51 protein-coding genes and 5 pseudogenes (1 of these 56 running past the window's edge) are annotated in these 54950 nt (G+C 67.4%); 24 read left to right on the plus strand and 32 right to left on the minus strand.

Annotation, left to right across the window (positions count from 1 at the left end; translation table 11 throughout):
- Window positions 1-531: 531 nt before the first annotated feature.
- Entirely contained in the window at window positions 532-2628 is a 2097-nt protein-coding gene (locus WS69_RS17815; RefSeq protein WP_059472050.1) for a prolyl oligopeptidase family serine peptidase, read from the minus strand.
- Window positions 2629-3002: 374 nt separating this feature from the next.
- Here WS69_RS17815 and WS69_RS17820 point away from each other — a divergent pair.
- Window positions 3003-3440, plus strand: a pseudogene (locus WS69_RS17820) (rhodanese-like domain-containing protein); the annotation flags it as partial.
- 50 nt (window positions 3441-3490) lie between these two features.
- Window positions 3491-4341: pseudogene (locus WS69_RS17825) on the plus strand (aminotransferase class V-fold PLP-dependent enzyme); the annotation flags it as partial.
- A 288-nt stretch (window positions 4342-4629) separates the two neighbouring features.
- Here the strand turns inward: WS69_RS17825 and WS69_RS17830 are convergent.
- On the minus strand, window positions 4630-5163 hold the full coding sequence (locus tag WS69_RS17830; protein WP_059472051.1) for a cytochrome b: 534 nt from the start codon (window positions 5161-5163) through the stop codon (window positions 4630-4632).
- A gap of 476 nt (window positions 5164-5639) precedes the next feature.
- On the opposite strand from WS69_RS17830, the gene WS69_RS17835 reads away from it, so the two are divergent.
- The 4 genes from WS69_RS17835 (at window position 5640) to WS69_RS17850 (ending at window position 7445) form a co-directional block, all read left to right on the plus strand.
- A complete protein-coding gene (locus WS69_RS17835) occupies window positions 5640-5987 on the plus strand; it encodes an ArsR/SmtB family transcription factor (RefSeq protein WP_059472052.1) in 348 nt (115 codons plus the stop codon).
- Window positions 5977-6411 carry a YeeE/YedE family protein gene (locus tag WS69_RS17840; RefSeq protein WP_059472053.1) on the plus strand — a complete coding sequence of 145 codons (435 nt, stop codon included), beginning with the start codon at window positions 5977-5979 and terminating at the stop codon, window positions 6409-6411. The genes WS69_RS17835 and WS69_RS17840 overlap by 11 nt, the downstream gene beginning before the upstream one ends.
- A 1-nt stretch (window position 6412) precedes the next feature.
- Complete coding sequence (locus tag WS69_RS17845; RefSeq protein WP_059472054.1) at window positions 6413-6835, plus strand: DUF6691 family protein; 423 nt, start codon at window positions 6413-6415, stop codon at window positions 6833-6835.
- 100 nt (window positions 6836-6935) lie between these two features.
- Entirely contained in the window at window positions 6936-7445 is a 510-nt protein-coding gene (locus tag WS69_RS17850) for a GNAT family N-acetyltransferase (protein ID WP_059472055.1), read from the plus strand.
- Window positions 7446-7731: 286 nt separating this feature from the next.
- Here the strand turns inward: WS69_RS17850 and WS69_RS17855 are convergent, their stop codons facing one another.
- From WS69_RS17855 to WS69_RS17870, 4 genes are all read right to left on the minus strand, one after another.
- Window positions 7732-7944, minus strand: coding sequence for a DUF3079 domain-containing protein (locus WS69_RS17855; protein WP_059472056.1), 213 nt, complete (start codon window positions 7942-7944; stop codon window positions 7732-7734).
- 308 nt (window positions 7945-8252) lie between these two features.
- Window positions 8253-8525 (minus strand): hypothetical protein, encoded by a 273-nt coding sequence (locus WS69_RS17860; protein WP_059472057.1) that lies wholly within the window; start codon window positions 8523-8525, stop codon window positions 8253-8255.
- 391 nt (window positions 8526-8916) lie between these two features.
- Entirely contained in the window at window positions 8917-9693 is a 777-nt protein-coding gene (locus WS69_RS17865; RefSeq protein WP_059472058.1) for a copper chaperone, read from the minus strand.
- 13 nt (window positions 9694-9706) lie between these two features.
- Window positions 9707-11251 (minus strand): tyrosinase family protein, encoded by a 1545-nt coding sequence (locus WS69_RS17870; RefSeq protein WP_059472059.1) that lies wholly within the window; start codon window positions 11249-11251, stop codon window positions 9707-9709.
- A gap of 311 nt (window positions 11252-11562) precedes the next feature.
- Between WS69_RS17870 and WS69_RS34200 the strand changes: the two genes are divergently transcribed.
- Complete coding sequence (locus tag WS69_RS34200; RefSeq protein ID WP_197419278.1) at window positions 11563-12315, plus strand: hypothetical protein; 753 nt, start codon at window positions 11563-11565, stop codon at window positions 12313-12315.
- Here the strand turns inward: WS69_RS34200 and WS69_RS17875 are convergent.
- From WS69_RS17875 to WS69_RS17900, 6 genes are all read right to left on the minus strand, one after another.
- The gene (locus WS69_RS17875; protein ID WP_059472060.1) at window positions 12236-13093 is read right to left on the minus strand and encodes a class I SAM-dependent methyltransferase; all 858 of its coding nucleotides are present in this window, start codon (window positions 13091-13093) and stop codon (window positions 12236-12238) included. The two genes, WS69_RS34200 and WS69_RS17875, sit on opposite strands and share 80 nt — an antisense overlap.
- Window positions 13094-13208: 115 nt before the next feature.
- Entirely contained in the window at window positions 13209-14549 is a 1341-nt protein-coding gene (locus WS69_RS17880) for a cytochrome c peroxidase (RefSeq protein WP_082716291.1), read from the minus strand.
- A gap of 449 nt (window positions 14550-14998) precedes the next feature.
- Entirely contained in the window at window positions 14999-16477 is a 1479-nt protein-coding gene (locus WS69_RS17885; RefSeq protein ID WP_059472061.1) for a metallophosphoesterase family protein, read from the minus strand.
- Window positions 16478-16768: 291 nt separating this feature from the next.
- Complete coding sequence (locus WS69_RS17890) at window positions 16769-17659, minus strand: amidohydrolase family protein (protein ID WP_059472062.1); 891 nt, start codon at window positions 17657-17659, stop codon at window positions 16769-16771.
- A gap of 60 nt (window positions 17660-17719) precedes the next feature.
- A complete protein-coding gene (locus WS69_RS17895; protein ID WP_059472063.1) occupies window positions 17720-19012 on the minus strand; it encodes an MFS transporter in 1293 nt (430 codons plus the stop codon).
- 90 nt (window positions 19013-19102) lie between these two features.
- Complete coding sequence (locus tag WS69_RS17900) at window positions 19103-19828, minus strand: GntR family transcriptional regulator (RefSeq protein ID WP_059472064.1); 726 nt, start codon at window positions 19826-19828, stop codon at window positions 19103-19105.
- 200 nt (window positions 19829-20028) lie between these two features.
- Here WS69_RS17900 and WS69_RS17905 point away from each other — a divergent pair, with 200 nt between their 5' ends.
- Entirely contained in the window at window positions 20029-21291 is a 1263-nt protein-coding gene (locus tag WS69_RS17905; protein WP_082716282.1) for an MFS transporter, read from the plus strand.
- 68 nt (window positions 21292-21359) lie between these two features.
- Here the strand turns inward: WS69_RS17905 and WS69_RS31400 are convergent, their stop codons facing one another.
- From WS69_RS31400 to WS69_RS17920, 3 genes are all read right to left on the minus strand, one after another.
- The gene (locus WS69_RS31400) at window positions 21360-21638 is read right to left on the minus strand and encodes a hypothetical protein (RefSeq protein ID WP_082716283.1); all 279 of its coding nucleotides are present in this window, start codon (window positions 21636-21638) and stop codon (window positions 21360-21362) included.
- 105 nt (window positions 21639-21743) lie between these two features.
- Window positions 21744-23153, minus strand: a complete 1410-nt coding sequence (locus WS69_RS17910) for an NYN domain-containing protein (protein ID WP_082716292.1) — start codon at window positions 23151-23153, stop codon at window positions 21744-21746.
- 528 nt (window positions 23154-23681) lie between these two features.
- Window positions 23682-24191, minus strand: a complete 510-nt coding sequence (locus tag WS69_RS17920; RefSeq protein WP_059472068.1) for an Lrp/AsnC family transcriptional regulator — start codon at window positions 24189-24191, stop codon at window positions 23682-23684.
- Between the two features lie 193 nt (window positions 24192-24384).
- Here WS69_RS17920 and WS69_RS17925 point away from each other — a divergent pair, with 193 nt between their 5' ends.
- On the plus strand, window positions 24385-25401 hold the full coding sequence (locus WS69_RS17925; protein ID WP_059472069.1) for a 1-aminocyclopropane-1-carboxylate deaminase: 1017 nt from the start codon (window positions 24385-24387) through the stop codon (window positions 25399-25401).
- A gap of 241 nt (window positions 25402-25642) precedes the next feature.
- Here WS69_RS17925 and WS69_RS17930 read toward each other — a convergent pair.
- Window positions 25643-25846, minus strand: a pseudogene (locus WS69_RS17930) (helix-turn-helix domain-containing protein); the annotation flags it as partial.
- On the opposite strand from WS69_RS17930, the pseudogene WS69_RS17935 reads away from it, so the two are divergent.
- Both WS69_RS17935 and WS69_RS17940 read left to right on the plus strand, forming a co-directional pair.
- Window positions 25846-26163, plus strand: a pseudogene (locus WS69_RS17935) (isoleucine--tRNA ligase); the annotation flags it as partial. The pseudogenes WS69_RS17930 and WS69_RS17935 overlap by 1 nt on opposite strands.
- Window positions 26164-26465: 302 nt before the next feature.
- Window positions 26466-26819: a hypothetical protein gene (locus WS69_RS17940; protein WP_059472072.1), complete on the plus strand. Its 354-nt coding sequence runs from the start codon at window positions 26466-26468 to the stop codon at window positions 26817-26819.
- A gap of 40 nt (window positions 26820-26859) precedes the next feature.
- Here WS69_RS17940 and WS69_RS17945 read toward each other — a convergent pair whose 3' ends face one another.
- The 3 genes and pseudogenes from WS69_RS17945 to WS69_RS17955 all read right to left on the minus strand — a co-directional run bounded on the left by WS69_RS17945 (window position 26860) and on the right by WS69_RS17955 (window position 29705).
- A complete protein-coding gene (locus WS69_RS17945) occupies window positions 26860-27501 on the minus strand; it encodes a VC0807 family protein (RefSeq protein ID WP_059472073.1) in 642 nt (213 codons plus the stop codon).
- A gap of 157 nt (window positions 27502-27658) precedes the next feature.
- Window positions 27659-29049: pseudogene (locus tag WS69_RS17950) on the minus strand (alkaline phosphatase family protein).
- 320 nt (window positions 29050-29369) lie between these two features.
- Window positions 29370-29705 carry a hypothetical protein gene (locus WS69_RS17955; protein WP_059472074.1) on the minus strand — a complete coding sequence of 112 codons (336 nt, stop codon included), beginning with the start codon at window positions 29703-29705 and terminating at the stop codon, window positions 29370-29372.
- A gap of 172 nt (window positions 29706-29877) precedes the next feature.
- On the opposite strand from WS69_RS17955, the gene WS69_RS17960 reads away from it, so the two are divergent.
- Window positions 29878-31068, plus strand: a complete 1191-nt coding sequence (locus tag WS69_RS17960; RefSeq protein WP_059472075.1) for a serine hydrolase domain-containing protein — start codon at window positions 29878-29880, stop codon at window positions 31066-31068.
- On the opposite strand, the gene WS69_RS17965 is transcribed toward WS69_RS17960, so the two are convergent.
- Together WS69_RS17965 and WS69_RS17970 are read right to left on the minus strand one after the other, a co-directional pair.
- Window positions 31056-31421, minus strand: a complete 366-nt coding sequence (locus tag WS69_RS17965) for a hypothetical protein (protein ID WP_082716284.1) — start codon at window positions 31419-31421, stop codon at window positions 31056-31058. The genes WS69_RS17960 and WS69_RS17965 overlap by 13 nt on opposite strands.
- Window positions 31422-31436: 15 nt before the next feature.
- The gene (locus WS69_RS17970) at window positions 31437-33464 is read right to left on the minus strand and encodes a BCCT family transporter (protein WP_059472077.1); all 2028 of its coding nucleotides are present in this window, start codon (window positions 33462-33464) and stop codon (window positions 31437-31439) included.
- Window positions 33465-33797: 333 nt separating this feature from the next.
- On the opposite strand from WS69_RS17970, the gene WS69_RS17975 reads away from it, so the two are divergent.
- The 4 genes from WS69_RS17975 (at window position 33798) to gsiB (ending at window position 39602) form a co-directional block, all read left to right on the plus strand.
- Window positions 33798-34745 carry a MurR/RpiR family transcriptional regulator gene (locus WS69_RS17975; RefSeq protein ID WP_059472078.1) on the plus strand — a complete coding sequence of 316 codons (948 nt, stop codon included), beginning with the start codon at window positions 33798-33800 and terminating at the stop codon, window positions 34743-34745.
- The gene (locus WS69_RS17980) at window positions 34745-35749 is read left to right on the plus strand and encodes an isoaspartyl peptidase/L-asparaginase family protein (protein ID WP_059472079.1); all 1005 of its coding nucleotides are present in this window, start codon (window positions 34745-34747) and stop codon (window positions 35747-35749) included. Before WS69_RS17975 ends, WS69_RS17980 begins: the two co-directional genes overlap by 1 nt.
- 37 nt (window positions 35750-35786) lie before the next feature.
- Window positions 35787-37787 (plus strand): dipeptide ABC transporter ATP-binding protein, encoded by a 2001-nt coding sequence (locus tag WS69_RS17985; RefSeq protein WP_059472080.1) that lies wholly within the window; start codon window positions 35787-35789, stop codon window positions 37785-37787.
- 252 nt (window positions 37788-38039) lie between these two features.
- The gene (gsiB, locus tag WS69_RS17990; protein ID WP_059472081.1) at window positions 38040-39602 is read left to right on the plus strand and encodes a glutathione ABC transporter substrate-binding protein GsiB; all 1563 of its coding nucleotides are present in this window, start codon (window positions 38040-38042) and stop codon (window positions 39600-39602) included.
- Here the strand turns inward: gsiB and WS69_RS34860 are convergent.
- Window positions 39595-39882 carry a hypothetical protein gene (locus WS69_RS34860; RefSeq protein WP_059472082.1) on the minus strand — a complete coding sequence of 96 codons (288 nt, stop codon included), beginning with the start codon at window positions 39880-39882 and terminating at the stop codon, window positions 39595-39597. The genes gsiB and WS69_RS34860 overlap by 8 nt on opposite strands.
- Before the next feature lie 45 nt (window positions 39883-39927).
- Here WS69_RS34860 and gsiC point away from each other — a divergent pair, with 45 nt between their 5' ends.
- Genes gsiC through WS69_RS18015 form a run of 4 tightly spaced genes read left to right on the plus strand, consistent with a single transcriptional unit; the run spans window position 39928 to window position 43766 of the window.
- Window positions 39928-40848, plus strand: a complete 921-nt coding sequence (gsiC, locus tag WS69_RS18000; protein ID WP_059472083.1) for a glutathione ABC transporter permease GsiC — start codon at window positions 39928-39930, stop codon at window positions 40846-40848.
- Between the two features lie 7 nt (window positions 40849-40855).
- Entirely contained in the window at window positions 40856-41761 is a 906-nt protein-coding gene (gene gsiD / locus WS69_RS18005) for a glutathione ABC transporter permease GsiD (protein ID WP_059472084.1), read from the plus strand.
- Window positions 41761-42939 (plus strand): DmpA family aminopeptidase, encoded by a 1179-nt coding sequence (locus WS69_RS18010; protein ID WP_059472085.1) that lies wholly within the window; start codon window positions 41761-41763, stop codon window positions 42937-42939. Before gsiD ends, WS69_RS18010 begins: the two co-directional genes overlap by 1 nt.
- Entirely contained in the window at window positions 42939-43766 is an 828-nt protein-coding gene (locus WS69_RS18015; RefSeq protein ID WP_059472086.1) for a M55 family metallopeptidase, read from the plus strand. The genes WS69_RS18010 and WS69_RS18015 overlap by 1 nt, the downstream gene beginning before the upstream one ends.
- 79 nt (window positions 43767-43845) lie before the next feature.
- Here the strand turns inward: WS69_RS18015 and WS69_RS18020 are convergent, their stop codons facing one another.
- The 4 genes from WS69_RS18020 to WS69_RS18035 all read right to left on the minus strand — a co-directional run bounded on the left by WS69_RS18020 (window position 43846) and on the right by WS69_RS18035 (window position 47690).
- Entirely contained in the window at window positions 43846-45000 is a 1155-nt protein-coding gene (locus WS69_RS18020; protein WP_059472087.1) for a homocitrate synthase/isopropylmalate synthase family protein, read from the minus strand.
- Window positions 45001-45081: 81 nt separating this feature from the next.
- Complete coding sequence (locus WS69_RS18025) at window positions 45082-45942, minus strand: DMT family transporter (protein ID WP_059472088.1); 861 nt, start codon at window positions 45940-45942, stop codon at window positions 45082-45084.
- 61 nt (window positions 45943-46003) lie between these two features.
- Window positions 46004-46894 carry a 3-keto-5-aminohexanoate cleavage protein gene (locus WS69_RS18030; protein WP_059472089.1) on the minus strand — a complete coding sequence of 297 codons (891 nt, stop codon included), beginning with the start codon at window positions 46892-46894 and terminating at the stop codon, window positions 46004-46006.
- 40 nt (window positions 46895-46934) lie between these two features.
- On the minus strand, window positions 46935-47690 hold the full coding sequence (locus tag WS69_RS18035) for a PHP-associated domain-containing protein (RefSeq protein WP_059472090.1): 756 nt from the start codon (window positions 47688-47690) through the stop codon (window positions 46935-46937).
- Between the two features lie 66 nt (window positions 47691-47756).
- Here WS69_RS18035 and WS69_RS18040 point away from each other — a divergent pair, with 66 nt between their 5' ends.
- Window positions 47757-48197, plus strand: coding sequence for a 6,7-dimethyl-8-ribityllumazine synthase (locus WS69_RS18040; RefSeq protein ID WP_197419279.1), 441 nt, complete (start codon window positions 47757-47759; stop codon window positions 48195-48197).
- Between the two features lies 1 nt (window position 48198).
- Here WS69_RS18040 and aepX read toward each other — a convergent pair whose 3' ends face one another.
- From aepX to pcaH, 3 genes are all read right to left on the minus strand, one after another.
- On the minus strand, window positions 48199-49110 hold the full coding sequence (gene aepX / locus WS69_RS18045) for a phosphoenolpyruvate mutase (RefSeq protein WP_059472091.1): 912 nt from the start codon (window positions 49108-49110) through the stop codon (window positions 48199-48201).
- Between the two features lie 547 nt (window positions 49111-49657).
- Window positions 49658-50251 carry a protocatechuate 3,4-dioxygenase subunit alpha gene (pcaG, locus tag WS69_RS18055; RefSeq protein ID WP_059472093.1) on the minus strand — a complete coding sequence of 198 codons (594 nt, stop codon included), beginning with the start codon at window positions 50249-50251 and terminating at the stop codon, window positions 49658-49660.
- Window positions 50252-50253: 2 nt separating this feature from the next.
- Window positions 50254-50958, minus strand: a complete 705-nt coding sequence (gene pcaH, locus WS69_RS18060) for a protocatechuate 3,4-dioxygenase subunit beta (RefSeq protein WP_059472094.1) — start codon at window positions 50956-50958, stop codon at window positions 50254-50256.
- 107 nt (window positions 50959-51065) lie between these two features.
- Between pcaH and pcaQ the strand changes: the two genes are divergently transcribed.
- Both pcaQ and WS69_RS18070 read left to right on the plus strand, forming a co-directional pair.
- Window positions 51066-52067 carry a pca operon transcription factor PcaQ gene (gene pcaQ, locus WS69_RS18065; protein ID WP_059472095.1) on the plus strand — a complete coding sequence of 334 codons (1002 nt, stop codon included), beginning with the start codon at window positions 51066-51068 and terminating at the stop codon, window positions 52065-52067.
- Window positions 52068-52077: 10 nt separating this feature from the next.
- Window positions 52078-52503, plus strand: a complete 426-nt coding sequence (locus WS69_RS18070) for a hypothetical protein (RefSeq protein ID WP_156438216.1) — start codon at window positions 52078-52080, stop codon at window positions 52501-52503.
- A gap of 90 nt (window positions 52504-52593) precedes the next feature.
- Here WS69_RS18070 and WS69_RS18075 read toward each other — a convergent pair whose 3' ends face one another.
- The 3 genes from WS69_RS18075 to WS69_RS35515 form a co-directional block, all read right to left on the minus strand.
- Window positions 52594-53265 (minus strand): hypothetical protein, encoded by a 672-nt coding sequence (locus WS69_RS18075; RefSeq protein ID WP_059472097.1) that lies wholly within the window; start codon window positions 53263-53265, stop codon window positions 52594-52596.
- Between the two features lie 126 nt (window positions 53266-53391).
- The gene (locus WS69_RS33475) at window positions 53392-53598 is read right to left on the minus strand and encodes a hypothetical protein (RefSeq protein ID WP_156438218.1); all 207 of its coding nucleotides are present in this window, start codon (window positions 53596-53598) and stop codon (window positions 53392-53394) included.
- A complete protein-coding gene (locus WS69_RS35515; RefSeq protein WP_082716286.1) occupies window positions 53528-53899 on the minus strand; it encodes a hydrolase in 372 nt (123 codons plus the stop codon). Before WS69_RS35515 ends, WS69_RS33475 begins: the two co-directional genes overlap by 71 nt.
- Before the next feature lie 3 nt (window positions 53900-53902).
- On the opposite strand from WS69_RS35515, the gene WS69_RS18085 reads away from it, so the two are divergent.
- Window positions 53903-54950: the 5' portion of a GGDEF domain-containing protein gene (locus tag WS69_RS18085; RefSeq protein ID WP_059472099.1), read on the plus strand. 419 nt of this gene lie beyond the right edge of the window; only the first 1048 of its 1467 coding nucleotides appear in the window; its start codon is at window positions 53903-53905; its stop codon lies beyond the right edge, outside the window.

The following is a 54950-nucleotide window of genomic DNA, read 5'->3' on the forward strand; positions in this document are numbered from 1 at the left end:
AATGACGGGGGGAGGTGAACCGGCGTTGCGGGCGTCGATCGATCGGGCGAGCGATGGATGCGCGTCGGGCCCATCGCCGTGATACGCATGATTCCGCCGAATCGGCGCGCTTCCAGGATGGGCGGACGACGCGACGCGATCGAATGAGCGGCGTCATGTCACACGATCTCGATGCGGAAGACGAGCGAAGCGTGCCTGTATCGCTCGTCTTCCGCACTGCGGCATCTCCCTCTCCGCCGACAGAGCGAGTAGTTCATCACGACGAGATTCTCGTCGAGTGCGATCGCGTGACTTGCCGATGCAGGTCCGCAACGATAATGTCCCTAGCCGCGATCGACGAGTGCGTTTCGCGAACAACGCAGAGAAGTGCGCGATAAAGCGGCGATTCCCGCAAACAGGGACGAGCGACGAGCGGCGGAATTTCGTTCGTATCGGCAAGACTTCTGCGTGCGGGCGACAACCTTGAGCTACCCTTCACGATGAGCGCGAGACGGGCGGATATCACGCATCCGCCCGTCTTATCACGGCGACTTACTCGCGTGCGTCGCCCGCGCCGCGCGACAAATGACTCCACAGGAACACATACCCGATCGCCTCGTGTTTGGCCGTGTCGATTGCGTCGGCGCTGCCGTGACCGCCATCGGTTTTCTCGAGCAGCCATGCGTTCCGATGCCCCTGTGCCTGCATGCGCGCCACCATCTTTCGGGCATGCGCGGGATGCACGCGATCGTCGCTCGTCGACGTCGTGAAGAGTGCCGGCGGATAGGCAACGTCGCGCGTCACCTGGTGATACGGCGAATAAGACGCGAGTGTCTTCGCATGTGCCGGATCGTCAGGATCGCCAAATTCGTCGAGCCACGACGCGCCCGCGTGCAGCAGCGGGTAGCGTTGCATGTCGAGCAGCGGTACTTCGCTGACCACTGCGCCGAACAGGTCCGGGCGCTGGATCATGCATGCCGCGACCAGCAGTCCGCCGTTGCTGCCGCCGCGGATGCCGAGTTGCGCGGCAGTCGTCACGCCGTCGGCAACGAGCTTTTCGGCGACGGCGATGAAATCGTCGAACGAACGTTGACGGTCCGCTTGCCGCGCGGCTTCGTGCCATTGCGTGCCGAACTCGCCGCCGCCGCGAATATGGGCGAAGACCGCGATGCCGCCTTTTTCAAGCCAGCCGATGCCGAGCAGCGGATCGTAGTTCGGCGTGAGCGGAATCGCGAAGCCGCCATAGCCGTTCAACAAGCACGGACGGGGTGATCGCTCTGCATCGTCCAACGCGTTGCGCGGGCCGACCAGCGTATAGGGCACCAGCGTGCCGTCGCGCGAGTGCGCATGTTCGCGCCGCACCGTCAGCGCGGCGGCGTCGAATTGCGTCGGCCAGCGATCGAGGAGCGTCCACGCCGACAGGTCGTCGGCCGCGAGGTCGGCAAGCGAATACTCGGGCGGCGTCAGATAATCGTCGACGCTCACGTACACTTCGTCGTCGAACGTCGGTTCGACCGGCGACACGTCGACTTGCGCGAGCCCGCGCGCCGGGAACGGTCGCGCACGCCAGTTCCATGTGCCATTGACTTGCCGCTCGGGCTGCCAGAGCATCGTGCGTGTGAGCACGTCGTCGAGCCACGACACCAGCAGAAAATGGCGGGTATGCGTCCAGCCGCAGGCAGACGTGCGATCGTTCGGCTCGAACAGCGTCGCGAACGCGCGGTCGCCGGCGACGAATGCATCTTCGCGGATCGCGAGCAGGCTGCCACCCGCGTAGCGAGCGCCATCGCAATTCCAGTCGAGCCTCGGCTGAAGCAGCAGCCATCCGCTCCAGTAGCCGACCTCGACGTGCGCCGGCATGTCGTAGCGAATCCAGGCGCCGTTTTCGTCGAGGCGATACGTGTTCGCGTCATAGAAGTTGATCGCCTGCTCGATTGCATGATGCCGATCGATCGGATCATATTGCGCGTCGGCGGCGATGTCGCCGCGCGCGCCGCGAAACACGACGGGAGCATCGGATAGCGGCGTGCCGCGCGTCCAGCGCCTGACTTCGCGCGGATAGCCGGAACGCGTGACGGTCGCGCCGCCGTTGTCCCAGCCGACATAGAGGGTGTCGCGATCGATCCATTCGATCGAATGCTTGCCGGCCGCTTCGATCGCGAAGCCGTCGTCGACGAACTGGCATTGTTCGATGTCGAACTCGCGCACGACGACCGCATCGGCGCCGCCGTCGGACAGCACGATCAGCGCGCGGTCGCCGTCCGGATCGAGGATGAGCTGATCGTCGAACACCCATTGAACGCCTTCCGCTTCGCCGAGCGCGTCGAGATCGATCAGCGTCTGCCACTCGGGGCGGCCGCTGCGCCAGTTCGCCCACGACGTGCGACGCCACAGGCCTTTCGGATGGCGCTCGTCCTGCCATACGTCGTAGGCCCAGTGCTGCCAGCGCTGCGGGATCACCGGCCGTTCGCGCGGCAGCAGCGCTTTCGTGAAGCGGTCGACCAGCTCGCGATAGCGCGCGTCGTTCAGCCATCGAGCGTCGCGCGTGCGGGCATTCTGTGCGTCGACCCAGTCGGCGCTCGCGGGATTGTCCAGTTCTTCGAGGAAGAGATACGGATCGGCTTGTTCGGGCCAGAAAGCATGTGGCATGGAGAATTCACGAGAGATATTGTGCGTAATGGTAGCGTAAGCCGAGGTTTGCTCGCGCGTCGATTCTGGAGCGATCGATGCTCGGCTGTCCTTTATCGAGGTTCGCCGTGAGGCGATGCTTGCGCCTTACACACGATTTCGTCATACATGAACGCTTTGAATGGCGGCGGCGTGCGCGCTTCGCGTCCCGCCCGGACCCATTCGCCTTCCTGACTATCGCCCTCATGCGCGGTCTCATTTCGAAATGAAAAAATAATGGGTTCGGCTTTTGCGGCGCCTCTTCCATAATGGATCTCTAGTGGCTATAGACGGCGCTCGCCGTCGAGCCGGGCCCATGTCTCGCGCACGATGCGCGATATCCATCACGAGATGCCATGACAGTTGAACTCGAAGCACGCTCCACTCATGCAGTGCTCGAAGCCGCGCGCTCGGCGGGCTCACCGTACGCGGGCGGCGTGACGCCGCAGGATGCCTGGGCGCTCGTCGAGGCCGGCGACGCGCTGCTCGTCGACGTGCGCACGGCCGAGGAGCGTACATTCGTCGGCCACGTGCCCGAGAATTTGCACGTGGCGTGGGCGGCGGGCACGAGCCTGACGCGCAATCCGCGCTTCGTGCGCGAGCTCGAAGCGAAGAGGGGCAAGGATGCGGTCGTGCTGCTGTTGTGCCGCAGCGGCAACCGCTCGGCGCTTGCCGCCGAAGCTGCGGACAAGGCGGGCTTTACGCAGGTTTTCAACGTCCTCGAAGGCTTCGAAGGCGATCTCGACGACGCCGGCCATCGCGGCGCGACCAACGGCCGGCGTCTGCACGCGCTCCTCGCGCAGGCACGGCTCGAGTTGAGCTACAAGGTCCGGCGCGACGTTTCCGCGCAGGCCGAGGCCACGTGCACGAGAACTCGAACATCCACCGCGCCGCGCATACGCTCGCGGGTCGCGCGACGAATGCATACGAGCACGCGCGCGCGACCGTGCAGCGCTTCATCGGCGCGGCGTCGCCGGACGAGATCGTGTTCATGCGCGGCACGAAGGAAGCGATCAATCTGATCGCAAAAACTTGGGGAGTCCAGAACGTCGGAGAAGGCGATGAGATCGTCGTGTCGCATCTCGAGCATCACGCGAACATCGTGCCGTGGCAGGCGCTCGCCGCCGATTTCTTCGTGTTTTCCGGGCACAAGATCTACGGGCCGACGGGCATCGGCGTCGTGTACGGCAAGCGTGCGCTGCTCGACGCCATGCCGCCGTGGCAGGGCGGCGGCAACATGATCGCCGACGTGACGTTCGAGCGCACCGTGTTCCGCCGCCGCCGAACCGTTTCGAGGCGGGGACGGGCAACATCGCCGACGCGGTCGGACTCGGCGCGGCGCTCGACTACGTGACGCGGATCGGCATCGAGAACATCGCGCGTTACGAGTACGATCTGCTCGCGTACGCAACGAGCGTGTACGCGCCGGTGCCGGGCGTGCGGCTCGTCGGAACCGCGCGCGACAAGGCGAGCGTGCTGTCGTTCGTGCTGAAGGGCTATGAGACGGAAGAGGTCGGGCAGGCGCTGAACGAGCACGGCATCGCGGTGCGCTCCGGACATCACTGCGCGCAGCCGATCTTGCGCCGTTTCGGACTCGAAGCCAGCGTGCGTCCGTCGTTCGTGTTCTACAACACGTGCGACGAAGTCGATGCGATGATCGACGTCGTGCGGCGGCTGGCCGCGCGACGCGCATAAGCCGGCTTCACTTCGCCGCAGGGCTGGATCGGTCGATTCGCACGACTCGACCGACTCGAACGATTCGGCTGCCGCGTCGTCGAACGGCCGAAATCCCGGTCTGCATTTATTTCGTCATGCGAAAAAAGACCCGGTTCAGAACCGGGTCGAAGAGAGCGATGCAAGCGGCGAAGACTGGGCCGGCCATGGCCATGCAACCAGCAAGTCCTCATCGCAACGACATCACTCTGCGTGGTCGTTGCGCGTGGGGCGACCGACGTGCAATCGATCGCCGCGCGCGCCTTTCAATCAGATCATCCGTTCGAACGCGCCATCCTTCATCACGAAGCGATGCACGAGCGCCGCGAGCGCGTGCATGCCGATCAGCACGATGAAGAGCGTCGCCGACAGGCTGTGCCATTCGCCGATCGACGCGCCGAGCGAGTGCGGTGCGGCAATGGTCGGAAGCGGCACGACGCCCGCGAGCTTCAGTTGCCACGTGCGGCCGTTCGCGTTCAGCCAGCCGAGCAGCGGCACGGCGATCAGCGCGACATACAGCAGCTTGTGAACCGCGCTCGCGGTGAACGAGAGAAGCGCGCTCTGCCGATGCGCGGGCGGACTGCGGCGCATGAGCGACCACAGTATGCGTGCCGCGATGGCGGCGATCAGCGCGGTGCCGAGCGCGACGTGCCATGCGACGAGGCCGGCGGGCGGCGTCGTGCCATGCACGTCCGGCATCGTCCAGCCGAGCACGAATTGGGCGAGCACGAGCGCGGCGACGCTCCAGTGCAGGAGGCGGCTGAGCGGGTCGTAACGATCTGGGGTTCGGGTGGAGCGTGTCATCGCGCGAATCGTCCTGTGGGGAAAGCCGTTCGTAGGGATCAGCCGGCCGACGTGTCGTGCGTTGCCGGGCCGGACCGATTATCGCGCGCGATTCTTATGGAAATCTTAAGGTCGTGGCGGCGACGAGCCGAATGATCGGTTCGCGCTGTGCAGCGGGCGGCTCAAAGCCAATTCGGCCGGCCCATGTGCGCGGGGTGAGGGGTGTGGACATGTGCGTCGGCGACGGTCTGCTGGGACGCACATCCGCTCGACGCGAAAAGCGTACTGAGACAGAGCAGGAAAATGAGAATGCGTTTCATATCTTTCTTGCCGGTGCGGCTTCCGAATTCGCTTGCCGCTACTATGACGAGTATGCGCTTAAGGCATGCTTAACGGTCCGGTTCGAACGCCGCGGCACCAGCGCACATTCTTTGCACTGTGCGAATCATTATGTGAGAATATAGAATGTTATTTGATAGATTGATTGGGGTGAAAAGATGCGTGCTGCCGGCTCGTCGATCGACCTGTCCGAAATGCGTGCGTCGGCCGATGCCGCGTGCGCGCTGCTGAAGGTGTTGTCGAATCCTGATCGACTGCTGTTGTTGTGCGAGCTCGCGCAATGCGGCGAGCTGTGCGTGAGCGACATCGAGGCGCGCCTCGACATCCATCAGCCGACGCTGTCGCAACAACTCGCGGTGCTGCGCGACAACGCGCTCGTCGAGACGCGGCGCGACGGCAAGAACATCTACTATGCGCTGGCGAGCGAGCCGGCGATCGCAATCATGTCCGTGCTTTACGAGCAGTTCTGTGCAACGAGCAAGAAGGGGAAGCGTCGTGGCCGTTGATCTTGTTCATTTCACGCCGGGCTTGTCGCTCGCGGGCGGCCTGATGATCGGCGCGGCCGCCGCGCTGCTCGTGTTTTTCGACGGCCGGATTGCCGGCATCAGCGGCATCGTCGGCGGGCTGCTCGCCGGCCGGCGCAGCGATGCCGGATGGCGCGCGGCGTTTCTCGCCGGTTTGATCTCGGCCGCGCTCGTCGCGCATGTGCTCGGCTGGTTCCCGACGCCGGTCGTCGACGCCGGTTGGGCAAGGGTGATCGTCAGCGGCGTGCTGGTCGGCGTCGGTACGCGTTATGCGGGCGGCTGCACGAGCGGACACGGCGTCTGCGGAATCTCGCGCGGTGCGCTGCGTTCGATCGTCGCCACCGCCGTATTCATGACCGCGGGCATTGCGACGGTGTTCGTGCTGCGCCACGTCTTGGGAGGGTGACTTGAGCGTCTTTTTCGCATTCTTGTCGGGCTTGCTGTTCGGCACGGGGCTGCTGCTGTCCGGGATGGCGAATCCCGCGAAGGTGCAGGGTTTTCTCGATCTCGCGGGCGATTGGGATCCGTCGCTCGCGTTCGTGATGGCCGGTGCGATCGCGGTCGGCTCGATCGCGTTCGCGATCGCGAAGCGGCGGGAGCGTTCGCTGCTGGGACTGCCGATGCTGATTCCGCCGCGCGGGTCCGTCACGCTCAGGCTCGTCGCGGGCAGCGCGGCGTTCGGCGTCGGCTGGGGGCTCGTCGGCTTTTGTCCGGGGCCGGCCGTCGTGTCGCTCGGCTTGGGTGGAGCGAAGGCGTTCGGCTTTGTCGCGGCGATGCTGGTCGGGATGGCTGCGTTCGAGTGGAGCGAGCGCGCCAGAGCGAAGCGTTGAGCGACGCGTGTGGCCGGTGTGAGCGTGCACGTGGGGCTCGCCGTGAAAACGCAAGATTGTGTAGGATCGGCTCCTTCTCGTTTTCGATTTCGACTGCCCGATGATCTCGATCCGCCTGCTCGAACCTGCCGATGCATCCGCGTTCAAAGCGTTGCGTCTCGTTGCGATCGACACGTCGCCGACCGCGATCTGGCCGACACGCGCCGAGGAAGCCGCGCGTTCGATCGAGGAAGTGGAAGCGCGGCTCCGGGCATCGGATACGCAGGCGGTTTTCGGCGCGCTGACCGTCGACGGTGAGTTGGCCGCGATCGCCGGCGTGCGCAGGGATGCGCTCGTGCAAGTCGGGCATAAGGCGACGCTTTGGGGTGTGTTCGTCGCGCCCGCGCATCGCGGCAAAGGGCTCGCCCGTCGGCTGATGGGCGCGGCGTTGACGCACGTGTCGCGCGACTGGGGCATCGCGCAGGTCAATCTGTGCGTGAATATCGAGAATGAGCCCGCGAAAGCGCTCTACGCGTCGCTCGGATTCGAGACGTTCGGCGTCGAGCGGCGCGCGATGCGTGTCGGCGATCGGTTTTGCGACGAGCAGCACATGGTTCGAATGTTGCGTTGAGCGCAGTGCTGACGATAAGCGAGACGTATCCGGCCGCATGCACTGTCGACGTGCTTGTTCCGCCGCGGTTCCGCCGCGGTCGTGCGGCGTCCGTTCGCTCGATAAGCGCCGCGCTGAGTTGGTCGTCGCGCTCGCTTCGATCGCTCGAATCAGTCGATGGCCGGCGCGCTCCGGCATCGTCGCCGTCCGATGCACGTTTTCTTGCTTCGCCGGGGCGGGCGATCAACCCGCTGAACGACTCGCATTCACGCCACACGTTCGCGGCGCTTTGTTACGTGAGGCGTTGTCATCGAACGACGGTTTGCGCCAGCCGCTGTTGCTGGGCCGCCGCTTCGTTTTCCTGTTCCCATTCGTACCAGTCGTCGCCAAGCAATTCGATCGGATGCTGCGTCCGGTCGGAACCGTTGCCGCAAGACAGCGCGTCGACCGAGCAATATCGGTCGCATCCCCAGCAGTTGCGTTCAGGGTGCTTCGGATGCAGCGGGAATTTCTTCGCCATGCCGGAGTGCCTCGCAAAGTGCGTTGGAGGGTGTCGCGGCGAGCGATGTCAGGACGGCGCCCTGGTGGGCGGGGTAGACGACTTGGAAAGGCGCGACGCGCGCACGACTTCGTGCGTGGCGAGCTGACAAGGTTTCTGTCGCCGCGACCTGCCCATTCTGTCGATCGGGCGACGGACTTGCCTTGATATTGCGCATCGAATCGCGCGATGCGACGTCGCGTCGCGCAGCGCTACGTTGCGCCATGCCAGCCGATGCCATTTGGCGCCGCCCGGCACCATTCGCGCCAATCGGACGCTCGGCGCGATGCTTACCGGCCTGCGGCGCGTGTGGCGAGGTGCTGGCGGATCAGCGTCAGGTAACGGTCGCCGACCGTGTGATCGGTCTCGGCGCGCCGTGTCGGATAGCGCAGCGAAATCGGCGGCGAGACGCCCAGGTAACGGCAAACGGCGGACAGGTACGGCTTGCGGACGCGCCCCATGCGCAGCGCTGCGCGCTCCACGCGCTCGTCACCGACCTGGCTGCGCAGCCAGACGAGGATTTGACGGTCGGTATCGTTGACGATGCGAACCAGGTGCTCCATCTGACACCTCACTGGTTAAAAATACAGTGCTGTTAATTTATCCAGTATTTCTCGAGCGTGCAACCGTATTAAATGGGGTGCAAACCGGGTCGCGATGGGCGGTCGGAAGCTGGAAATATGCGCCGCGCGAAGCGAAGTCGATGCGGTTGTGAAGTAGCCGGGGAGAGCTGGGCAGAACCGCTTGGCCTAGCGGGAGTGGGTTCTCTTGTGCGTGGGAATTCAGGGGATTTGATGAAGCCGGGACCGGGTGACAGGAAAGTCGTCGGCATCCCGCTTCGATCCTCCGCAGGATTTCATCTCGCCGGGTAACGAAGTTTCAACATGAGCGCGAGCACGGTTCGACGAGGGGGAGGTGTCGTGACGGCCCCACCCGGTCAGTCGTCCGCGGACATCATGTCGGCGCGCGCAACAAAGCCAGTCTCGTGCGCACTTTCTCCGCAATGATGCGCACGGCCTTGCCGGGACCGCGGGAGCGCCATGCAGGCGGAGCCGGGCGTTCGAGCCTTTCGGCAAAGATGAAGCACATGACGACGATCGTCGTCAAAACGTGCAACGGTCCTGTCAGCAGCGCAAGCAACATCAGCGCCCAGCAATTCCCGGCGCAGGAGACGCCGCTCGCCAGGCCGAAACGCAGCGCATCGCGATCAGCGGCCATGCCGAACGCCGCGAGGGACGGCCGGCGGTGGCAGACGTTCAGGAACCATTGCTTGGCGGGCGAAAACTGCCAAAGCACCGCCAGCGCGAACCCGAGGCCCACGCGCGTCAGGGGGGCCGGCACGGCCCAGGTGAATGCGATCGCGACGACCTGCAGACCGATCCACGCGGCGATCCAGACAGCCGCATAACCGGCAACGAAGCAGAGCGCAGATCGCATGCGGCGTCGCGCGAAACTGCGCTCCAGGACGTGTCGGAGCGGCGATGCGGCGAGCGGCGCCATCATGGCCGCCACCATCAGCACCGAATCCGATGCGAACTTCGACGGCGAGTTGGACAAGAACGCAAGATGGAGCCATGTCGACAGCGGCAGCCGCCAGTAGTCTCCCGAGATCGAGCAGAGCGCGGGCGGCATCAGGCCGCCCGCGTCGACGAGCAACGCGGACCAGGCGATCAGGCTGATCGACACGGGTACGACGAACGACGCGTCGAGCCGCTGCCCGGCGTGCTTCATCACTGCACTCGCGTCACGTGCTTTGCCGATACACGCTGATGCGGCCGATGCTCACTTGCGATTCTTCCGCCACCGGCGTGAGCGCGACGAGCCGCACGTCGAGTTTGGACAGAGGCAAGGCGCCGGCGAGATGCAGCGCATCGATCATGTGCGAGATTTCGACCACGAACGTCAGGCCGTCGCCCGCGTGCCCCTCCTCGCCCACCGCCGTCGCGTTGCTCACGCCGAAGAGGGCGACGCTGCCGGCAAGATGGTCGGGATATTTGGCGGGATCTCCGCCTTCGGGAACGTTGATGTAGACGCTGAGGATCGTGGCGTCGTCGAGGCCGCGGACATTCTCGAGATTCAGGAAGACCCGGTCGGGCGTGGCCGAGGTGGCGGCGGCAGTCTTCGTCAGATTGGCGGATATCTTGCGTTGCACGGCGGCGTCGAGCGTGACGGAAGACCGCGCCTCCGCGCCCTTCACCGCGAGGTTCCGGTCGCTTGCGCCGAACAGTTCGACGATCTTGGGGTCGGTCAAGGCGATGTCCTCCTCGAGCGTTTCGGCCGTGACCTGACCCGTGCGCAGGCGATTCAGGCGAGCGACCGTCAGCGGCGGCGTTTTCGGCGGCGCCGATACATCATCGTAAGCATAGCCGAGCTTCGAAAGGTTGCTCATTTCGCCGGGCGTGTAGGTCCAGTCGTCTCCGTGCGGCATCGGCATTTTGAAAGGCCGCTCGCCTATGAATGCCGGACCTTTCAGCCAATTCACTTTGGTCGGATCGACGTGAGTGGGGGGATGCCTGCGCCAGACTTCCCACAACCGATCGATATTCGCGTGGTGAAGCCAGAAAATCGGGTCCAGTCCTGCGATGTCCGGGTTGGACATCAATCCGGGTTGGCGCGTAAGCGGGTCTCGTCCGCCGACGATGCCATGCACGGCGTCGTGTGGCTGCGTCTCGATACCGCCGTGAATCCCTCTGCTGTGATGGAAGCCCGTGCAGACGCCGCCGAATCCGGGGCCGCCTCCGCTTGCGACGCCTTCGAAATCGGGATCCCCCAGCGCGTTTTGATTGACCAAGCTGATCGGCACGTAGACCTCGCTGTTGTTATACGGGCCGTAGCGCTGCTTCACATAGAGCGGATTGTTGCCTTTGCCGTCCGGCCAGTCGGGCGACGCAAAGGCTTTGGGCAGACGGTCCTCGCCGGGCTCGAAGTAGTTCCAGTAGGGGAGCGCCCAATCCTTGGGGCCGTGCAGCTTGATGACCTCGTCTCGAACGACGGCCTCGAAAGCGAGCAAGTAGCCGCGATGCCAGGGCAGGAAGTACCAGCTGCCGTGCTGACACTGCTTCCAGTAAGCCTGAATGTCGGCGGTGCTGGGCATCCGGTCACGCGAGTCCAGGTAGCCGAGATGGCGCCACAGGCTTTCTTTGAATCCGTGAATGGCCGCGTAGAAACGCCAGCTGTTTCGATCGTCGAGGGCGCGCGACTGCATCGCTTTTACGCCGCGTGCGTACCAGAGAATGGGATCGGCCCAATCGGAACCCAAATTCCAGACGTTTTTACGTAGATATGTCATGCTGATTTCCCCTTTTTAAGTGTGCAGAATGTCGTGATTCGATTGACGAAGTCGGATCATCCAAGCGGTAATCGATAAATTAGGATTTATTAAATTTTATAAAAATGAAACGAATGTAAAGTTAGTTGTTCGTCATGGGACGCGTGACGATCCGGCTCGCATGATGCAACGACAGGTATTTGATGAGGCAAAAGATTTGCGCTTCGTTTCCTGATTTCCTGAATCGAGCCATCGCCATGAAAATGGTAGTATATTTTTCCCATATTTTCATACGTGAATGAGGCATTGCTGAAAAATGGCGATTTGATCGAATGGATGCGATTCCAGGCGACGGGGCTGGATTTTATAAATCGATTGATTCGGTAAATCGAGCAGATTTGAATCGGATCGAAGCCGGCTTGCTGCGACAATTTGCACTTTCCGATCGAAATGCCGGGGCCGGCGCGCTGGTCGCGGATTGGATCGCGATGCGGTCGTCGCGGCAGTCTGGAATCGGGGCAGCGGGGCAGCGCGCCGGGTTCGACGCGATACGAGAGATCGTCGTACATCGCGCGGGCAGTGAATTCAATCGTCGGGCGCGACTGAACGATCGACCACTTGTGTGTCGCAGCGCCGGCGACAATCGAAAAGAAACGTCGGCGCCGGAAGCGGGCTTCAAAGAACCGGGGAGACCGGTCGACTTTTTCGGTGAGCAGTTAAAACGATGGTCGTTGTACCGATCGGATCGAGGTGGTGAATCAGGCGATTACAAGGGGCGCGTGCCGGAGCCCTGTCGCGCGGCGGCTGTCGTTCCGACAGCGCTCGATACTGACGTCGCGGCGCACGCGCCGACAATCCGCCAAGCTGCGTTCAATGGCGCGCGACCGGGTTGCCGGACGGAAAGTCGTATTCAATCGGCGCCGGTCGCGCTTCCGGTCGCGCTTCCGGTCGCGCTTCCGGTCGCGCTTCCGGTCGCGCTTCCGGTCGCGTCTTCAAGTCGCGTCTTCAAGTCGTCGCGACCAGAAACGCTTCGCCGCTCGACGGCCGCAGACCATCAGTCCGGCCGGCGAAATAGCGCTGAGTGAGATCGTCGGTGGACACGTGCCGGACTTCGCGGAATCCGGCTTCGCGGGCGAGCGCGAGCATTTCGGGCGGGCTGAAGAAGCTGACGAACGGGGTGCCCGCCGCCCGTGCGCGCTCGTAGACCGCCTGGTGCTGCGGGCGCTCGGCGGGATCGAGGAGTTCGAGCGGCAGCAGGAACGTCATCGCCAGCGTGGAGCCCGGAGCGAGCGTCGCGATCTCGCGCAGCGTGGCGGCGACCGCGTCCCGGGTCAGATACATCGAGACGCCGGTCGACGACACGACGGCCGGCCGACCGGCGTCGAAGCCGTCGGCCTCCAGCGGTTCCCGGCAGGATCCTCCTGCCTCGAAATCGACCGGCACGAGCCGCAGCCATTCCGGGATGCCGAAGCCGAGTGCGATCAGGCGCTGCCGCTTCCAGGCCTGCGCGCCGGGCTGGTCGACTTCGAATACCCGAAGGCGCGACGCGAGCTTCGTTCTGCGCTGGGCGAACGTGTCGAGGCCGGCGCCGAGCACCACGTACTGGGCGACGCCGTGTTCGGCCTGCTCGCAGACCAGATCCTCGATGAAGCGGGCCCGGCCGACGATCGCCGCCCGGTAGCCGCGGGTCGCTTGCGGATCCATGTCCGGACGGTCGCGCCAGTCGTCGTCCGGCGCCGCCAGTTGCAGACCGATCTCGTCTTCGAGCACGTGCGGCGGCGGATCGATCTGCACATGCATGGCCCGCCACAGAGCGACTCGCACCGCGGTGCTGTCCGGGGCAGCGATGGATTTGTTCGGCATGACGTTTCCCTATCCCGTAGACGAATGTCGTCGACCGTCACAGTGTATCGATCGTTCGGCGTCGCCCCAAGAGGCCGGTCCATTTCGGATCGGGCGGGCTTTCCTCGGGCGAACGTCACGGCCGCGCCGCTTTGCCGCCCGGCGTCGCCGGCATTAGTCCGACGTAGCGCTCGTCCGTCAGCGTGCGCAGGAACGCGACGAGATCGTCGATGTCGGCGTCCGTCATCGCGGGCGGCGTGCCGGGGCGGCGATTCATCGGCGTCGAGTTCACGTTGATGTTGCCGCGATAAGCGGCCGGCACGTCGTCGAACGTGTCGCGGCCGTGATACCAGCGTTTCGGATCGGTCGAGCGCGTGTTGTAGAACGCGACCGCGTCGCGCAGCGTATCGAACACGCCGTTGTGCATGAACGACTCCTTGATCGCGACGTTGCGCAGCCCCGGCGTGCGCAGATAGCCGCACCATTGTGTCGGCTCCGGCCAGCGCAGCTTCGCGACCGTATCGCACAGGCCGTTGTCGAAGCGGCGCGGGTCGCGGTTCGCGGGCAGCGCGCGGTTGCGCGGCACCGCGATCGCGTCGTAGCCGAAGTCGGTGAAGAGCGAGCGCTCGGGGCGACTCGCGGTATCCGACAGCGTATGACAGCTCATGCAGTTGCCCTTGTCCGGATTCTTGAAGAGCGCGAGCCCGCGCAATTCCTGCGGCGTGAGCGGCGCGCGCTTCGTCACGTATGCATCGAAGCGCGACGAGAAGGGCGCCATTTCGTCGCTTTGCAGATACGCCTGCATCGCGTCGCCGAGCGCGCGCACCGTCCGCTCGGGATCGCGCCGGACCGCCGGGCCGAAGCGCCCGGCGAGCGCTACGGCGAGTGCGGTGCCGTCGATCTTGCGCAAGAGCGAGGCGGGCGATGCGTTGTTCATCTCGTCCGGATCGAAGAGCGGGCCGCGCAGCTGCTCGGCGAGCGTGTCGGCGCGGCCGTCCGAGAACAGGCCGCCGAACGGCGCGGGCGCGAGCGCGTCGTCGTCCTGGTAGAAGTGGCGGCGCGGCACGTAGCGCACGTACAGCAGCGACGGCGCGTTGCGCCGGCTGAAGTGTCCGGGGCGGCTGCCCTGCGGCACGCGCGGGCCAGCGAGCGCGGCGGGCGACAGCGTGGGTGCGAACGCGCGGCCCGGATCGTGGCAGCTCGCGCACGATGTGCCGCGCGGCTCCGACAGCCGCGAATCGAAGAACACGCGCCGGCCGAGCGCGATGAGCGCCGGGTCCGGGCGGAACACGGCCGTCGTCGTATCGAACTTCGACGCGACCTGCGGCGTGCCGCGGCCGACCGTGTCGACGATGCGCTGCGGCGGTGCGCCGGGGAGCAGGACTGTCGTTGGCGATCGGGATGACGCGGCGGTGGCGCGGGCGGTGTTCGGCGTGGTCGTCGTATTCGTCGTATTCGTTGCGCCTGCTGTGCTCATCGCCTTCGTTGCGCTCGTCGCGGCGGGACCGGCCGCGAGTGCCAGTGCCGCCATCGACGCGAAGAGCGCGCCGCAGGCGGTGCGTGCGAATGTCGAAATGGTGTTGTGTCTTCTCTTTGTGCGTCGATGCGGCGCGAACGGCGGCGGAGTCGCCGCATCCGTTTCCGGAGCGGCCTCGGACTCGGACTCGGACGACGGATCGGCGAACGCGGCAGCGAGCGCGCGGCTCGCGATGTCGAGCGTGCATCGAGCGGATGCTCGGTGCTCGACGCGCGCCGCGACGTGATGCGCCGGCGCGCGATCAAGCCGGCCGGCGCGCGGCGCAGCCGCGTCGATCGCGTCGATCGTGTCGGCGGCGGCTGCATTCGGCGTGCTCGACGATGCGGCGCGGCCCGCGCGTTCCGCGAACGCCGGCGCATGCCGCGCCGGCGTGATCCGCGTCCCGCCCGTCACGGCGCGACGAAGCCGGTCTTGTCGCACGTGAGCGTCGTGCCGGCCTGGTCGCAGGTCGCGAGCAGCTTGCCCGCTGCCGTGTACGCCTTGAACGTCCAGCCGCGCGCGGGCGCCGCACGCCGCTCCATCATCAGGAAGCCGAAGCTGTTGTTGTGCGACAGCTTGTCGATGACGACGCCCGGCGCCGGCGTCAGGTTCGCCGGGAACGGATCGGGCAGCGCGACATCGAGGTTGTCGCCGCCGTTGCCTGACACGATCGTCGCCGGATGCCCGGACGCGAAGTTGATCGCCTGGAAGTCGTGCACGTGGCCGTGCAGCGCGACCTGCACGCCGGGCGGGTAGTACGCCTGCGCATAGAGGCTCGACATCACCGACTGCAGCGCGAGATTGCCCGGCGCGGGCGTACTGCCCGGGATCGGCGCGAACGCGAGGATCGGATGATGGTTCGTGAAGATCGTCGTCGACACGCCCGGCTGGTTCGCGAGCGCGGCCACCGTCTGGAACTGCTTCTGATAGATCTGGAATTGCACGTCCGTCGTCTTGAGCGCCCCGCGGCCGACCTTCGCGGTATCGAACACGATCACCTGCGAGCCGGTGCCGAGCGGCACCGCGTAGGGCTCCGAATAGTTCGCGTTGCCGTCGTTCGCCGGATCGTTGCACGAGCGCGCGTCCGAGTACGGGTGCGGATCGAGGAAGCGATACCAGCCCTGGCCCGCGCGTGCGCATTCCTCATGGTTGCCGCGCACGACGACCCACGGCGCTTTCGCGAGGAGCGGCGCGGCGGGCTCGAACAGGTCCGCGCGCCACGTGTCCCAGCCGTAGCCCCACGGGCTGTTCTTGCAGCCGGCGATGTCGGGCGGGCACGCGTTCTCGCGATAGTGATAGTCGCCGACGTGAAGCACGAGATCCGGATTCAGCCGCGCGACGCTCGACGCGATCGTCGCGAACGGCCATGCCGTCGCGTCGCTGCACGCCTGGAACGCGTTGTCGGCCTTCTTCATCCGGCAGCCGGTGTCGGCGATGATCGCGACGCGCTGCGGCTCGGCCTTCGGCAGCGGCAGCGCCCGCCCGGCGACGGTCACGTCCTTCGCGCCCGCAGGCAGCGTCGCTTCGCAGACGGACACCGGAAAGCTCGACGGTTTCGAATCGGCCGGATCGCTCGCGGTCGGACGTTGCGCGACGGTGCCCGCGGCGGCGCGCAGCGTCATCCGCGCGATCTTGCCGTCGGCGCTCAACTGCGGGCAGACGGTGGGCGCCGGGTCGCCCGATGCCGCGGCGGGCGGCGTGTAGCTCGTGATCACGCGGGCGATCGCCTGATTGGCGTCGCCGATCTCGACCCACGCCGCCTGGATATTCGCGGACGCGCTCGCGGCGTCCGGCTGGCTGTCGATGCTGCTCGTGCAGGCGTGGAACAGCGTGGCGCCCGCGAGCGTCAGCAGGAGCGCGGCGGCGCGGCGAAGAATCGGTCGTGGCATGGTCGTTCCTGTTGGAAAGCCGTAAAAGTACGCATGGCCGATGTAATAAGTGTGAAGGCGGCGTGACATCATCGAGTGGCGTGACGTGACGTGACGTGGCGTGACGTGGCGTGGCGTGGCGTGACAGCGTGAGGCGGTAATCGGGGCGCGAGGCAGGGCAGGCGACGCGTGCGATGCCCCCCACCATCGCTGCCGCCCCGCCGGATCGGCGGCGCGGATGACCGGCGCGCGACGCAACGCAGTGCTTCGCAGGCCCCCCGCTGCATATCGGCGCGCCACCACCGCTCGCGGCTACGCGGCTCGTCCCTCGTCGAATCGAAAGAGCCGCGCGGGCGTCTCGACGAGAATCGCGCGTCGCATCGCGTCGTCGCGCATCCATTGCTGCGCGAACGCGAACGCACGGCAGAACGTCTCGGTTCGCTCGAACTGCGTGTGCGGCCAGTCGCTGCCCCACACGAGCCGCTCGGCGCCGTATTCGGCTTCGAGCGCGTCGAACGCTTCGCGCGCGCGGGCCGCCGCTTCTTCGGGCGCAAGCGGCCAGTTGCGGTAGATGCCCGAAATCTTCACCCAGATGCGCCGTGTCGCGGCCGCGCGCAGCAGATGGCGAAACCCCGCGTCGGCGATGCCGAGCGCCGGATCCGGGCGGCCGAAGTGATCGACGACGATATCCACGCCATGCGCGAGCAGCGGCGCGATCAGCCGTTCGAGCCGTCCCGCTTCCGCGTGCAGCTCGACATGCCATCGCAGCGCCGCAACGCGTTCGAGCGTTGCGCGCCACGCGGGGCTGTCGAGCGCCGGGTCCGGCAGTCCGATCAGGTTCAGCCGAATGCCGACGATGCCCGCGCGATCGAGCGCATCGAGCGCGTCCTGCCCGCAGCCGGCGTCGATTACCGCAATGCCTCGCAGTCGCCCCGGCTGTCGCGCGAGCGCGCGCAGCAGGTAGCGGCAGTCGCTGCCGAGAAAGCTCGGCTGCACGAGCACGCCGTGCGACACGCGATGCGCGTCGAGCTGCGCAACGTACGCGTCGAGCGGCGCGTCGTAGCCGGGCGCGTAGCGACGCCGGCCGGCGAGCGGCAGTCCTGTCTCGAAGACGTGCGCGTGCGCGTCGACGGCGGTCATGCGGCCGGACTCGTCGTGCGCCGGCGCTTCGTGCGCGCGCGCTTTCCGCTCCTGCTCGCTCAACGCTCGATGCTCCTCATTCGATGAAACGACAACGACAACCTGAAAACCATGCGACGACGATCAACGATGCTGCGCACCCGGCGTCGCGATGCGATGCGCGTGCGCATCGATATCGGCGCTTTCGTCGAGCGCGCGCCCGCGCGTCTCGGGCAGCATCAGCACGGCGGCGACGACGATCGAATACGCGATCGCCGCGTCGATGCCGATCGCGGTGCCGAGCGGCATGCCGGCCGACATGTGGCCGACGAGCACTGGAAAGCCGGCCGATGCGACGCGTCCGAAGTTGTAGCAAAAGCCGACGCCCGTGCCGCGGATGCCGCGCGGATAGAGTTCGTTGAAGAGCGCGCCCATGCTCGCGGGGATGCCGGCCGCGAAAAAGCCGAGCGGAAAGCCGAGCACGAGCATCGCGGCATTGCCGAGTGGCAGGAACAGATATGCGATCACGGTCGCGACGCAGCACGCGGAGAACGCGAGGATCGTGTTGCGCCGTCCGATGCGGTCGAGCAGGTGCGCGCTCGCGACGCAGCCGCAGAAGAACGCGACGATGATGACGGCGAGATAGCCGCCCGTGCCGAGCACCGACAGATGCCGCTCGACCTTCAGATAGGTCGGCAGCCACGTCATCAGCGCGTAGTAGCCGCCGTGCGCGCCGACGCCGAGCAGCGCGCCGATCAGCGTCATCCGCAGCGTCTCCCGCGCGAAGATGCCGACGAGCGGCGCGGCCGCCGCGGCTTGCGATGCAGCCGGCGTCCTGGGCGCATCCGTCGAGGGCTCGACGATCCCGCGCCGCACGTAGACGATCAGCAGCGCGGGCAGCAGACCGACGCCGAACATCACGCGCCACGCGAGCGCGGCGGGCATCAGCGAGAACGCGAGCGCATAGAGCAGCACGGCGGCGGCCCAGCCGACCGCCCATGCGCTCTGGACGGTCCCCATCGCCTTGCCGCGATGCTCGGCGCGGATCGTTTCCGCCATCAGCACGGCGCCCGCCGCCCATTCGCCGCCGAAGCCGAGGCCCTGCAGCGTCTTCAGGATGACGAACTGCGGATAGCTCGTCGCGAACGCGCAAAGGAACGTGCCGACCGAGAAGAACGCGATCGTCCATTGCAGCGTTCGAACGCGGCCGAAGCGGTCGGACAGCAGGCCGGCCGCCCAGCCGCCGATCGCCGACGCGACGAGCGTCGCGCCGCCGACGAAGCCCGCCTGCGTGCGGGAGAGCGACCACTCCGCGATGATCGCGGGAATCACGAGGCTGAACATCTGCACGTCGAGCGCATCGAGCGCCCAGCCGCCGAAGCAGGCCCAGAACGTGCGCCGTTCGCGGGCCGATATCGTGCCGAACCATTTGAACACGGTCGTCTCCTGTTCCGCGCCGGACGGTCGCCGCCTGCCGCTGCTCGCGGCACGGCGGTCGCCGGTCGGTCGCGCTCGCGTGAACCGACCCTAGCGGATCTCCGCCTGATAGATGAACTCGCTCGCGGGGCCGCGTGAGCGCCGCCATTCGAGCGGCCGGCGATCGTAGCCGTACGCGAGCCGCTCGATCACGACGGCGGGCGTGCCCGGCTCGATGCGCAAGAGGCGCGCGTGCACGGGCCCGATCGCCTCGACCGTCAAGGTCTCGGTCGCCGACGCGACGATCTGGTTGCAGTGCGCTTCGTAGACCGGATACAGCAGGTCGCCGATCGCGTCGGGCTCGAGCCGCGCGAACGCGGCGAAGCGGTCGTAAGGCAGCCAGATTTCCTCGGCGAGCATCGGCGCGCCGTCGATCAGGCGCAGGCGCGTCATCTCGATCACGGACGCGCGGCTCGGGATCTGCAGCGCGGCGGCGACGGCCGACGGCGCTTCGACGACCTCGCGGCGCAGGATCCGGCTCTCGGGGATCCGGCGCTCGCCTCGCTTGCTCTGGAAGCGGAAGAAGCGGAACAGCGAGTTGTCGAAGCTCGCGCGCCGCACGAACGTGCCGCGCCCCTGGAAGCGTTCGAGCATCCCGTCGGCGACGAGCAGGTCGACCGCCTTGCGCACGGTGCCGACCGCGACGTCGTAGCGCTTCGCGAGCGCCTGCTCGGTCGGGATCGCCTCGCCCGGCCGCCAATGCCGGGCGGCGATGAGCGCGGCCAGTTCGTCGCGCAGACGCTGATAGCGGGGGAGTCGGTCGTCGGTGGCGTGCATGGTTTCTCCAAATTCATCTATATGTTTGCATGACTTGGACCGACGCGAATCGGTGGAAACCCGGCGATGACTGGGATCAATATGTAGGCGGCGCGGGTAATTACGCATTGCCGCACTCCACTAATCAACCAATCATCTATATGAATTTATGAGCAAGGAGACGGCAAGTGGACGAGTCCTCAACCCGCGAACGGGCGGTCATGACGAAAATCGCGCGGCGGCTGATGCCGCTGCTCGTCGTCATGTTCCTGATCGCGTTCATCGACCGGCAGAACGTCGGTTTCGCGAAGCTGCAGATGGTGCACGCGCTCGGGATGACCGAGACGTCGTACGGGCTCGGCGCGTCGCTGTTCTTCATCGGCTACCTGCTGTTCGAAGTGCCGAGCACGCTCGCGCTGCATCGGTTCGGCGCGCGCCTCTGGCTCGCGCGCATCATGATGACTTGGGGCGTGATCACGGTCCTGCTCGGCTTCACCCATTCGACGAGCGTCTTCTATGTGTTTCGCTTCATGCTCGGCGTCGCGGAGGCGGGCTTCTATCCGGGCGTCATCTATTACCTGACGCTGTGGTTTCCGCAGAGCCATCGTACGCGCGTGCTCGGGCTCTTCACGCTCGGCAGCGCGCTCGCGAACATGCTCGGCTCGCTCGCGGGCGGGCTGCTGCTGTCGCTCGATGGCCAGTTCGGGCTCGCCGGCTGGCAATGGGTGTTCGTCGCGACGGGGCTGCCGGCCATCGCCGTCGCGCTCGTCGCGCTGCGCTTCCTGCCCGAGTCGGTCGAGCGCGCGACGTTCCTGTCCGACGACGAGAAGCGCCTCGTGCTCGCCGCGCTCAAGCGTGAGGCGTCGCCCGACGCGGTGTCCGAATCGCCGTGGCGCGCGCTGATCGATCCGCGCGTGCTGATGTTCGCGCTCGCGTACATGCTGATGTCGACGTCGCTCTACGGCGTCACGTACTGGCTGCCGACGCTGCTGAAGAGCAGCGGCGTGTCGTCGTCGTCGAACGGGCTGCTGAACATGATTCCGTGGGCGATCGCGGCGTTGCTGCTGCTGTGGCTGCCCGCGCGGCTCAAGCGTGAGCGGATCGTGCTGAAGGCGATGGCGGTCGTCGCGGGCGTCGGCGTCGCCGGCTTCGCGCTGAGCCTCGCGCTGCCGGGCCTGCCGCTGCGCTTCGCCGCGCTCGTGCTGGGCGGCGCGTGCATCCCGCTCCTGTATCCGTGCTTCTGGTCGCTGCCGCCACGTTTCTTCTCCGGTGCGCGGGCTGCCGCGAGCATCGCCGCGATCAACTCGATCGGCAATCTCGGCGGCTTCTTCGCGCAGAACCTGATGCCGTATGTCGGCAAGGTCGCGGGCAACGCGGGCGCGCCGATGCTCGTGCCCGTCGTGTGCCTCGCGACGCTCGGCGTCGGCATGCTGGCCGCCGCGTCGATGGCCGGCCGGCGGCCGCGGGAGGGCGTGACGGCGTGAGCGAGCGCCGCATGAGGCGTCGTCGGCGATGCCTCCGGCGATTCAGGGGCGGGGCGCGATGAATGAGCTTACGATGAATGAGCCTGTCCGGGCGGCGTTGCGCGAGCACGCCGCCCGGTTCGTTTGGTGCGCGGGGCTCGTGTGCAGCCGAGCGAATGGTTCGAATCGTCCGATTCGTTCAGCGCAATTTCGTCGTCGGCGCGTTTCGTGACACAATCGCGCGCATTGTCGATCCGACGATTTCCTTTCGGCCACGATAAACATAACGAGTAAAACTTGGCCTGCAAGCTCATCGCCTTCGATTTCGACGGCACGCTCGCGGATTCGCGGCCGTTCCAGGCGATCACGCTGCGTCGTCGACGGCCCGCACGATGCCTCGCTCGTTTCGGGCGCGCGAATGTCCTGGCGACGACAGACTGTCGTCGCGAACCGCGCGGCCCGCGTTGCACCGCTCAGGCGTCGCTTGCCGTCGCAGTCTTGCGCGGGCGGCGCACGCGGGCGGGCGATTTGCGCGAAGCCTTCGCCGGCGCCGCTTCGGCCGCCGGTTCGCCGGCAGCGCCCGTTGCGGCTTCGCCGGCCGGCGCCGCTTCGGCTGCCGCGTGCCGCCGCTCCGCTGCGTCGGCCGCTCGCGGCTTGCTCTTCTTCGCCGCAGTCTTGCGTGCGCGCGAACGCGCGGGCTTTGTTGCCTCGGCTTCCTGCGCTTCACCCGTCTCGCTCGCGCGAGCCGGCTCGCGCGCCGCGTGCGTGTCGTGTGCTTCGTGGGCCGGATGTGCTTCGCGCGTTTCGTCCGCCGCGCGCTCGCGACGGGCTTCGCGCGTCTCGACGACATCCACGTCGACGATATCGGCATCGGCTTCGATGCCGCCGTGGCCCTCCGCGCCCGCGACCGTCTCGACGATCAGCGGCATCTGCTCCGGCACGCGCTTCTTCGCGCCGCGGCCCTTGCCGTGCCCTTTCTTGCCCGACGGTTTCGCGCCGGCGTGGTTTTCTTCGACGGCCGCGGCCGTCTCGACCGGCTTCGCCGTTTCGACGGCCATCGGCTGGATCGACCGGAACACGAACGTGCCCGACTTGTCGTCGCGGCCGATATCGAGCAGCCCGCGCGCCTGCGCTTCGTCGAGCAGGTTGCCGAACGCGCGGAAGCCGTAGTACGACTCGTTGAAGTCCGGCTTGCGGCGCTTGATCGCGCTCTTGAGCACTGACGCCCAGATCTTGCCGCTCTCGCCGCGCTCCGACGCAAGCGCGTCGAACGTCTCGACGGCGAGCGAGATCGCCTCGGCCTTGCGCGCGTCGCCGTCGTGCTTGCGCTGCTTGTCGTCGTCGGCCGCGCGCTTCGAGCCCGCGCCCGCCGTGCGCGCGTCGCGCTTCGCGAGCGCGCGCTGCTGCTCGCGCGCGAGGTCGTCGTAGAAGATGAATTCGTCGCAGTTCGCGACGAGCAGGTCCGACGTCGAGTTCTTCACGCCGACGCCGATCACGCGCTTCGCGTTCTCGCGCAGCTTCGACACGAGCGGCGAGAAGTCCGAGTCGCCGCTGATGATGACGAACGTGTCGACGTGCGCCTTCGTGTAGCAGAGGTCGAGCGCGTCGACGACGAGCCGGATGTCCGCCGAATTCTTGCCGGACTGCCGCACGTGCGGGATTTCGATCAGCTCGAAGCTCGCTTCGTGCATCGCCGCCTTGAACGTCTTGTAGCGATCCCAATCGCAGTACGCCTTCTTGACGACGATGCTGCCCTTCAGCAGCAGCTTCTCGAGCACGGGCTTGATGTCGAATTTTTCGAACTTCGTGTCGCGCACGCCGAGCGCGATGTTTTCGAAGTCGCAAAAGAGCGCCATGTTGACGCTGTCCTGGGGTAAGGCCATGAGGTCTCCAACTGAGTGCGGGTCGATCTTGCGATCGAGAATGGCGAACATGATAGCGGGTCGGCGCGGTGGAGCGGAAATCCGCGTGGGACGACGGGCGAACTCGGAGGCGGATGGCGGGGCCGCAACGGACGTTTCGCCGTGCGTTCGGCGTGCGCCGCGCAGGCGCGCGAGCGTGTCCTGCCGCTCGCCGAGGCCTGTGCGCACGTCGCTCGCGCCGTCGAAAAAGTGCGGCGTGTCGAGCGGGGCGCTCGACACCTGCGTCAAGCCGCGATGACGCGGCGAGGCGGAATGGGACGCGTCCGGAGCCGATCGATCTTCGCCGGCCGCTCTATTGCTGTCGTCGCGCTGCGATGCGTGTGGTCAATCAATCGATGAACGCGGGACGGTGCGATCGGCGAAATGCTCGACGAGCCGCCGGTACTGCGGCGATGCGACATCGCGTGACGTGTGCGCGCGGCGGCGCAGAGGCGGTCGCACGCAAGCGCACTGCGCATTGCGTACCGCGTGCAAGCGCTGTCGTGCCGCTCAAATCGGAAAGCTCGTCGTCGACAGAATCTCCTTCAGCACGACGAACGTCCGGATTTGCCGCACGCCGGGCAGGTACAGCAACTGTTCCGCATGCAGCCGGTTGAACGTATCGCTGTCGCGCGTGCGGATCAGCATGATGTAGTCGAATTCGCCCGTCACGACATGGCACTCCATGCAGCCGGACACTTTCTGCGCGGCCTGCTCGAACGCGTCGAACGAATCGGGCGTCGAGCGGTCGAGCACGACGCCGATCATCACGAGCATCCCCGCGTTCAGCGCCTTCGGCGCAAGCAGCGCAACGATTCCGCGGATCAGGCCCATTTCCTTCAGGCGCTCGACGCGGCGCAGGCACGCGGGCGCACTCAGGTTCACCTTCGCGGCGAGCGCGACGTTCGAGATCGACGCATCGCGCTGCAGCACGCGAAGGATCGCGCGATCGACGCGGTCGATGTCCGCGCCGGCCGGCTGGGCGGCGGCCTTCGGCGTGGATTTTTTTGTTGCGCACATGATCGCTAATTCCTAACTAAATTAATTGAAATAATTACGTATCGTTATAAAAGTAGGCTCATGGCAATATATTCGCAACCCTGTTTTCCCCGATCGTTCCTAACATGGGACGTCGCGGCGGATCGCGATCGGGCGGCGCGGCGCGCGGTTCGATGCGTTCGCGCGCCCGTATCTTCGATGACAGGAGCGATCGATGAATCTTCAGAAATTCCCGCGTTACCCGCTGACTTTCGGCCCGACGCCGATCCAGCCGCTCAAGCGGCTCACCGCGCATCTGGGCGGCAAGGTCGAGCTGTACGCGAAGCGCGACGACTGCAACAGCGGCCTCGCGTTCGGCGGCAACAAGACGCGCAAGCTCGAATACCTGATCCCCGACGCGCTCGCGCAAGGCTGCGACACGCTCGTGTCGATCGGCGGCATCCAGTCGAACCAGACGCGCCAGGTCGCGGCGGTCGCCGCGCATCTCGGCATGAAGTGCGTGCTCGTCCAGGAGAACTGGGTCAATTATCACGATGCCGTCTACGATCGCGTCGGCAACATCCAGATGTCGCGGATGATGGGCGCGGACGTGCGCCTCGTGCCGGACGGCTTCGACATCGGCTTTCGCAAGAGCTGGGAGGACGCGCTAGCCGACGTCCGCGCGAGCGGCGGCAAGCCGTACGCGATTCCGGCCGGCTGCTCCGATCATCCGCTCGGCGGCCTCGGCTTCGTCGGTTTCGCGGAGGAGGTGCGCGTGCAGGAGGCCGGGCTCGGCTTCAAGTTCGATTACATCGTCGTGTGCTCGGTGACGGGCAGCACGCAGGCGGGGATGGTCGTCGGCTTCGCGGCCGACGGGCGTGCGGACCGCGTGATCGGCATCGACGCGTCGGCGAAGCCCGCGCAGACGTGCGACCAGATCCTCCGGATCGCGAGGAACACCGCCGAGCGCGTCGAACTCGGCCGCGACATCACGGGCGACGACGTCGTGCTCGACGCGCGCTTCGGCGGTCCGGAGTACGGGCTGCCGAACGCGGGCACGCTCGATGCGATCCGTCTGTGCGCGAAGCTCGAAGGCATGCTGACTGACCCTGTCTACGAAGGCAAGTCGATGCACGGGATGATCGAGAAGGTGAGGCTCGGCGAATTCCCGGCCGGCTCGAAGGTGCTGTACGCGCATCTCGGCGGCGTGCCCGCGCTGAACGCGTACAGCTTCCTGTTCCGCGACGGCTGATCCGACGCGCCGGGGCGTTGTCTCGATTCGGCGTCCGTGTTCACGTCGATGGGCGGGGCGATGCGTTCGCACGGCGAAACGGCGGCAGCGGCGGCAGCGGCGGCAGCGGCGGCGGCGCGCGGGTGGCAGCCGCCGTCGCCGCCGACGCTTGTATTGCGATCGTCCGGCGGCCGGCAACTGGCAACTGGCAACTGGCAGCAGGCAGCAGGCAGCAGGCCCACTGCGGTTCTGTCACTCGTCTTCAAATCCCGGTCGGCGCGGCGGCCCGCTTGCCCGGCGCGAGCGCGCGCGTGTATTGCATCGGCGTCATCCCGAACGTGCGCTTGAAGTGGTTGCAGAGCGCGCTTTGATCGTAGAAGCCCGATGTCAGCGCGGCGTCGGCGAGCGACCGGCCGGCCTGCAATTCCCGCAGCGCCGCGCGCAGCCGCAACTGGTTCAGATCAGCATCTGACGAAGGCGCTCGAAGAGGCGCGCGGCGCGGGGTGGATCGGACGATCGAATGAAGCCGACGTCGTCGTGCGCGCGCCGCGCGACATGCTCGACGCGCTGACGCCGCTACGCGCCGCGTTGGCCGCGGTTTTCATCGTCGCCGACGTGAGGCTGGAGGCGGGCGAGGAAATCGCGGTCGCGGTGACGCGCACGCGTCTCGCGCGCTGCGAGCGCTGCCGGCGGCACGAGCCGACGGTCGACGCGCACGCCGGCGACGACGCGCGCTGCGAGCGCTGCCGCCACGCGCTGTCGCGGCGGGTGCTCGCGAACTAGCGAGCCGGACTGCGGCGCAGGGCGCACGCCGCCGAAGGCCGTGCCGCTCTTGCCCGAATTCCTGCGCGCGGCTCGCGAGCGACGAAGACAGCGGCGATGCGACGTTTCACCGATGAGACGGGCCGGGCCGCTGCGCGGCCCGGCCCGTGCGGCCGGCGTCACGTTACATGTTCCGTAACGTCGGCGCGGTCCGCGCGGCGCCGCGCCGGCGCAGGCTCGCCGCGCCGGCATCGACGGCGCGTCGTTCGGTTGGCACTCTTATTGCTCTTGAATGGGAGGGAACCGGATTCAGGGAGCTTCAAATGGGATTCGTCGAGGTCGGGCGCCGGCGCGGGAGCGTCGCGGAGTCGAACGAAATCGACGGCGCGGCGCTGATCGCCGAGGTGGCGTCCGAGACGCTCGCCGCGGCCGACGCCGCGCCGCGCGATCAGGCGCCGCCGCTCACGCTGTACGGCGCGTATCGGCAGGGCTTTGCCGACTATCTGGCGGGCCGGCCGAATCCGTATCGGATCGGCAGCCGTTTCGCCGGCATCTGGCACGAAGGGCACGCGGAGGCCGCGTCGAACGATGCGCTCGATTTCGCGACGCGCGCGCGGGCCTGCTGGGGCGCACGCGCGGCGGCGAACCCGATCGCGTTTCTCCGCCGGCGCCGCTAGGCGCCGTCAATCGACGCGCGCGGGCGGCGCGCCCGACGCTTCAGCCGAGCGCGCCGCCCGGCGGCAGGCCGGCGAGCGCATGCGTGCGCATCATCTTCCGATACCACAGCGTCCACGTCATCAGCGCGCCGTAGATGCCGTAGCCGACGAATGGCGCGACGACGAGCGCGCGCTCGACCGGCCAATGCCAGGTGATCCACGCGCGCAGCAGGTTCTCGGCGACGAGGCCGGCGCCCCAGACGAGCGTCATCAGCCGCATCGACGACACGAACGCCGGCCGTTCCGCCCATAGCTCGTCGATCCGCGCGGCGCCGTCGTACGCCTCGCGCGCGACCGTCGCCCGCGCGAGATGGAACACGAGCGGCTTTTGCAGCGCGAGCGACACGAGGAACGCGACGCCGATCGCACCGGAGGCGAGCGATTCGCGCATCAGCAGCATCCGCGGGCTGCCGCCCGCGAGCGCGGCGGCGATCGACAGCACGATGCCGAGCAGCACGAGCGCGGACAGCGCGTCGACCCGCCTGAAGCGCGCGAGCTCCAGCCCGCTCCAGACGAGCGGCGGCGCGGCCGACGCGATCAGGCCGCCCGTCTCGCCCCAATACGGCACGGCGGCGCGATACGCGGCCCAGGGCAGCAGCAGGTTCACCGTCAATTCAGCGAGAAGACCGGGGCGTATTTTCATGGCGGCGACGTGGTCCGTTGGATTGACGACCGGGGCGCGGTCGGCGCGCGGATCGCATCCGTTTTATTGCACGCACCCATCATGCCGGATTTTTGCCGGCTTCGAGCGAAACGTTCGTCCGACGCGCCGGCGTCCGGCACGCGTCCGGCACGGGCCGCTACGCGGGCTTGCCCGATGCCCGGCGCGCGAAGAAATCGAGCGCGTGCTGGCGCGTCGTCATCGGCGCGAGGCTCGCGGCCGGATCGAGCCCGTCGCGCCGCGACGTGCCCGTCACGAGGCTCTTCTGCAGATCGTTGAGGGGCGCGGTGGGCGGCGGATGAACGAAGTCCATGGCCGGCGCGCGATCGCCGGCAGATCGGCGCGCGGCGTGTCGCGCGTGAAGAGTTGCGCGAGCGTCGGCGCGTTCGCGATCCGCGCGCTCTTCAGCATCCTGTCGGGCGGGATGCCGAGCCAGTCGCGCAGCGTCGCGAGGATCGACGTATGGTCGTACGGGACCGCGGTCGGCGAGCGGAACACGGTGCCCGCTTCGATGTACGGCGACACGACGACGGCCGGCACGCGCACGCCGAAGCGATAGAAGCCGAATGTCTCGTCGCCGGGGGCGCTCGCGTCGTCGGGCGGCGTCGCGTTCGCGGGCGGCAGGACATGATCGAAGCAGCCGCCGTGCTCGTCGTAGGTCACGACGAGCACCGTGCGGGGCCAGCCGGGCGACGTGCTGATCGCCGTCCAGATGTCGTGCAGGAACGTGTCGCCCGCGCGCACGTCGTGCGGCGGATGCTGGTCGTTCGGCTCGAACAGGAAGCTCGGCTCGATGAACGCGTATTGCGGCAGCGCGTCGTGCCTGCACGCGGCGGCGAAGTCCCCGAAATGCTTGAAATGGTCGGCCATCGCGTCGGCCCACAGCGTCGGAAACATCGTGTGCGTCAGCGACGGCGTGACGATCGTGTCGCTGTATACCGCCCAGCTCGCGCCGATCGACGTCAGCACGTCGAAGATCGTCGGCACGTTCCATGCGAGCGGATCGGGCATCGCGCCGTTGTTCACGTGTCCGTTCGACGTGCCCGCGTGCGCGAACGCGCGGTTCGGCCAGGTCTGGCTCGGCACCGACGCGAACCACGCGTCGGACACCGCGTACGCGCGCGCGAGCGCCGTCAGCGTCGGCAACTGCGCGACGCTGTGGCATTGCATCACGTGGCCCGGATCGGTCGTCTGCGTCGTTTCGTAATTGACGACGAAGCCTTGCATCGGCGGCCACGGCGCGTTCGCGCCGCTCGGGCCGAGGATCTGGCTCGTCACGTTGACGAAGGTCTCCTGCGGATCGGGGGTCACGCTGTTCGCGGCTTCCAGCGTGACGGCGATCATCTTGCCGGCCGTCGACGGATTCGCCATCTCGGGCTTCAGTCCGTCGAACTGCGGCGAGCTGTGCGCGGGCAGCACGTGCGCGGGTTGCGTGCCGGGCGGATAGAGCCAGCCGAGCATCGTGTCGAACGAGCGGTTCTCGAACATCACGACGACGACGTGCTCGACGTTTTCCAGGATCTTCGCCACGATCTTCTCCTTCTTATGCGCAAACGGCGTCGCGGAGCGTCCTGCCGGGCGCGTGCGACGGGCCCCGTGCGCCGCGCGGCGGCTGACGTTCGGGCGTCGATCCGGGGAGGCGCGTGTCGTGCCGCTTGTGGCGCCTCCGCGCGGAAATATGGATTAGATATATCCGATATTTCGGGAAAAACAAGGCGCGATGACGCTGCCCACGACCGCCGCGATCGCAGTGACGATCGCGACGAGGTCGGCGCCGCTCGTAGACGAGCGGACGTCACGCGGTTCCCGGCAGAATTCGGTGGTGATGCTGCAGCGGGGGCGCGGCGCGCCTACCGACGCTCGCGCCGCAGCCGCGCGAGCGTCTGCCACGCGCAGCCGGCCGTCGCGCCCGCGATGCCGAGCATCGCGACGAGCACGCCGGATCCGAAGCCGGGCGGCATCTCGCCGGAGCCGGGCGGGGATGGCTTCGCGAGCAGCGCGCACGCGGCGCCCGCGACGATCAGCGCGGCGCACGCGAGCCAGTATCCGCGCCCGCGCGCTTGCCTGAGCGCGGAGTACAGCGCCCAGCCGAGGCCGAACAGATACAGCGTCGCCAGCGTGCCGAGTCCGATCCATTCGGCGAAAGGCGTCGTGCCGGCGGCGGCGAGCGTGGCGGGGGCGGTCATCGAATCGGCACCTCTTCGTGTCGGAAAAGTCGGAAACGGCCGGCTATCTTAGCGAATCGCATCGAACGCGCACAGGTTGCGCACGTTGCCCTTGTCAGAATCGGGGCGACGCCAGCGGAACCCGCGCGGTCTGTCTAGAATCGACGCTTTCCGGCCCACGAGGATCTGCACGATGAAATCGGTTTTCGAAGCTCCCGCATCCGCGGCATCCGCCGCAACGGACGATGCCGCGCTCGCCGAGCGGCTCGATCGCGTGCTCGCGACGGCGCTGGCCGAGCGGCGCGTCGTCGGCGCGGTCGCGCTCGTCGCGCGGCACGGCGAGGTGGCCTACCGGCGCGCGCACGGCTTCGCGGAGCGCGAAACGCAGCGGCCGATGCGCGAGGACACGCTGTTGCGCCTGTCGTCGATCACGAAGCCGATCGTGACCGCCGCCGTGCTGCGCCTCGTCGCCGACGGCCGGATCGCGCTCGACGCGCCGATCACGCGATGGCTGCCCGCGTTCGCGCCGAAGCTGTCCGACGGTCGCGCACCCGCGCTCACCGTGCATCAATTGCTGACGCACACGGCGGGGTTGAGCTACGGGCTGCTCGAAGAACCGGGCTCGATCTACCACACGCTCGGCATCTCGGACGGGATCGATCTCGTCGACTTCGATCTCGCGGAGAACCTGCGGCGCATCGCGGCCGCGCCGCTCGCATTCGAGCCCGGCAGCGCGTGGCGCTATTCGCTCTCGCTCGATGTGCTCGGCGCGGCGATCGAGCGCGTGACGGGGCTCGCGCTGCCCGACGCGGTCGCGCAGCTCGTCACGACGCCGCTCGGGATGCGCGACACGGGCTTCGTCGCGTCCGATCCGGCGCGCTTCGCGGTCGCGTACGCGAACGCCGCGCCGGAGCCCGCGCGGATCACCGACAACCTCGACGTGCCGCTGCCCGAAGGGCAGGGCGTCGCGGTGCGCTTCGCGCCGTCGCGCGTGTTCGACGCGTCGGCGTTTCCGTCGGGCGGCGCGGGGATGTACGGCAGCGCCGACGACGTGCTGCGCTTGCTCGAGGCGATTCGCACGGGCGGCGACGGATTCTTGCCGGCGGCGCTCGTCACGGCGACGCGCACCGACCACACCGGACCGGCCGCCGAGACGCGCGGGCCCGGCTGGGGCTTCGGCTACGGCGGCGCGGTGCTGTCCGATCCGGCGCTCGCGCAGTCGCCGCAAAGCGTGGGGACGTTGCAATGGGGCGGCGTCTACGGGCATTCGTGGTTCGTCGACGCGGCGCGCGGCCTCACCGTGCTGCTGATGACGAACACCGCGTATGAAGGGATGTCGGGGCCGTTGACGGTCGAGGTGCGCGACGCGGTTTATCGCGTGTAATCACGTGTAATCGGCGGGCCGGTGCGGCGATTGCGCGGCGTGACGATAGGCGGCGCGCGGCGTCGCGCCGGTCGATGCGCGAAGGTGCGGCGTCGGGCGCGCCGCGCCGCGATTCGGCGCGGCGCATCCGCATCGCCCACATCGCCCGCATCGCCCACATCGCCCGCATCGCCCACATCGCCCGCATCGCCCACATCGCCCACATCGCCCACATCGCCCGCATCGCCCACATCGCCCGCATCGCCCACATCGCCCACATCGCCCACATCGCCCACATCGCCCACATCGCCCACATCGCCCACATCGGACGACGGCGGCTCGCGCCACGCACGAGCCGCGCACGAGCCGCGCACGACGGCCGCCGGCCGCTAGCCCTGCCCATCCGGCCCCGCATGCTCGGGCGCGCGGTTCAGCAGATGCGTGCGCGTATCCGCCGCGAGCGACACGTAGCGCTCGTATTGCCGCAGCACGTCGGCGATGATCTCGTCGCCGCGCAGATACTCGATGTCGTAGCCGAGCCGCCCGTCCGCGAAGAACGTCAGCACTTCGTACACGTGCTCGCGCTGCGCCTCGGGCTCGGCCGCCTCGCGGATCCGGAACGCAGGCGCGGACTTGCGCGACACCCGCGCGCCGTACACGAAGTCGCGCTGCGCGGGCGCGGGCACGGTGAGGCGCACCGCGTCGTCGTCGTCGCGCGCGACGTGCGCGTCGACGCCGCCCGCCTTCAATTCGCCCGCGACCTTGCGCAGCGCGGGCTCGACCGTCTCCGCGACGAACTGCCGGGCCTCGGCGTCGGTCGTCTGCCGCAGGATCTGCGACAGACGGTGACGCCAGTGCTGGCCAGTCCAGAAATTCGTCGCGGGCGCCATGTCCTGCGAGTAGTGCGCGTGGTCCGCCTTCAGGCCGCGCCAGAGCCCGTAGCAGAGCGCGAGCATCACGAGCGCGACGGGCAGCGCGGCGACGAGCGTCAGCGCCTGCAGCGCCTTCAGCCCGCCCGCGACGAGCAGCACCGACGCCGTCACGCCGAGCACGGCCGCCCAGAAGAGCCGCTGCCAGACGGGCGAATGCGCGGCGCCGCGCGTCGCGATCGCGTCGATCACGAACGCGCCCGAATCGGCCGACGTCACGAAGAACACCGCGATCAGCACGATCGCCGCGAGCGACAGCAGTTGCGTGAGCGGCAGGTAATCGAAGAAGCGGAACAGCAGCGCATCGACGTTGGTCGCGGTCTGCGCGAGCGCGCCCGCGGCCGCGTGCGTGTCGATCCAGATCGCGCTGTTGCCGAACGCGGTCATCCAGACGAGATTGAACGCGGTCGGCACGAGCAGCACGCCAATCACGAACTGGCGGATCGTGCGGCCGCGCGAGATGCGCGCGATGAACATCCCGACGAACGGCGACCACGACACCCACCACGCCCAGTAGAGCAGCGTCCAGCCGCCGAACCAGCCTTTCTCGTTCGGCGTCTCGTACGCGTACGTGCGAAACGACAGCGACACGAGCTTCGACAGATACTCGCCGATGTTGTCGCCCATCGCGCGCAGCAGGAACGACGTCGGCCCCGCGATGACGACGAACGCGAGCAGCGCGAACGCGAGCATCAGGTTCAGCTCGGACAGCCGGCGCACGCCCTTGTCGAGCCCGCTCGCGGCGGAGAGCCCGGCCAGCGTAACGACGACCGCGACGAGGCCGACGCGGAACGTATCGCTGTCGGTGTCCCAGCCGGCGACCGTATGCAGGCCCGCGCTCAGCTGCAGTACGCCGTAGCCGAGCGTCACCGCGATCCCGGCGATCGTGCCGACGAGCGCGAATGCGTCGACCGTGTGGCCGATCCAGCCGTTCACGCCTTCGCGCAGCACCGGATAGAGGCCCGAGCGCAGCGTGAGCGGCAGGTTGTAGCGAAAGCCGAAGTACGCGAGCACGAGACCCATCACGCCGTAGGTCGCCCACGCGTGCAGCCCCCAGTGGAAGAACGACATCAGCATCGCCTCCTGCGCGGCGGCGGGCGTGCCGCCTGCGGCCGTCGGCGGCTTCAGGTAGTGCTGGATCGGCTCGCCGACGCCGAAGTACATGAGGCCGATGCCCATGCCGGCCGCGAACAGCATCGCGGTCCACGACACGAAGCTGAATTCGGGCTCGGCGTCGTCGGGGCCGAGCTTGATGTTGCCGAAGCGGCTTGCCGCGATCAGCACGAGGAAGATCAGGAAGGTCGTGATCGCGAGCACGTAGAACCAGTCGAAACGCGCGATGATCCATTGCTGGCCGGCGCCGAAGAGCGCGCCCGCTTCGTTCGGCCGCAGCGCGCAGACGGCGAGGAGCGCGCCGATCACGGCGAGTGACGGCACGACGACTTGCGGCTTGAGCGTCGTGCGCGGCGTAGGTCGGGATGAGGGCATAAGCGGGTTTCCGGAAAAAGTGGCGTCGCGGAGCGTGCGCGTCAGCCGAGGCCGGCGCCGGGACGGCGCGGACGGCCCGGCTGCGGCAACGCGCGCGCGAAGCGCAGGGTGGAGGGGCGGGAGCAGCGAGGATGCAGGCTGAAACTGACAGATTGTAAGCTATTCGGCGAAGTTGCCCGAAAAAGCGGGGCGGATTACCTCGAGCGCACCATCTGGCATGGGTTTCCGGCGATCGTCCGGAGGCAGTGCAAACCCCGATGAAAATTTATTTTTTCCATCTAGCCAATTGTGTAAATTTACTTTCATCGATATACGCCGCACCGCATCCGCCGCATGCCCAGCTCCAGTCCGACCGCCACGCCGCTCGGCGCCGAACCGTCGATCTCCGCGCGCCTCGCCGCCGCGCTGCCGTCGCTCACGCCGATTCATCGGCGGATGGGCGAGTACGTGCTCGCCCATCCGTTCCGCGCGGCGACGATGCGGATCGACGAGCTCGCGAACGCGGTCGATGCGTCGATCGCGACCGCGAACCGCTTCGCGCGCGCGCTCGGCTTCGACGGCTATCCGGCGCTGCGCGCGGCGCTCGTGCGCGGCTTCGAGGCGACGCTCGCGCCCGTCGAGCGGCTGCGCTCCGCGCAGGAGCGCGATGCGGGCGCGCGCGGCGGCGAACTGATCGAAGCGAGCTTCGAGCAAGCGGTCGCGAACCTCGAACGCACGCGCGAGCGGCTCGATCGCGCGAACGTCGAGGCGGCCGTCGACTCGCTGCTCGCCGCGCGCCGGATCTTCATCGTCGGAATGGGCGCGAGCGCGTTTCTCGCTGGATTGATGGAGCACGGGCTGTCCGTGTATCGCGACAACGTGCAGTCGCTCGCGCTGCTAGGCGGCCCGACCGACGCCGCGCGACGCCTGTTCAGCGCGCGCGACGACGATCTCGTCGTCGCGATCGCGTTTCCGCGCTACGTGTACGACACGATCGAGCTCACGCGCCGCGCGGCCGAGCGGGGCGCGCCGGTGCTCGCGATCACCGACGGGCCGGAGTCGCCGATCGCGTCGTTCGCGATGTGCGCGCTTTACGTGAATGCCGAGCGGCGGCTCGCGGCGACGTCCGAGGCCGCGGTGCTCGCGCTCGTCGAAGCGCTGATCGACGCGGTCGCGCATCGTTCGCAGCGCTCGGCGCGCGCCGCCGCCGAAGTGACCGAATTCATGCTGCCGTGGCTCGAAGCGCGGGGCGCGACCGCCGCGCCGCTTCGCCCGCCGCGCCGTTCCAGGAAAACCGACTGATGACTTCACCCGCAATCATTGCGATTCATGGCGGCGCAGGCACGATCCTGCGCAACGCGATGACGGCCGACGCCGAAGCGCAGTACCGCGCCGAGCTGAACGCGATCCTCGCCGCCGCACAGGCCGTGCTCGCCGATGGCGGCAACGCGCTCGACGCGGTCAGCGTCGCGGTGCGGATGCTCGAGGATTGCCCGCTTTTCAACGCGGGGCGCGGCGCCGTCTACACGGCCGACGGCACGCACGAGCTCGACGCCGCGATCATGGACGGCGCGACGCTGAAGGCGGGCGCGATCTGCTGCGCGACGCGCGTGCGCAACCCGGTGCTCGCCGCGCGGCGCGTGCTCGAGGCGAGCGAGCATGTGATGTTCGCGGGCGCGGGCGCCGACGCGTTCGCGGCCGCGCAGGGGCTCGACCTCGCCGAGCCGGGCTACTTCGACACCGAGTTCCGCCGCGCGCAGTGGCTGAAGGCGCGACAGTCGTCGGGCGTGCTGCTCGACCACGACGCGGCGACGCTCGCGTTCGGCAACGGCAACGGCAACGGCGCCGCGTTCGCGCCGCAGCCGCTCGATCCGGATCGCAAGCACGGCACGGTCGGCGCGGTCGCGCGCGATCTGCGCGGCCATCTCGCCGCAGCCACGTCGACGGGCGGGATCACGAACAAGCAGCCGGGGCGCGTTGGCGACACGCCGATCATCGGCGCGGGCTGCTACGCGAACGATGCGACGTGCGCGGTGTCGTCGACGGGCACGGGCGAGATGTTCATCCGGCTCGCGACCGCGTACGACGTGTCCGCGCAGATCGAATACCGCGGCGCGACGCTCGCATCGGCCGCGTACGACGTCGTGATGAACAAGCTGCCGCGGATCGCCGGCCGCGGCGGGATCATCGCGATCGATGCGCGCGGCAATCTCGCGATGCCGTTCAACACCGAAGGGATGTATCGCGGCTACGCGCGCGTCGGCGAGACGCCCGTGACCGCGATCTACCGTGAAGAGGCGGCGTGACGGCGCGGCCGTCCGATCGCAGAAACAGGAGAGCCAGATGAGCGCGAGCCGATCCGCCCCGAGCCTGCCCGAGCAGCGCGTGCTCGAAGTCGACGGGCTGTCCGTCACGTTCCGCCGCGAGGGCGCCGCGTTCGAAGCGGTGCGCGGGTTGTCGTTCCACGTCGATCGCGGCGAGACGCTCGCGATCGTCGGCGAATCGGGCTCCGGCAAGTCGGTGACGTCGCTCGCGCTGATGCGCCTCGTCGAGCACGGCGGCGGCGCGATCGCGGGCGGCAGGATCGTGCTGCGCCGACGCAATGGCGCGGCGCTCGATCTCGTGCGCGCGTCGCCGTCGATGCTGCGCACGGTGCGCGGTGCGGACGTCGCGATGATCTTCCAGGAGCCGATGACGTCGCTCAATCCGGTCTTCACGGTCGGCGACCAGATCAGCGAGGCGATCGCGCTGCATCAGAACAAGCGCGCGAGCGAAGCGCGCGCGGAGGCGCTGCGTCTTCTCGACCTCGTGCGGATTCCGGAGGCGCGCCGCGTGTTCGCGCGTCATCCGCATCAGTTGTCGGGCGGGATGCGGCAGCGCGTGATGATCGCGATGGCGCTGTCGTGCCGGCCCGCGCTGCTGATCGCCGACGAGCCGACGACCGCGCTCGACGTGACGATCCAGGCGCAGATCCTCCAGCTGATCCGCGGGCTGCAGGACGAAATGGACATGGGCGTGATCTTCATCACGCACGACATGGGCGTCGTCGCGGAAGTCGCCGATCGCGTGCTCGTCATGTATCGCGGCGAGAAGGTCGAGGAGGGCGTGTCCGATGCGATCTTCGCCGCGCCGTCCCATCCCTATACGAAGGCGCTGCTCGCGGCGGTGCCGCGGCTCGGGTCGATGCAGGGCACTGACGCGCCGGCGAAGTTTCCGCTGCTGCGCTTCGATCCGGTGGCGGGCGACGCGGTCCTGGTCGCGAGCGACGCCGCCGCGCCCGCGACGCCTGCGACGCCTGCGACGCCCACGACGCCCACGACGCCCGCCGCGACGCTTGCTCCGGTCGCTCCGCCGGCGCCGGAGGCGCCCGCCGCGCCGCCTTCCGCGCAAGCGGCGGTCGACCCTTCGTCCGCGCCGCTCTTGCGCGTGCGCGACCTTGTCACGCGCTTCCCGATCAAGAGCGGCGCGTTCAGCCGCGTGTCGCAATACGTGCATGCGGTCGAGCGCGTGAGCTTCGACCTGCGCGCGGGCGAGACGCTCGCGCTCGTCGGCGAGTCGGGCTGCGGCAAGTCGACGACGGGCCGCTCGCTGCTGCGCCTCGTCGACAACCTGAGCGGCTCGATCGAATTCGAAGGCCGCGAGATCCGCGCGCTGAAGGGCCGCGAACTGCAGGCGCTGCGCCGAAACATCCAGTTCATCTTCCAGGATCCGTTCGCATCGCTGAACCCGCGCTTGACAGTCGGCTTCTCGATCATGGAGCCGCTCCTCGTGCACGGCGTCGCGAGCGGCAAGGCGGCGCAGGCGCGCGTCGACTGGCTGCTCGATCGCGTCGGCCTGCCCGCCGACGCCGCGCGCCGCTATCCGCACGAGTTCTCCGGCGGCCAGCGGCAGCGGATCGCGATCGCGCGCGCGCTCGCGCTGAACCCGAAGGTCGTGATCGCCGACGAGTCGGTGTCGGCGCTCGACGTGTCGGTGCAGGCGCAGATCGTCAACCTGATGCTCGACCTGCAGCGCGAGCTCGGCGTCGCGTATCTGTTCATCTCGCACGACATGGCGGTCGTCGAGCGGATCAGTCATCGCGTCGCGGTGATGTACCTCGGCCAGATCGTCGAGATCGGTCCGCGCCGCGCGGTGTTCGAGACGCCGCGCCATCCGTACACGAAGAAGCTGATGAGCGCGGTGCCGATCGCCGATCCCGCGCGCCGCCACGCGCAGCGCACGCTGCCCGCCGACGATCTGCCGAGCCCGATCCGCGCGATCGGCGACGAGCCTGTCGTCGCGCCGCTCGTCGCGGTCGGGCCGGAGCACTTCGTCGCCGAGCATCGGGTTGGCGGCGCGTATTGAGGCTTGCAGACACGCAGACATACAGACACGCAAAGCGCTGACGGCGCGGCGCGACGGTTGCGCAAAGGCAGCGGCAACAGGCAAACGCAACATGCAGGCAGCATCGAATCACGAGGGAAGCAAGGAAGACCGCAGGAAGCCCGGCGCGCAGGATTCCGGAGCATCAGGATTCCGGATTCGCGAAACGCACGGCAGCAGGACCACACGAGCCCAGATCCACGCACTACCGAAGCATCGCAAAGGAGCCCACACATGACTATGCCGCATTCGTTCTTGCCATTCTCGCCGCGCGCGCTGATCGCCGCCTGCGCAGGCGTCATCGCGATGTCGTCCGCCTCGCTCGCGTTCGCCGAGCGGACCGCTGTGATGGCCGTCGATTCGACGTTCACGACGCTCGACCCGTACGATTCGAACGACACGCTGTCGCAGGCGGTGTCGAAGTCGTTCTATCAGGGCCTGTTTGGCTTCGACAAGGACATGAAGCTCGTGAACGTGCTTGCGACCGGCTACGACGCGAGCCCCGACGCGAAGGTCTACACGATCAAGCTGCGCCAGAGCGTGAAGTTCCAGGACGGCACCGATTTCACCGCCGCCGCGGTGAAGGCGAACTTCGACCGCGTGACCGATCCGGCGAACAAGCTCAAGCGCTACAACCTGTTCCGCCGGATCGCGAAGACCGAGGTCGTCGATCCGTACACGGTGAAGGTCACGCTGACCGAGCCGTTCTCCGCGTTCATCAACGTGCTCGCGCACCCGTCCGCCGTGATGATCTCGCCCGCCGCGCTGAAGAAATACGGGCGCGACATCGCGCTGCATCCGGTCGGCACCGGCCCGTTCGAGTTCGTCGAATGGAAGCAGACCGACGACCTGAAGGTGAAGAAGTTCGCCGCCTACTGGAAGCCGGGCTATCCGAAGATCGATGCGATCGACTGGAAGCCCGTCGTCGACAACAACACGCGCGCCGCGCTGATGAAGACGGGCGAGGCCGACTTCGCGTTCCGCATTCCGTTCGAGCAGACGGCCGACCTGAAGGCGAACGCGAAGGTCGACGTGATCGAGCGCACGTCGATCATCCAGCGCTATGTCAGCCTGAACATGATGCAAAAGCCGTTCGACAACCCGAAGGTCCGCCAGGCGCTCAATTACGCGGTCAACAAGGATGCGCTCGCGAAGGTCGCGTTCGCCGGCAACGCGACGCCCGCGACGGGCATCGTGCCGCAGGGCGTCGACTACGCAGTGAAGCTCGGCCCGTGGCCGTACGATCCGGCGAAGGCGCGCGCGCTGCTGAAGGAGGCGGGCTATCCGAACGGCTTCGAGACGACGCTCTGGTCCGCGTACAACAACTCGACGTCGCAAAAGGCGATCCAGTTCGTCCAGCAGCAGCTCGCGCAAGTGGGCGTGAAGGCGCAGGTGCAGGCGCTCGAGGCGGGTGAGCGGGTCGCGAAAGTCGAGAGCGCGCAGGACCCGGCGAAGGCGCCCGTGCGGATGTACTACATCGGCTGGTCCGCGTCGACGGGCGAGTCGGACTGGGCGATCACGCCGCTGCTGGCTTCCGCGTCGTTTCCGCCGAAGCTCGTGAATACCGCGTACTACAGGAACGACGCGGTCGACGCCGATCTCGCGAAGGCGCTCGCGACGACCGATCGCGCGAAGAAGGCCGAGCTGTATGCGGACGCGCAAAAGCGCATCTGGTCCGACGCGCCGTGGATTCCGCTCGTGCAGGAGAAGATCGTCTATGCGCGCAGCAAGCGTCTGCAGGGCGCGTACGTGATGCCCGACGGCTCGTTCAACTTCGACGAGATCGCGATCAAGTGACGCGAAACGACCCGGGCGATTCGAACGGTCCGAACGGTCCGAACGATTCGAACGATTCGAACGGTCCGAACGATTCGAACGATTCGAACGATCCGAACGGTCCGAACGGTCCGAACGGTCCGAACGGTCCGAACGATTCGAACGATTCGAACGATTCGAACGATTCGAACGGTCCGAACGGTCCGAACGGTCCGAACGGTCCGAACGGTCCGAACGATTCGAACGATTCGAACGATTCGAACGATTCGAACGGTCCGAACGGTCCGGTCGCTTCGGGCATAGGCGGCGCGCGGTCCGACCGCGCGCCGCATCGAGGTGCAAGCGCATGCTGAATTTTCTGGTCAAACGATTGTTCGGGCTCCTGCCGACGCTCGTGAGCGTCGCGGTGCTGGTGTTCCTGTTCGTCCACCTGCTGCCGGGCGATCCCGCGCGGCTCGCGGCCGGTCCCGAGGCCGACGACGCGACGGTCGCGCTCGTGCGCGCCGACCTCGGCCTCGACAAGCCGCTGCCGACGCAGTTCGCGAACTTCTTCGTGCGGATCGCGCATTTCGATTTCGGCACGTCGACGCGCAGCAGGCGGCCTGTTTCGACCGAGATCGGCGAGCGCTTCATGCCGACGCTGTCGCTGACCCTCGTCAGCATGGTCTGGGCGACGCTCTTCGGGATGGCGATCGGCATCGCGTCGGCCGTGTGGCGCAACCGCTGGCCGGACCGCATCGGGATGACGCTCGCGGTGTCGGGCATCTCGTTTCCGGCGTTCGCGCTCGGGATGCTGCTGATGGAAGTGTTCTCGGTGAAGCTCGGCTGGCTGCCCGTCGTGCCGGACGGCTCGTGGCGGAGCTACGTGCTGCCGTCGCTGACGCTCGGCGCGGCCGTGGCGGCGGTGATGGCGCGCTTCACGCGCGCGTCGTTCGCCGAAGTGCTGCACGAGGATTTCGTGCGCACCGCGCGCGCGAAAGGCGTGCGCGAGCCGCTGGTCGTGCTGAAGCACTGCCTGCGCAACGCGATGATTCCGGTCGTCACGATGATGGGGCTGCAGTTCGGCTTTCTGCTCGGCGGGTCGATCGTCGTCGAGGCGGTGTTCAACTGGCCGGGGCTCGGGCGCCTCCTCGTCGATGCGGTGACGATGCGCGACTACCCGGTGATCCAGGCGATCGTGCTGCTGTTCTCGCTCGAGTTCATCCTGATCAATCTGACCGTCGACGTGCTGTACGCGGTCATCAATCCGACGATCCGTTTCAAGTGAGGCGCGCATGAACGCGACTGTTCCCACCCCTTCCGCGTCCGCCACTGCCGTCGCGTCGACCGCGATCCGCACGCCGTGGAGCGAATTCTGGCGCAAGTTCAGGAAGCAGCACGTCGCGCTCGCGGCGGGCGCGTTCGTGCTGCTGCTCGTCGTCGTCGCGATCGTCGGCCCGCATTTCGTGCCGTACGATCCGGAGAACTATTTCGACTACGATGCACTGAACGCGGGGCCGTCGGCCGCGCACTGGTTCGGCGTCGATTCGCTCGGACGCGACATCTTCAGCCGGATCGTCGCGGGCGCGCGGATCTCGCTCGCCGCAGGCTTCTTCTCGGTCGCGCTCGGCGCCGTGATCGGCACGCTCTTCGGCCTGCTCGCCGGCTACTACGAAGGCTGGTGGGACCGCGCGACGATGCGCGTCGCCGACGTGCTGTTCGCGTTTCCGGGGATCCTGCTCGCGATCGGCGTCGTCGCGATCCTCGGCAACGGGATGATCAACGTGATCTGCGCGGTGGCCGTGTTCAGCGTGCCCGCGTTCGCGCGGCTCGTGCGCGGCAACACGCTCGCGCTCAAGCAGATGACCTACGTCGAGGCCGCGCGCAGCATCGGCGCGTCCGATCGGACGATCATCATGCGGCACGTCCTGCCGGGCACGGTGTCGTCGGTCGTCGTCTACTTCACGATGCGGATCGGCACGTCGATCATCACGGCGGCGAGCCTGTCGTTCCTCGGCCTCGGCGCGCAGCCGCCGACGCCCGAGTGGGGCGCGATGCTCAACGAGGCGCGCGCCGACATGGTCAACGCGCCGCACGTCGCGCTCTTTCCGAGCATCGCGATTTTTCTGACCGTGCTCGCATTCAACCTGCTCGGCGACGGGCTGCGCGACGCGCTCGATCCGAAGCTGGAACGGCAGTGATGGGCGCGTCTTCCGAACGCGCGCCGGCCGCGGCGGCGCCGCACGTCGGCGCGCTGCCTGCCGGGCCGCTCGGCAGCCTCGCCGACGTCGCGGGCGTGACGGTCGGCCACGCGACGCTCGACGCGCACGGCGTGCAGACCGGCGTGACCGTCGTGCGGCCGCACGCGGGCGACGTCTATCGCGACAAGGCGCCCGCCGCCGCCGCGGTGATCAACGGCTTCGGCAAGAGCATCGGGCTCATGCAGGTCGACGAGCTCGGCGTGGTCGAGACGCCGCTCGCGCTGACGAACACGTTCGGCGTCGCCGCGGTCGCGCACGCGCAGATCCGTGCGGCGATCGACGCGAATCCGCGGATCGGCCGCGCATGGCCGACTGTCAATCCGCTCGTGTTCGAGTGCAACGACGGCTATCTGAACGATCTGCACGCGTTCGCGGTGACGCCCGCGCATTACGCGCAGGCGCTCGCCGACGCGCGGCCCGGGTTCGCGCGCGGCGCGGTCGGCGCGGGGCGCGGGATGTCGTGCTTCGACCTGAAAGGCGGGATCGGCTCGGCGTCGCGCGTCGTGCGCGCGGCGGGCGACGCGTGGACGGTCGGCGCGCTCGTGCTCGCGAATTTCGGACGCCTGCCGATGCTGACGATCGCGGGCGTGCCGGTCGGCCGGATGATCGCCGGGCGGGATGCGGGCGGCTCAGGCAAGGCGGGCCGTTCGGGCGATCCGGATGGCGCGGGCGGCGGGATCGCGCCGCGCGGCGCGCCGGACGCCGCCGCTTCGCATCCGGACGCGCCGCCGCCCGAGCAGGGCTCGATCATCATGCTCGTTGCGACCGACGCGCCGCTGTCGTCGCGGCAGCTGAAGCGCGTCGCGCTGCGCGCGGCTGCGGGCCTTGCGCGGACGGGGTCGGTGTACGGCCACGGCAGCGGCGACATCGCGCTCGCGTTCTCGACCGCATACACGGTGCCGCACGACGCCGAGCGCGTCGCGCTGCCGGCGCTCGTCGCCGATGCGGCGCTCGATCCGCTGTTCGCCGCCGCGGCCGACAGCGTCGAGCAGGCGATCGTCGACGCGCTGTGGCAGGCGACGCGCGTCGCGGGCCGCGACGGCCATGCGCGCCGCGCGCTGCGCGACGCGGCGCCGGAACTCGAACGATGGCTGCGCGAATCGCGCGCGGGAGACTGATGAAAGTCCTGATTTCGACCGATATCGAAGGGATCGCGGGCGTCGTGAGCGTCGAGCAGACGCGCGCGGGCAATCCCGAATACGAACGCGCGCGCCGCTGGATGACGGCCGAGGCGAACGCTGCCGTCGAAGGCGCGTTCGCGGGCGGCGCGACGCGCGTGTGGGTCAACGATTCGCACGGCGGCTTTCGCAACCTGCTGCCGGACGGCCTCGACGCCCGCGCGCGCGTCGTGCTCGGCAAGCCGCGCACGCTCGGGATGATGGCGGGCCTCGAAGGCGGGCCGGATCTCGTGTTCATGATCGGCTATCACGCGAAGGCGCAGACGCGCGGCCTGCTCGCGCACACGATCAACAGCTTCGCGTTCGCGCGCGTGCTGCTCGACGGACGTGAAATCGGCGAAGCGGGACTCTATGGCGCGCTTGCGCACGAGTACGGCGCGCACGTCGTGCTGCTGTCCGGCGACGACGTATTCGTCGACGAGACGCGGCCGCTGTTTCCGGCGGCGCGCTTCGTGACCGTGAAGGAGGCGACGGGGTTCGCGAGCGGCGCGTCGATGACGCCCGCCGCCGCGTGCGCGGCGCTCGGCGTCGCGGCGCGGCAGGCGGTCGAGCAGGCGCGCGAGGTCGCGCGCATGGCGCGTCCGCGCGCGCCGCGCGCGGCGATCGGCGAGCTGCAGACGCAGACCGTCGCGGCCGCCGATCTGTTTTGCCTATGGCCGTCGCTCGAACGTGTCGACGCGGTCACGCTGCGGTTCTCTGCGCCGTCGATCGAGCACGTCGTGCGGACGTTGAACTGTCTGTCGGCGATGTCGTTCATGCTGCGTTGAGCGGCGCGTTCCGCGCATGCCGGGCGCCGAGCGTGCGGCGCGTCGCGGCGCGCGGCGACGAAACGCGAACGACCTGTCGCTAGCGCCCGAGCGGCGACGCGCTCGCTCGCTCGAATCCCGCGTGAACCGACGCATAGATGCCGAGCAGTTCGTCCACGTCGAGCGCGCGCTCGCGATGCATCGACTGCGTGCGCACTTCGTCGAGGCATGCGCCCAATTCCGCGTCCGCCGCGCGAATGCCCCGTTGCTCGAGCACATGCGCGATCGAAGCGCGGCCGGAATGCTTGCCGATGACGATCCGCCGTTCGCCGCCGACGATTTCCGGCGGAAACGGCTCGAACGCGCTGCTGTTGCGCAGCGTGCCGTTCGCGTGGATGCCGGACTCGTGCGCGAACACGTTGCCGCCGACGACCGGCTGCCACGGCGGGCAAGGCACGTGCGACGCTTCGCTGACGAGCCGGCTGAGCGCGATGAGCTTCGTCGTGTCGATGCCGAGGTCCGCGTGGTAGAGCCGCTGCAGCGCCATCGCCGTTTGCGCGAGATCGGGCATGCCTGCACGCTCGCCGATACCGTTGACGGTGACGTGGAAGAACGTCGCGCCGGCGAGCAGCCCGGCGATCGTATTGGCGGTCGCGAATCCGAAATCGTTGTGCGCGTGGCATTGCACCGCGATGCCCGATGCGCGCTTCACGCGCGCGACGATGTCCCCGTACTGCTCGGGCGTCAGGATGCCTATCGTGTCGGACAGCCGGATGCGGTCCGCGCCTGCGCGCGCGACGTGTGCGGCATACGCTTCGACGAACGAAATGTCTGAGCGGCCGACGTCCTCCGCGCTGATCGACACGAACGCGCCGCGATCCTTCGCGAGCTTCACGAGATCGGCGGAGCTGTCGAGCAGCCATTGGCGATCCTTCTTGACGCTGTCGTTCAGATGAATGGCCGACGTCGGCAAGCCGATGTGGATCGCCTCGAATCCGAGGTCGAGCGACTGCTCGACATCGTTGCGCACGCCGCGGTTCCAGCCGACGAGATGCGCTTCGTTCTTTCGTTCGAGCAATTCCCGGATGGTGAGCAGCTCCTCGCCGCCCATCGCCGGAATGCCGATTTCGAGCCAGCGGACGCCCGCATCGACGAGCGCGCCGAAGATCGCTTTCTTGCGCGGCCTCGAAAACGCGATTCCGGGCGATTGCTCGCCGTCCCGCAGCGTCGTGTCTTCCAAGATGATTGCATGCATGGCGATGCTCCGTTGAGATTGATTGGGATGCCGAACGCCGTCGCGCGCGGCCGCGCGCGCCGTCGTTCATGCGAGGTCCGCCTACTTCGTCAACGCGCCGGAAAAGCCGATCAGGAAGGTGCCCGTCGTGATGATCGAGCAGCCCAGCACCTTCCTGGCCGAAGCCGGCTCGGACAGAAAGAAACGTCCGATCAGCGCCGCGAACACCACGCTCGTTTCCCGCAGCGACGACACGGGCCCCATCGCGCCTTGCTTCATCGCCCAGATGACGATGCCGTAGCCGAGCGCGGCCGACATGCCGCCGAAGCCCGCCTTGACCAGTTCCCGTTTGCGGCCGCCGAGCGTCAGGCGTCCTTCGAGCAGCCAGTAGGTCGGCAGCATCATCAGCGCGGTGAGCGCAAACATCCACGCCGCGTAGCCGATGCTGTCGCCGGCCGCGCGCGCGCCGATGCCGTCCACGACGCTGTACGCGGCGATCGACGCGCCGGTGCCGAGCGCGTCGGGCAGCGCGCGCGTCCATGCATCGTCGCCGAGCGCGCGCCGGTCGAGGCCCACGGCGAAGATGCCGCCCGAGATCAGCAGCAGGCCGAGCAGCGTCGGCGCGCCGATGCGTTCGCCCACGAACAGCGCCGCGCCCGTCGTGACGAGCACGGGCGACGTGCCGCGCGCGATCGGATAGGCGACGCTCAATTCGCCTCGCTGGTACGCGCGCACGAGCATCAGGTTGTACACGACGTGCAGCACGGCGGAAGCGACGATGCAGGCCCAGCTGTCGCGCGGCGGAATCGGCCGCAGCGGAACGAAGCACAGTGCGAAGAGGCCCATCGCGATGCACAGGACGGTCGACGACCAGAGGCGGCTTCCACTGCTGCGAATCAGCGCGTTCCAGGTCGCGTGCAGCAACGCGGCGAACAGGACGATCAGGATGACGGAGAAAGGCAAGGGAACTCCCGTGAGAGTTGGCGAGCCGGCCGGGCGGCGCAACGCGGCCGGGACGGATCGTTCAGGCTGGCTGCGTCTCGAGCCCCAGCTGCACGCGCGCCTCCTCGGCGGACGCGAGCTCGCCGCCGAGGCGCTCGACGATCCACTTCGCCCTGTCGACCAATTCGGCGTTGCCGGACGCGAGCTTGCCCTTGTCGATGTAGATCGTGTCTTCCATGCCGATCCGGACGTGTCCGCCGAGGATGAACGATTGCGCGAGCATCGGAAATGCGTGCCGGCCGATCGAGAACCCGGTCCATTCGACGCCGGGCGGCAGCAGCGACTTCGCGAAGACGAGCGCCTCCGGCGTCGCCGGCATGCCGTATTTGATGCCGACGATGAGGCTCGCGATCGCCGGATGACTGAACGTGCCGTCGTCGAACAGATCGCGCGCGAGATGCAGGTTGCCGCTGTCGAAGAGTTCCAGCTCGGGGATCGCGCCCGTCTCGTAGATCGCGCGCGCGATGGTCCGGATGCTCGCCGGCGTATTGATGACGACGTCGCCGCCGAAAAACATCGTGTCCAGATCGACGGTCGCGATGTCGGGACGCAGCACGCCGAGATGCGCGACGCGCCGTTCCGGCGGCAGAAGGTTCGTGCGGGGGCCGGGGACGAGCGGGTCGGGCTCTCCCGGCTGAAAACGTCCGCCCGGCCCGGTCGTGATGTTGAGGATCAGCGCCGGATTCCGCTCGCGAATGCGCTCGACGACCTCGCGGTAATGCCCGATGTCCATCGACGCCTTGCCCGTGTGCGGGTCGCGCACATGCAGATGGACGACCGCCGCGCCGGCGTCGGCCGCTTCGAGCGACGATTCCGCGATTTGCCGAGGCGTGATCGGCAAATTGGGATTCTGGTCCTGGCGGGTCTGGCTGCCCGTCACGGCGCAGGTCAGGATGGTTTTTCGCTTCGTCATGTGGTCAGTCCTCCGAAATGGGGCGGTCCTGCGCGCGCCGTCATTGCGGCGTCGCGCGATTGATTCGATCGCGATAGAGGCGGGACATCCTGATGAACCGGTCCGCGCCCGGAACGGGAACGGGCTCGGCGTGACGAGCCTTCAGCGCGTCCTTGAAGCGCGGCACGGAGAAGCCGGCGCCGCTCGACCATGCGTCGTCCGGAACGAACGTGTAGCACGCGCCGATCTGCAGCCACGTATGTCCGTCTCCGCCGCCCACGAGCGGCAATTCGAGTCGCGACGCGAGGCTGCGGTATCGATCCGATGCGCCGAGATCCTTGGCGGGCAACTCGATCGCATCGAGGCGGCCGCCGACGGCCGGCAACTCGTCGATCCACTTGTGATGGAAGTAGACGTGGTGCGCGACGATCGCGTAAGGCTCGCCCGTGGCGTCGAGCGCGTCGAGCAGCGCGGGCAGGGCGTAGGCCCCTTTTTGAGAATCGAGCGCGCGCAGCGTCGACGGCGCCGCGTGAACGCCGGCGTCGCCGCCGCCGCGCAGCGACACCTCGGCGCCGGCGCTGACCGTGAGGCCGCCGGGGAGACGAAGCACGCCGGCGGAAAGCGGCGTGCCGGCGAGCACGTTGCGGTCGAACAGATCGGCGAGCAACGCGTGGTAATGCGTCGCGTCCAGGTGTTCGCAGATGCATACCGCGTCGAGTCCGTCGTGGCGCGCAGCGTCGAGCGTGAAGCGGATCTCGTCCCAATCCGGCGACGCGCTTTTGCCGGGAAGAAGATGAACGTGCGTATCGAGTTTCATTCGATCATCCTTTAAAAAGAGTTATGCGAGAATGAATCAATCGAGCGTCGCGGCCAATGCCGGCGAATGACCGTCGGTGTCGAAGTCAGGCTCCTTCATAACGAGGGCAACATGAAAAGAATTGCAGTCATTTACGGCACTTATCACGAAAGCGAAGCGGCGCAAATGCGCGACGCGGTGCGAGCCGAAGCGCTCGCGGCGGGGGCCGAGATCGTCTACGAGAAAGGCGTGCCGGGCTCCATGGAAAAGCCGCTTGCCACCAAGCGTGCGCTGATGGAAGAGAACGTCGATGCGGTCGTCGTTCTCGGAATCATCGAAAAGGGCGAAACTCAGCATGGGCTCGTGATGGCGCAGGCCGTGATCCGTTCTCTCGTCGATTTGCAGCTGGAATTCATGAAACCCGTCGGCGTCGGCATTCTCGGCCCCGACATTCAATCGCATCAGATTCCGCCTCGATTGCGCCTTTACGCGGCCAATGCGCTGAAGGCGGTCTGCGCGATGCTGTGAATCAACCGGGGCTCGGCCCCGGGATGAGTGACAAGACATCCCTGATCGGCAACAGCATGGATTCGATTTCCAGCGATCTGCCGTTCTCGAGGATGCCTTGCGCGGCCCGCCGCATCGCGGGATACGCGGCGCGCAACAGGTGATTCGCGTAGATGACGACGTTGAACCCGACGCCCGCCAGCTCGCTGAAATGCACGTCGTTGTAGCTCGTCGGCACGCAGACGAGCGGCGTCGACGGGAACGCGCGCCGGTAACGGCGCGCGAACTCGAATACCTCGGCGGGCGAGCTCCGGCGGCTATGGATCATGACGCCGTCCACGCCCGCCTCGGTGTATCGGCAGGCGCGCAGGAGCGCATCGTCGATGCCCTTGTCGAGTATCAGGCTTTCGATGCGCGCGATCACCATGAAGTCGTCGTTGAGCTTGGCGCGCCTGGCGATCTCGATTTTCTCGCAGAAATCGTCGGGAGACGCCTGTTCCTGAAACACGTCGTTGCCCAACAGCGAATTCCGCTTCAGCCCGATCTTGTCTTCGATGATCACGGCCGATACGCCGGCCGCCTCGATCAATGGAACGTTGATCGCGAGATGCTCGGGCTGCCCGCCGGTATCTCCGTCCATGATCAACGGAAGATTGGTGTTTTCGAAGATTTCGGAAATGTTCGAAAGGCGGCTGCGTATGTCGAGCAATTCGATGTCCGGCTTGCCTCGCAATGTCGAATCGGTGAGCGAGCTCGACCAGAAGCCGTCATAGCGGATTTCCGCGCCGTCCTGGCCGCTGCGGAGCGATTCGATGATCAGCGCGCTCAACGGGCTGAATGACTCGATTATCCTGACGCATTTTTTATTCCGGATCTGATTCCTGAATAGGGATACGCGATTCGAATTTGTCGGGCGTTTGTAAGAATTTGGCATTTTTGTGATTTGACGATGATGGGGGACTTTTAAAGCGGAATAAATTTATTAACGAGTCTAGGTCGTGATGCAAGTATGTCAAGATGATGACGGTGTTTGTTTTTGGAATATTGAAATTACTTTTATGGGAATAAGGGCGGCGCGTAATTTCAAATCGGTCAATCCGGTTTGTTTTTATTTCGAATGCAAAAAAACGATTCTGATCGCCGTATCGACGGACCGTATGAGAAAGACGAGGGTGCGGGGCGGTGGGAGGCCAGGCCGTCGAAGGTCGGTCGACCGTGCGAGGACCATGCCGCCGATGCGCGGCGATCGCGTTGCGTTTTGTGTCGAGTCGTCAACCATGATTGACTCGATTCCGCGCAACGCCGCGGCCATCGCGGCTAGGAAAAAGCGGGCGGAGCGAACGAAGCGAGCGCGGCGAGCGATGGCGCAGGGCGACTGTCTTCGTCGACAAGAGGAAAAGGGAAAAGAAGCCGGCGGCGGGTGCCGGCCGGGCGATTCGCGCGCCGCGGGCCGCTTTCGCGCGTCCCGCGGCGTTTGGCGTTCAGACGTCGAAGAACACCGTCTCCTGCTCGCCCTGCATGCGGATGTCGAAGCGATAGATCGCCACGCCGTTCGCCTGTGCGTCGCGCTTCGCGATCAGCGTCGCTCGACGCGCGGCGGGCACGCTTGCAAGCACCGCATCGGTTTCGTTCGCGGCCGCTTCGTCGTCGAAGTAGATCCGCGTGAACGCGTGCGTGAGAATCCCGCGCATCATCACCGTCACGTCGACATGCGGCGCGTCCGTCTCCGACGTGCGAGCCGGCTTCACCGTATGGACGACGAAGCGGTTCTGCGCATCCGTGCCCGTGCCGACGCGCGCGAAGCCGCAAAAACCGCTCGCAGCGGCTTCTTCGCGCGACGCCGGATAGCGGCCCGCGCCGTCGACCTGCGTGAACTCGAGCATCGCGTCGCCGACGGCGTTGCCGTCGCCGTCGAACACGCGGCCGACGAGCACGATATGCTCGCCCGCCGCTTCGGGCGTCGCGATCACGGGCATGAAGAGGCTCTTCAGGTCGTAGTTGTACTGTTGCGGGCAGAGGCCGTACGCGAAGTACGGGCCGACGGTCTGAGAAGGGGTCTGTTTCAGCGTCGTCATGCTCAGCGCTCCATCGGGGTGGCGTCGCGGCCGCGCAGCACGATATCGAATTCGTAGCCGAGCGCAAAGCCTTCTTCGGTCGTGTCGATCGAGAAACGCGAGATCAGGCGATCGCGTGCGTCCTCGGGCGTACCCAGGAAGATCGGGTCGAGCGCGAGCAGCGGATCGCCCGGAAAATACATCTGCGTGACGAGCCGCGAACCGAAGTAGTCGCCGAACAGCGAGAAGTGGATGTGGTTCGGCCGCCATGCGTTCGGGTGGTTGCCCCACGGATATGCGCCCGGCTTGATCGTCAGGAAGCGATAGCGGCCGTTCTCGTCGGTGAGGCACCGGCCCGCGCCGAGGAAGTTCGGGTCGAGCGGCGCGTCGTGCTGGTCGGCCTTGTGCACGTATCGGCCTGCGGCATTCGCCTGCCACACCTCGACGAGCGTGTCGCGCACCGGCTTGCCGCCTTCGTCGAGCACGCGGCCCGTGACGATGATCCGCTCGCCGAGCGGCTCGCCGTTCCTCGCCGCGTTCTTCGTCAGGTCGTGGTCGAGCGGACCGAGGTCGTCGGCGCCGTAGACGGGCGCGTGCTGGTTGCGCAGCTTGTCCTTCAGCGGAATCAGCGGCTGGGTCGGGCCGCGCTTCACCGACGAACGGTACGGCGGATGAATGTACGCGGGATGCGACGGCCAGTCGCGCGGCGCGAGCGTCGAGGAATCCATCGAGTCGTCTCCAGATTGATGGTTGTCAAAGCGGAATGGAAGGACTTTAGCTAATCGAGAAAGTTATGCAAAATGATGTTTTATCGCTGATCGTATAACCAGACGTTATGCAACATCGGATCGCCGACGGCCGGGTCAAATTCCGGCACCTGCAGTGCTTTCTCGCCGTCGCGCAGTTCGCCAGCGTGCAGAAGGCCGCGCAAAGCCTGTCGATCACGCAGCCGGCCGTGTCGAAGACGATCGCCGAGTTCGAGGCGATCCTCGGCGTGAAGCTGTTCGAGCGCGGCCGGCACGGCGCGCGGCCGACGCGCGAGGGGCAGTTGTTCATTCCGCATGCGAGCGCGTGCGTGCTCGCGCTGCGGCAGGGCGTCGGTCTCCTCGCGCGCGAGAGCGGCGGCGCGGCCGCGACGCTCGAAATCGGCATGCTGCCGACCGTCGCCGCGTCGCTCGCGCCCGCCGTGCTGAAGGCGCTCGCGAACGAATGGCCGCGCGCGGTCGTGCGGGTCACGACCGTCGCGAACGCCGAACTGCTCGAGCGGTTGAAGTCCGGCGCGATCGAGTGCGCGATCGGGCGGCTGTCCGACCCGGAGCGGATGGTCGGGCTGTCGTTCGAGCACTTGTACAACGAGCCGCTCGTCGCCGTCGTGCGCGCGGGCCACCCGCTCGCGACGAGCGCCGCGCCCGCCGCGCAGCTCGCGCGCTATCCGGTCGTGCTGCCGCCGTACGGCACGCTGATCCGCCAGGCGGCCGAGCAGCTGCTGAGTGCGTGCGGCGCGCCGCCGCTCGATTCGTTCGTCGAGGTGCTGTCGGTGTCGGTCGCGCGCGCGCTCGCGCTCGAGAACGACGCGGTCTGGTTCGTGCCGCGCTATGCGGCCGAATACGATCTCGCGGCCGGCACGCTCGTGCGGCTCGCACTGCCTGTCGAGGGCGCGGACGAACCGGTCGGCTTGATCCTGCGCACCGACGCGCAGCCGTCGCCCGTCGCCCGCTCGCTGATCGAAGCGGTGCGGGCCGTTGCGCGGCGGCGTCTCGGCGCGGCGGGCGGGCGACGGCGCGGGGAGCGGGACGTTGCGAAGAAAACGCGCGGCGGGGGCGGGCGCAAGTCCTGACGTCGCATGCGTGCGGTTGGCGCTCAGTCGGCGCTCCGTCGGCGCGCTTGTCGATCGCCGTGGCGTGTTCGCCCACTTTTGCCAATTCGGTCATTCCGAGCATTTGGATCGCGTCGGCCGCTTCGATTATTCCTATTACGTTGACCACGTCGGCCACATCGACCAGATCCACATCCACGTCAACCACGTCCACGTCCACGTCGACCGATTCGGTCGCCTCACGCGCTTCGACTGCTTCAACCGAGCCGGCGATTCGCTCCATCGTCATCGATCACACGCGTGCTTCGATGTGATTGCCAGTCGGCCGCGCATCCCACCGATAATGTCGCGCGCGACGCGGCGGCTCGCCGCGATGCGGACGGCCGCGCCATCCAACATTCACGGCGCGCTTGCTTTGCCGCAAACGGAACGCATCGCGTCGTCCGTCACACGGTGACGGTGAGCGGTGAACAGCGCACGACGAACGGAGAACGGAGAACGATGAACAGCGCACGGCGACGGCGAATGCCGAACGGCGCCCGCCCCTTCATTCCGCGCCGAGCTGGCCGAAGTCGAACCGCTCTTCGGCCAGCAAAAAGCCGCTCGATTTCTTGCCCGGCTCCGAGCCTTTGATCTGGCATTGCTTGAAGAACGAAATGTACGTGTTCTGCTTGTAGCCGCTGTCCGGCGCCGGCTCGACGTAGCGCACCCATAGCTCGAGCGTGTCCTTGTTCGGCATCTCGATGAAATGTCCGTTGTCGCGCATCAGATTCACGTACGCGCTCGACATCCACCACGCATAGGCGGTCCGGCTGCGCATCAGTTCGCCGCGCGTGTCGACGAACAGCACGCACGCAAGCGCCGAATTGGGCGTCGCGCAGATGAGCGCGAGATCGGACGGCTTGATCGAGAAATAGCCTTCCCAGCTCGGCCGGTCTCCTTTGTCCTTCGACGGCGCGATCGGCGTGGCCTGGCGGCTCTTGACCTGCACGTAGACGGGCGTTTCCGGCACGCTGCGATCGACCGGCTTCGGCGCATCGTCGAGCCGCGACAGATGCCGGTACGCGCGCGTGACGACGAGATCGAAACCCTTGTCGATCGGCAGCTTGAACGCCTCCATGTTGTGGCGGAAGCACTCGGACATGATGTAGTGCTCGCCGGCCGCGCCGATGTAGAGGAATTCGGTGGGAATGGACGATGACGATTTAGCGGTTGCCATGGCGAAAATGAGAGAGTGGATTAGACGTCCTGCTACGGCGTTTGCAATTCCGAATGGATGTTGATTCGGTGTTTCGTTTCGCGAAACGATCGATGCTCTCAAGCGCGCGCTTCGTGCGACATGCAATCACGCATGACGAAAAAGCATGGCGGTCGGGTTCGCGTGCGCGAGTGCGATTGCATCGTCGAACGGCGGCGACGGCGGTGCGTTCGATCGCGCAAGCGAGGCGGAAACGGCTGAACGATCGCGTGCATGCGGGTTGTTATCGGCGTCGATTCGGCGTTCTTGAGCGCTTTCCCGCGACGTGTGTCGAATCGCCGTGCGCAGGGTCAACACGGCGCCGAACGTTCGATAAAATGGCCGCTCGCCGCATTTCGCGGCGTCGATTCGAAACGCCTTCCGATCGATTGGCTCGCGTCGCCGATTCGGCATGTCGAGACTCTTCGCGGTCGGAATATTCCGATCCGGTTCGGCACGGCGGCGCGCAACCGCGCGTCGTTTCCGATGCGCGTTGCGCGGCACGCATCAGGGATAATGCCCGGCGATCTTTTCCGTGACGAAGCGCGTCGCGCTCATCTAGACAAGCATGAAATCGATACATGCCGGCTTGCGCGGACGGCGAGGGCCGTCGCACCGGATGCCGCTCGGCTACATGGTGATCGCCGGCGCGGTGGCGATCGCGATCGTCATGATGTCCATTTGCGCGGCGATCCTGCGCGACAGCCGCGACGACGCGTTCGAGCACGCGCAGGACGCCGCGCGCAACACGCTGCGGATGATCGGGCACGATGTCACGCGAGGCTTTCGCCTGCACGACCTGACGCTGCGCCGCATCGCCGCGCAGCTCGGCGACCGACGGATCGCCAAGTTGTCCGCCGACCTGCGCCGCGAGATCCTGTTCGATGCCGCGGTGGCCGCCAACGTGGCCGGCGCGATCTACGTGCTCGACGCGCGCGGGCGCGTGCAGCTCGCGTCGGTGGACGGTCCGCCGCCGGGGCGTTTCGCGTCGTACGACTTCTTCTCCGCGCAACGCGACGATCCGAAGCTCGGAACATTCCTGAGCGGTCCGTATCGGATTCCGGCGCGAGGCGGCGAGCCGAGCGTCGCGCTGTCGCGCCGCATCGAGCGCGCGGACGGCTCGTTCGCGGGCGTCGTCGTGCTCGCGGTGCGCCTGTCATATTTCCGGCAACTGCTGGCGGCGGCGGGCGTCGGCCGGCACGGCGCGCTCGCGCTGATTCACGCGGATGGACGCATCGTGACGCGGATTCCGTTCGACGAGAAGACCATCGGCCTCGACCTCAGCGGGACGAGCCCGCACATGCGCATGCAATTCGGGCGCTCGGGCGAGTTTTTCGACGTCGCGCCGATCGATCACGTGAGGCGCTTCTACCTGTATCGCCGGCTCGACGAGATTCCGCTGATCGTGCAGGTCGCGATCGCCGACGAAGACATTTATGCGGCGTGGCGGGTCCGCACGTGGCGCTTCGGCGTGCTGACGGGCGTGTTCGCGCTGATCTTCGTCGCGATGAGCGCGTATCTCGCGCATTCGCTGTGGCGCAAGTCGACGGCCGAAGCGGCGCTCGCGCGGCTCGCGGGCACCGACAGCCTCACGGGACTGCACAACCGGCGCGCGCTCGACGAGACGCTCGAGCGTGAATGGCGGCGCGCGGTGTGCGGCGAGCGGC

This window comes from Burkholderia sp. BDU5 (assembly GCF_001522845.1).
GTDB lineage: Bacteria > Pseudomonadota > Gammaproteobacteria > Burkholderiales > Burkholderiaceae > Burkholderia > Burkholderia mayonis.

What these genes read in the sequence shown, in the direction of transcription:
- WS69_RS17815 (WP_059472050.1), bottom strand. Translation starts at nt 2,628, where the DNA reads ATGCCACATGCTTTCTGGCCCGAACAAGCCGATCCGTATCTCTTCCTC.
- WS69_RS17830 (WP_059472051.1), bottom strand. Translation starts at nt 5,163, where the DNA reads ATGACACGCTCCACCCGAACCCCAGATCGTTACGACCCGCTCAGCCGC.
- WS69_RS17835 (WP_059472052.1), top strand. Translation starts at nt 5,640, where the DNA reads ATGCGTGCTGCCGGCTCGTCGATCGACCTGTCCGAAATGCGTGCGTCG.
- WS69_RS17850 (WP_059472055.1), top strand. Translation starts at nt 6,936, where the DNA reads ATGATCTCGATCCGCCTGCTCGAACCTGCCGATGCATCCGCGTTCAAA.
- WS69_RS17855 (WP_059472056.1), bottom strand. Translation starts at nt 7,944, where the DNA reads ATGGCGAAGAAATTCCCGCTGCATCCGAAGCACCCTGAACGCAACTGC.
- WS69_RS17860 (WP_059472057.1), bottom strand. Translation starts at nt 8,525, where the DNA reads ATGGAGCACCTGGTTCGCATCGTCAACGATACCGACCGTCAAATCCTC.
- WS69_RS17865 (WP_059472058.1), bottom strand. Translation starts at nt 9,693, where the DNA reads ATGAAGCACGCCGGGCAGCGGCTCGACGCGTCGTTCGTCGTACCCGTG.
- WS69_RS17870 (WP_059472059.1), bottom strand. Translation starts at nt 11,251, where the DNA reads ATGACATATCTACGTAAAAACGTCTGGAATTTGGGTTCCGATTGGGCC.
- WS69_RS34200 (WP_197419278.1), top strand. Translation starts at nt 11,563, where the DNA reads ATGGATGCGATTCCAGGCGACGGGGCTGGATTTTATAAATCGATTGAT.
- WS69_RS17875 (WP_059472060.1), bottom strand. Translation starts at nt 13,093, where the DNA reads ATGCCGAACAAATCCATCGCTGCCCCGGACAGCACCGCGGTGCGAGTC.
- WS69_RS17880 (WP_082716291.1), bottom strand. Translation starts at nt 14,549, where the DNA reads ATGAGCACAGCAGGCGCAACGAATACGACGAATACGACGACCACGCCG.
- WS69_RS17885 (WP_059472061.1), bottom strand. Translation starts at nt 16,477, where the DNA reads ATGCCACGACCGATTCTTCGCCGCGCCGCCGCGCTCCTGCTGACGCTC.
- WS69_RS17900 (WP_059472064.1), bottom strand. Translation starts at nt 19,828, where the DNA reads ATGCACGCCACCGACGACCGACTCCCCCGCTATCAGCGTCTGCGCGAC.
- WS69_RS17905 (WP_082716282.1), top strand. Translation starts at nt 20,029, where the DNA reads ATGACGAAAATCGCGCGGCGGCTGATGCCGCTGCTCGTCGTCATGTTC.
- WS69_RS17910 (WP_082716292.1), bottom strand. Translation starts at nt 23,153, where the DNA reads ATGGCCTTACCCCAGGACAGCGTCAACATGGCGCTCTTTTGCGACTTC.
- WS69_RS17920 (WP_059472068.1), bottom strand. Translation starts at nt 24,191, where the DNA reads ATGTGCGCAACAAAAAAATCCACGCCGAAGGCCGCCGCCCAGCCGGCC.
- WS69_RS17925 (WP_059472069.1), top strand. Translation starts at nt 24,385, where the DNA reads ATGAATCTTCAGAAATTCCCGCGTTACCCGCTGACTTTCGGCCCGACG.
- WS69_RS17940 (WP_059472072.1), top strand. Translation starts at nt 26,466, where the DNA reads ATGGGATTCGTCGAGGTCGGGCGCCGGCGCGGGAGCGTCGCGGAGTCG.
- WS69_RS17945 (WP_059472073.1), bottom strand. Translation starts at nt 27,501, where the DNA reads ATGAAAATACGCCCCGGTCTTCTCGCTGAATTGACGGTGAACCTGCTG.
- WS69_RS17955 (WP_059472074.1), bottom strand. Translation starts at nt 29,705, where the DNA reads ATGACCGCCCCCGCCACGCTCGCCGCCGCCGGCACGACGCCTTTCGCC.
- WS69_RS17960 (WP_059472075.1), top strand. Translation starts at nt 29,878, where the DNA reads ATGAAATCGGTTTTCGAAGCTCCCGCATCCGCGGCATCCGCCGCAACG.
- WS69_RS17970 (WP_059472077.1), bottom strand. Translation starts at nt 33,464, where the DNA reads ATGCCCTCATCCCGACCTACGCCGCGCACGACGCTCAAGCCGCAAGTC.
- WS69_RS17975 (WP_059472078.1), top strand. Translation starts at nt 33,798, where the DNA reads ATGCCCAGCTCCAGTCCGACCGCCACGCCGCTCGGCGCCGAACCGTCG.
- WS69_RS17980 (WP_059472079.1), top strand. Translation starts at nt 34,745, where the DNA reads ATGACTTCACCCGCAATCATTGCGATTCATGGCGGCGCAGGCACGATC.
- WS69_RS17985 (WP_059472080.1), top strand. Translation starts at nt 35,787, where the DNA reads ATGAGCGCGAGCCGATCCGCCCCGAGCCTGCCCGAGCAGCGCGTGCTC.
- gsiB (WP_059472081.1), top strand. Translation starts at nt 38,040, where the DNA reads ATGACTATGCCGCATTCGTTCTTGCCATTCTCGCCGCGCGCGCTGATC.
- WS69_RS34860 (WP_059472082.1), bottom strand. Translation starts at nt 39,882, where the DNA reads ATGCCCGAAGCGACCGGACCGTTCGGACCGTTCGAATCGTTCGAATCG.
- gsiC (WP_059472083.1), top strand. Translation starts at nt 39,928, where the DNA reads ATGCTGAATTTTCTGGTCAAACGATTGTTCGGGCTCCTGCCGACGCTC.
- gsiD (WP_059472084.1), top strand. Translation starts at nt 40,856, where the DNA reads ATGAACGCGACTGTTCCCACCCCTTCCGCGTCCGCCACTGCCGTCGCG.
- WS69_RS18010 (WP_059472085.1), top strand. Translation starts at nt 41,761, where the DNA reads ATGGGCGCGTCTTCCGAACGCGCGCCGGCCGCGGCGGCGCCGCACGTC.
- WS69_RS18015 (WP_059472086.1), top strand. Translation starts at nt 42,939, where the DNA reads ATGAAAGTCCTGATTTCGACCGATATCGAAGGGATCGCGGGCGTCGTG.
- WS69_RS18020 (WP_059472087.1), bottom strand. Translation starts at nt 45,000, where the DNA reads ATGCATGCAATCATCTTGGAAGACACGACGCTGCGGGACGGCGAGCAA.
- WS69_RS18030 (WP_059472089.1), bottom strand. Translation starts at nt 46,894, where the DNA reads ATGACGAAGCGAAAAACCATCCTGACCTGCGCCGTGACGGGCAGCCAG.
- WS69_RS18035 (WP_059472090.1), bottom strand. Translation starts at nt 47,690, where the DNA reads ATGAAACTCGATACGCACGTTCATCTTCTTCCCGGCAAAAGCGCGTCG.
- WS69_RS18040 (WP_197419279.1), top strand. Translation starts at nt 47,757, where the DNA reads ATGACCGTCGGTGTCGAAGTCAGGCTCCTTCATAACGAGGGCAACATG.
- aepX (WP_059472091.1), bottom strand. Translation starts at nt 49,110, where the DNA reads ATGCCAAATTCTTACAAACGCCCGACAAATTCGAATCGCGTATCCCTA.
- pcaG (WP_059472093.1), bottom strand. Translation starts at nt 50,251, where the DNA reads ATGACGACGCTGAAACAGACCCCTTCTCAGACCGTCGGCCCGTACTTC.
- pcaH (WP_059472094.1), bottom strand. Translation starts at nt 50,958, where the DNA reads ATGGATTCCTCGACGCTCGCGCCGCGCGACTGGCCGTCGCATCCCGCG.
- pcaQ (WP_059472095.1), top strand. Translation starts at nt 51,066, where the DNA reads ATGCAACATCGGATCGCCGACGGCCGGGTCAAATTCCGGCACCTGCAG.
- WS69_RS18075 (WP_059472097.1), bottom strand. Translation starts at nt 53,265, where the DNA reads ATGGCAACCGCTAAATCGTCATCGTCCATTCCCACCGAATTCCTCTAC.